The following is a 54,902-nucleotide window of genomic DNA, read 5'->3' on the forward strand; positions in this document are numbered from 1 at the left end:
GGACGCCCAGCGCCAGCCCCCACGCCTCGGGCGTGTAGGCGGAGTCGGCCAGGTGCACGTAGAGCCGCAGGATGGGCGCCTCCGCGATTCGCGGAGGCGCCTCTCCTGCCGCCACTCGAAGCTGGGCCCCGCACGGCCTCATGACATGTCATGATTCGCGCCATATTGGGGTGCGGGGCGTCGCGGTGATCTGTAACGTGGAGATCAGTTCGTCGGTTCTGCCGGTGGCGCGGGTCGAATCTGGTCGGTTATCGCTCTTCGACAGCGGAGACCCGGGTTCAAATCCCGGCGCCGCCCTCGGGTGGTGTGGTGTAGCGGCCCAGCACGTCAAACGCCGGTCGGTATCCCCATATCCGCGCCACCGGCAGGGCTGACGAGCAGGGGAGAGCGGGCCGAAGGCCGCTCTCCCCTTCGCATATCCGCCCCCGGGCGGGTCGAACGAAGGAGCACAACGATGGCGCGTGACCCCCTCGCGTCCGTCTCGGCGATCGCCACCCCGCAGACGCGGCCCATCCCCGGCCGCACCGGCCAGGTCGAGAACGCCGCCGGCGGCTACGTCTTCGACAAGGATCTGTGGACCAAGCTGGAGGACTTCCTGATCCTCGGCACCACGGGCGGCACCTACTACGCGGGCGAGGACCAGCTCACCGCCGAGAACGCCGACGTGCTGTTCCAGGCGATAGCCGAGGACGGGCCGCGCGTGGTCGACCTGCTCACCGCCGTTTCGACGGCCCGGCCGCCGCGGGCGCCGAAGCAGCGCCCGGCCCTGTTCGCGCTCGCCGCCGCGTACGCCAAGGGCGACGCCGACACCCGCCAGGCGGCCAAGCTCGCCCTGCCGAAGGTGGCCCGCACCACGGATCACCTGGCCGCCTTCTTCGGCTACCACAAGAACCTGGGCGGCAAGGCGAACGGCCGCGGCACCGCGCCGGTGGCGGGCAGGTCACTGCGCACCGCGCTCGGCTCCTGGTTCCTGAACGGCTCCGCCGACGACGTGGCGTTCCGCACGTGCAAGGCGGCCCGGCGGAAGACCCCGCAGGGCGAGTCGTTCGCCCTGCGCGACGTGCTGCGCATCGCCCACCCGGTCGCCGACGACGAGCGGCGCCGGACGCTGTTCGGCTGGATCGCGGGCAATGTCTCCGACGACGAGGCCCGCGACGTGCTGCCCGCCGTCGACCGCTTCCTGACCGCCAAGGCGGTCACGGCCGCCGACGAGGCGGTGCGGGTGGTGACCGAGGCGCGGGTGCCGTGGGAGTTCCTGCCGGACGCGATGCTGCGCGAGCCGAAGGTGTGGGACGCGCTGGTGGACACGGTCGGCACGACCGCGCTCATCCGCAACCTGGCGCGGATGACCCGCATCGGCACGCTCCAGCCGATGGGGGAGGCCACCGCGCGGGCCGTCGCCAGGCTCACCGACCGCGACGCGCTCATCCGGGCGCGCGTCCACCCGATGGACGCCTGGCTCGCCATGCGCGTCTACGCCTCCGGTCGCTCCCAGCCGAACCCGCGGGCCGCCGCGCAGACCTGGCAGCCGGTCCCCGCCGTCCTGGACGCGCTGGAGGAGACGTACGAGCTGTCCTTCGGCGGGGTCGAGCCGTCCGGCAGGCGGCTCCTGGTCGCCGTCGACTCGTCGGGCTCGATGAGCGGCGGCTGGTCCGGCGGCGTCACGGCGGGCGGTTCCCCGATCGGCAGCCCCTACGAGGTGGGTTGCGCGATGGCCGTCATGCTCGCCCGCATCGAGCGGGGTAACGTCCACGTCATCGACGTCGACACGACCGTCCACGCCTCGAAGGTGACCCCGCGTACCAACCTGCGGGAGATCGCCTCCTGGCGTCCCTCGGGCGGCGGCACCGACCTGTCGCTCCCGTTCACCTGGGCGGCCGGGGAGCGGATGGCCGTGGACGGGATCGTCGTGTTCACCGACGACGAGACGTGGGCGGGCCGCTCCCACCCGAGCCAGGCGCTCGCCGCCTACCGGCGGGCGGTCAACCCGGACGCCCGGGTGGTGGTGGCCGCGATGACCGCCGTGGGGTACTCGATCGGCGACCCGGAGGACCCCGGAGTGCTCAACGTGGCCGGGCTGGACGCGTCGCTGCCGCTCGTCGTGAACGGGTTCATCCGGGCGTCATAGGGGACGGGCGGCGGAGAGGAACCCGGAGACGAAGGCGTACAGCACCTTGCGGACGGGGACCAGCTCCTCGGCCGGGACCCCGGCGGCGGCGAGGATCCGGTGGAGGCGGCCGTCACGGGAGTCGGCCTCACCGTCGCCTACGGTCCAAGGACGTCTTCGCCTGAGCCTCACGGAGCGGAGCGGTGCCCCCGGCGAGGCGGGTCGCCGGGGGCACGCGGGTTGGGGTCAGGTCAGATCTGCTGCCACAGGGCGGGGACGTTCGGGGGCTCCCAGCCGGTCTGGGCGGTGTGACCCTGGAGGCAGCGGTAGGTCGAGCCGCCGTAGGTCACCTGGGCGCCCGCCGCGTACGCGGTGCCGGCGGACCAGGTGCCGCCGGGGCTGCCGGTCGGCGAGCTCGTGGGGCTGGGCCCGGTGGAGTTCACCAGCGAGAGGCCGTAGGTGGAGAGGATCTCGTTGACCGGCTGGTGGTAGGTCGTGCCGCCGGAGCTGCAGGTGCCGGAGCCGCCGGAGGTGACGCCCTGGGCCTGGTTGCCGGAGAAGTACGAGCCGCCCGAGTCACCGGGCTCGGCGCAGACGCTGGTCCTGGTCACGCCGGTGATGGTGCCCTGGCTGTAGGTGACGCTGGTGTTGTGCTGCTGGATCGCGCCGCAGTGGTACTGGGTGGTCGAGCCGGAGCGGCAGATGGACGAGCCGACGACCTGCTGCTGCGAACCGGTGATGGTGATCAGGCCCTGGCTGTAGCCGTTGACGTAGCGGGTGGGCGTCCACTGGTTGTTGACCTCGACCCAGGCGTAGTCGTTGCCGGGGAAGGAGGAACCCCTGAACACCCCCTGCGCGACCTGGTTGTAGCCGCGGGTGGTCACGCCGGCCGTGCCGCAGTGGCCGGCGGTGACGAAGCCGCCCTGGCTGCCGGGCTTGGTCACCGGGAAGCCGACGGAGCACCGGCCGCCGCTGCCCATGTAGTAGGCGTCGCCGCCGCGGACGTCGTGCAGCGCGCGCGGCCGCTCATCGGACTTCTGGACCTGCACGAGGGAGCGGTCGACGCCGCTGGAGTCGAGGAAGGCCTGCGCCTGGGCCGGGTTGCGGGAGAGCACCACGACCTTGTTGGAGCGCACGTCGACGAACCAGGCGGGGACGGACTTGGGCATCCGGGAGGCGAGCCCGTCGAGCTTGGCCTTGGCGGCGTCCAGGACGGCCAGGGAGTGGCCGACGAGCGCGGGGGTGCCGCCGAGCTCGCGGATCGCGTCCACCTTGGCGGTGTCGTTCGTCGCCACGACCAGGCTGGCGGTGGGGCCGGTCACCCAGACCCCGGCGAAGGCGCTGCCGAGCCTGCTGCCGAACAGCGGTTCCACCTGGGCGGCGGCGCTCTCGTTGACCAGGCGGACCGAGGCCTGCTCGGAGGTGAGGCCGAGGTCCCGCTGGAGGGCCTCGATCACTTTGGGGTCGGGGGCGGCGATGGCCGCCGCCTGCTCCTGTGCGAGCGCATAGGGGGACTGCGGGTCGTCGTTCACTGCGGCTAACGCGACGGCAGGGGCAATCGCCAGCGTGAGCGCGAGCGCGACACTCGCTCCCACGATGTGCTTGCGGTGCATCGAGGTTCTCCTCATGTCGGGGGGTGTGCCGTCAACGTAACGACTCGACATGAGCTGCAGTTATACCGATTTACCCTCATCAAAATCGTATGGTGCCGATATCCAGGCGGATCTCACGGATTCCGGTACGGCACGCCGCAGACCTTCACACGGCTAGGGTCGGAGGCATGGCGCGTACTCCGCACGACAGTTTCCACGGCGTCGTGCTTCCCGACGCTCTCGAGGCCGACCGCAGCAAGGGCGACCAGATCCGGGAGATCCTGGAGACCATGGTGCGCGGCCTGCCGCCGGGAACCCTGCTCCCCTCCGAACGCTCGATCGCCGACCGCTACGGCGTGGCCCGGATGACCGTACGCCAGAAGGTCAACGAGCTGGTCTCGCTGGGCGCGATCCGCCGCTCCAGCGGGGCGGGCACCTTCGTCGGCGAGCCGAAGCTGCGGCAGGGCACCACCATGGGCTCCTTCAGCGAGGAGATGCGGGCCAGGGGGATGACGCCGGGCGCGCGGATCCTGTCGGCGCGCACCCGGCAGGCCGGCGACGCGCTGGCCGGCCGGCTGGGCCTGGCGAGCGGCGACCGGGTGATCGAGATCCGGCGGCTGCGCACCGCCGACGGCACCCCCATGGCCGTCGAGCACACCCACCTGCCCGCCGCCCGCTTCCCCGACCTGCCCCGCCTGCTCGGCGACGACCTGTCGCTGTACGACACGCTGCGCGCCCACTGGAACGTCGAGGTCGAACGCGCCACCCACCGCGTCTCCGCCGTCGCCCTGGACGCCGAGGTCGCCGCCCTGCTCGGCGCCGAACCCGCACTGCCGTCCTTCCTGGTGGACCGCCTCGCCTGGGACCGCTTCGGCGCCGTGGTCGAATGGGGCCGCTCCACCTACCGGGGCGACTTCTACGACGTCGTCTTCGAGGTCGGCCCCCCGTCCTAGTCGACTACGACCAGTTGCGCCAGATCCACGTGATCCCCCACGTCCCGGACGTCGGCGCAGTACGCCAGGAGTAGGCGTTCGCCGCCGACGCGTCTTGTCACACGCAGGCAGGGGCGGTCGCCGAGCACGATCGCCTCCACCTCGATGCCGTCAGGTCCCCTCCACGTTCGCACGATGAGAAGGCTACGAGACGGGACTTAAGGGGTGAGTAACGTCAGAGTAGACATTAGGGTTCCTGTGTAACGGCGACCGGCGGCAAGGATCGTCCCGCAAAGACCCCCCCGGGCCAAGCGGTCGGTGTGAGAAGGTTGGCGTCGATGAGCACCTCACCGCGAGGTCGCCTGGACAGGCGCCCGCCCTCAAGCCTGGACCCGCAGGCCCGGGCCCTGTACGACCGCCTCACCGAAGGCCCGCGCGCGGGCGGCCCTTTCCCCCTGGTGGACGCCGGCGGCGCCCTCGAAGGCCCGTTCAACGCGATGCTGCTGAGCCCCGCCGTCGGCACCGCCCTGCAGGAACTCGGCGCCACCCTCCGGTACGGCACGCGCCTGCCCGACCGGGCCCGCGAGATCGCCATCCTGGTGGTGGCCGCGCACTGGGACAGCGCCTTCGAGCAGCACGCCCACGAGGCGGTGGGCCGCCGGATCGGCCTGACCGGCGACGAGCTGCGCGCCCTCAGGCGGCGCGACCCGCTGGACCTGGCCGACCCCGTCGAGGCCGAGGTGCTGGCCGTCACAAGGGCGCTCACCGAGCACGGCGACCTCGACGACGACGCCTACGCCCGCGCGGTGACCGTGCTCGGCGAGCCCGCCCTGTTCGAGCTGACCACCCTGGTCGGCTACTACGCGACCCTCGCCTTGCAACTGCGGCTGTTCCGTGTCGCCGCCCCGGACGACCCGGGGGGTGCGGCATCGGCTCGGTGACCCGGATCCGCCGGGAGGACTCAGGGAAGCTGGAGCGCATGGACGGATCGGTCAGGCGCTGGGTCACGCTCGCCGTCCTCACCTGGGCCGCCGCGTGGGTGCTGTTCGTCGCCGCCCTGGTGCTCGCCGACCCGCGCCCGGCCCTCGCGGGCGCGGTCCTGACCGTGACGGCCGTCGCATTCGCCGCGGTCGGCGTCGTCCTGCACGGCCGCTCGACCAAGCGGTGACACCAGGGGAGTCAGCGCCCCAGCAGCGTGTCGATCTCCTCCAACTGCGCCTGGTCCAGCGGGCTCCGCGCCAGCACGGCGGCGTTCTCCTCGGCCTGCCCGGGCGTCCGGATGCCGGGGATCGGCACGGTCCGGCCGCTGCGGGCCAGCAGCCAGGCGAGCGCCCCCTGGGCGAGGGTCCGCCCGCCCGAGGTGAGGACGTCCCGCACGGCCTCCAGCCTGGCCAGGTGGCCGGGGTCGGGGCGGCCGTCGCGGAAGTAGCGCATCCACTCGGGCGAGTCGCCGCGCACGTCGTCGGCGGGCAGCACCGAGGCGGAGCCGTACTTGCCGCTCAGCAGCCCCATCGCCAGCGGGCCCCGGTTGACGCTGGCCAGGTCGAGAGTGTCGCAGAGGGCGAGCATCTCGGGAGTGTCACTGAGCAGGTTGACCTCGTGCTGCACGGCCGCGCAGTGCGGTCCGGCGGCGAACGCGGCGGCCCGCTCGGGGTCGTCGGTGCTCCAGCCGTACGCGCGGATCAGGCCCTCGGCGACGAGGGATTCTAGCGTGGCCAGGATGTCGTCCACCTGGGACAGCGGGATGTAGCCGGGGTGGAGCTGATACAGGTCGATGTGGTCGGTGCCGAGCCTGGACAGCGAGCGCTGGCAGGCGGACCGGATGTAGGCGGGCGAGACGTCGGTGCCGGTCAGCGTGCGCGTCGCCTCGTCGTAGGTGTTGCCGAACTTGGTGGCGATCGTCGCCGAGTCGCGCCGCCCCGCCAGGGCCCGGCCCAGCACCCGCTCGCTGTGGCCGGTGCCGTACACGTCGGCGGTGTCGAAGAAGGTGACGCCCAGGTCGAGGGCGCGGTGGATGGCGGCGGTCGAGACGTCGTCGTCGACCTCGCCCCAGCCCGCGGGCTTGCCGTCGGCGCTGAAGGGGCCGCCGATCGCCCACGCGCCGAAGCCGATCGCGCTGACCTCGATGCCGCTGCGGCCGAGCTGCCGAGTGTTCATGTCGTGTCCTTTCGGGGGAGAACCCGACGGTGTCACCTGGAGTGCGCTCCAGCGCAAGTCCGCGTCAACCGGCCGTGACCGGCACCCGGCCGACGACCTCCAGATCGGCCAGCCCGGCGACGACCACGTCCGCGTCGGGCTCCACCGGCCTGGACCCGTCGACGGCCACGACCAGGCCGAACCCGCCCCGCCTGGCCGCCTCCAGCCCCGGCAGGGCGTCCGAGCAGACGGCGGCCTTGGCCGGGGGCACCGCCAGCAGCTTGACGGCCGCCAGCAGCAGCGCCGGGTCGGGCGTGCCCGGCAGGCCCAGCCGGGCCGCGTCGTCGCCGCCCACCACCGCGTCGAACAGGTGCAGGACGCCCGCGGCCGTCACCACCTTGCGGCAGTGCACGCTGGCGGACACGGCCGCGGTACGGCAGCCGCGCCGCCGCAGCTCCCGCAGCAGTACGACCGCCGAGGGGAAGGGGGCCACGCCGTACCTGCCGACCTGCTCGACGAAGATGCGGTCCTTGGCCAGGCCGAGGCCGTGCACGGTGGCCGCGCCGGGCTCGTCCCCGGGGTCCCCCTCCGGCAGCGAGATCCCGCGCGAGGCCAGGAACGTGCGCACCCCGTCGTGGCGCGGGCGCCCGTCGACATGGCGCAGGTAGTCGTCGCGCACGTCGAAGGGGGCCGAGCCGCGGCCTCTCAGGAACGGGTCGAACACCCGCTTCCACGCCGCCGCGTGCACGCGCGCGGTGTCGGTGACCACGCCGTCCACGTCGAAGACGACGGCACTGATCACGGTCAGATCGATGGCGGCCACGTTGACGCCCTCTCTCGGTCGGGAACCACTCCGACGTTACGCCGAGGGGAGGCCCGAAGCCACGAGGCTTACCAGGTGACCGGCAGCGACTCCAGCCCGTACACGATGGACAGCTGCCTGAAGGGCACCTCCTCGTACGGCACGGCCAGCCGCAGCCCGGGGAAGCGGCGCAGCAGCGCCGGGAAGGCGATGCGCATCTCCATCTGCGCCAGCGGAGCGCCGATGCAGCGGTGGATGCCGTGCCCGAAGGCCAGGTGCGAGGCCACCTCCCGGCTCGGGACGGCCCGCTCCATGTCCGCGCCCAGTGCCGGGTCGCGGTTGGCCGCGCTCAGCGAGCACAGCACCATCTCGCCCTTGGCGATCGGCTGCCCGGCCAGCTCCAGGTCGTGGCGGGCGAAACGCGGGAAGGCCACCTGCACCACGGTCATGTACCGCAGCAGCTCCTCCACCAGCCGTCCGACGTGCTCGCCGCCCTCGCGGACCAGCGCGAGCTGCTCGGGGTTCTGCAGCAGCCACAGCGTGCCGAGCGCCAGCATGCTGGTGCTGGTGTCGTGGCCGCCGGTCAGCAGCCCGTCGGCGAGGCTGGCCAGCTCCCGGTCGGAGATGTCGTCGCCGTGGTCGCGCAGCAGCGTGCCCAGCAGCCCGTCCCCGGGCTCCTTGCGCTCGGCGGCGACGAGGTCGGTCAGGAACGCCATCGAGTCGTTGATCACCTGCAGCGACGCCTCGGGGCCGGCGCTGAAGTCGAACCGGTCGGTGCTCAGCCGCAGGAAGTCGGCCCGCTCCTCGTACGGCACGCCGAGCAGCTCGCACACCACCAGCGAGGGGATCGGCAGGGCGAAGGCCTCCACCAGGTCGGCGGTCGAGCCGCCGCGCTCCATCGCGTCCAGGCGCTCGGCCACGATCGCCTCGATGCGCGGCTCCAGCCTGCGCAGGCGCCGCATGGTGAACTCGGGGGTGAGGTACCTGCGCAGCCGGGTGTGCTCGGGCGGGTCGCGGAAGCCGAGGCCGCCCGGGTCCTCCTGGGTGGAGCCGAGGCCGGTCACGCCGCCGAAGTCGTTGCTGAACCGCTCGTGGTCGCCGAGCACGGCGCGCACGTCGTCGTACCGGGTGACCAGCCACACCGTCGACCCGCCGGGGATCTCCATCGGGAACACCGGCTGCTCGGTCCGGATGCGGGCCAGCTCGGCCACGGGGTCGAACCGCTCGCGCATGAACTGCACGAGCGGAAACTCTGTCTCGGACATCAGATCCTCATCGTCCTGCTGCACACGGGGGCCGCAAGGGATCGGACCCTTGCGTCGCTTCGGGATACAGGGTATTGGCCGCAACCTTCGCTTTCCCGACCCCCTGGGAGGAAATGCCGCTCCTCCTTGGGGCCGACCGGATGAGCTGTGGCGATGATCACAGTGCGCGAAGGGGAAGCGCCCTGTCGGTGGCACCGGCCGCACTCTAGAGTCACTCCAGTCACGCACGGGAGCACCCGTTTGGCGTACAAGAACGCGACATTCTGCGATGATCTCGTCGAATATACAGTCGGAGATCGACCCTGACGGACAGTGACTGATGCCCACCATTGAGGAAATCGCCACCTTCGCGTCGGAGCAGCCGGTCGGCATGGCGTTCATCTGCGTGCTCGGCCTCATCGCTCTGGTGCTCGCCTTCATCGCCCTGCGCGTCGCCCTCAAGGCGGGCGCGGGGTTCTACCACCGTGTCATCGCCCCGCGGCCGGCCGAGGACATCCTGACGATAGTGGCCGCCTCCATCGCCACCGGTGTGTCCGCGCAGGGCATGTGGCGCTTCTCCGGGGACGTGCTCGGCCTCGACGGCCCGCTCCGGCTGCTGCTGTTCGCCTTCATCGAGGTCGCCATCATCACCTCGGCCGTCCGCGCCCGCCGCAACATGCGGGAGAACTTCTCGGCCGGCATCGACGGCATCGCGGTGTGGGCGCTGACGGTGCTGACCGCCGTGCTGTCCAGCATGGACGCGCGCAGCCTCGCCGAGGCCATCTTCAGGCTCGCCGCCCCGCTGGTCGCCGCCTGGCTGTGGGAGCGCGGCATGGCCATCGAGCGGCACCGCATCCGCGGCACCAGCCGCATCAACTGGCGGCTCACCCCCGAGCGGATGATGGTCAGGGTGGGTCTCGCCGAGGCGAGCGACCGAACGGCCAGCGAGGTCGACGCGCATCGTAGGCTGACCCGCGTGGCGCTGGCCGCCAAGCGCGCCCGCGCGCTGCGCGAGCAGGGCGCCTCCGACCGGAAGCTGCGCGTCGCGCTGGCCAGGCTGGACCGCGCGATGGATCAGGCGGTCGAGCACACCGGCCTGGCCGTCGACCCCGTCCGGCAGGAGGCGCTGCTGCAGCAGATCGGCGCCCTCTACAACACCTCCGCGCTCATCGACGCCGACCCGCGCGTGCCGTGGGCGCGCGACCCCGAGCCCGAGCCGCCCGCCCCTCGCCCGCGCGCGGTCCGTCCGGCACTGTCGCCCGGCGTGGCCGAGCTGGTCCGGGACGAGGACGAGGACGTCGAGGTGCTGGACACCACCCCGCAGGTCGTCGACACCGCCCAGCGTGCCGCGCTGATGCGCGCCGCCCGGGAGTACTGGGACCGGCAGATCGCCAAGAAGATCGTGCCGCGCACCGTGGACATCGCCCAGGAGATCGGCATCTCGCTGGCCACCGCCCGCGAGTACCGCGCCCTGTGGAAGCTGGAGCCGCAGGCGCACGCGCTGATCGAGGCGATGTACCAGGAGCACGGCATCATCGACACCGGCGCCTTCCCCGTCATCACCGAGGCCGAGCGGGTCCTGACCACCTCCTGAGCCCGCTTCGGTACGGTGGGCGCCATGAAGCCGCCTGCCGACGCGAGCGTGGGGCGCACGCTGGAGCGCGTGCGCAAGCTGCTGGCCAAGGCCGAGGGCACCGACAACGAGCACGAGCGGGCCACGTTCATGGCGGCGGCGAGCGCGCTCATGGCCAAGTACGGCATCGAGCAGGCCACCCTAGGCGAGGGTACGGCCGGCCGGCAGGTCCCCGGCGACCGCGTGGTCACCGTCGGGGACCCGTGGGCCAGGGAGAAGGCCCGGCTGATCTACCTGGTCGCGCAGGCCGTACGCTGCCGTCCGGTGCTGATCGGCCGGGGCGACGGCGGCCAGCGCGTGCACGTCTTCGGCTTCCGGGCCGACCTGGAGCGCGCCGACCTGCTGGCCACCTCCCTGCTCCTGCAGATGGCCTCAGGCCTGGCCCGGGTACGGCTGCCGCCGCGCGCCACCGGTGTGCGCGCCTACCGCAGGTCGTGGCTGCTCGGCTTCACCGACGAGGTGCACCGCCTGCTGTCGGCGGCCGAGGCCCGCGCCGCCGGCGAGTCGGCCGTGCCGGGCGCCGAGCTGGTGCTGGCCGATCGCGGGGCCGAGGTGGAGCGGGCGGTCGCCGAGATCTACCCGCGCATCCGCAGGACGGTGCCGAGGATGACCGGCGACGGCTACCGCGACGGCCGTGCGGCGGGCAGCGCCGCCGACCTGGGCCGCACCGGCATGACCACCGGCCCGGCCCACAGCCTGCCTTCCGTGTGACCCGCTGAGCTCGCGCCCTCAGCTCAGCGCGGCCGACACCACCGCGCGGGCCTCCTCCTGCACCCGGACCAGGTGCTCGGGGCCCTTGAACGACTCGGCGTAGATCTTGTAGACGTCCTCGGTCCCGGAGGGGCGGGCCGCGAACCAGGCGCTGCCGGTGGAGACCTTCACCCCGCCGAGTGGCGCGCCGTTGCCCGGCGCCGCGGTGAGCACCGAGGTGATCGGCTCCCCGGCCAGCTCACCGGCCGTGACCTGCTCGGCCGACAGCCTGGCCAGCACCGCCTTCTCCTCGCGGGTGGCGGGCGCGTCGACGCGCGCGTAGGCGGGGTCGCCGAAGCGGCCGGTCAGCGCCGCGTAGTGCTCGCTCGGCGACCTCCCGGTGACCGCCAGGATCTCCGCGGCGAGCAGCGCCATGATCAGCCCGTCCTTGTCGGTGCTCCACGGCGAGCCGTCGCGGCGCAGGAACGAGGCGCCCGCGCTCTCCTCGCCGCCGAAGCCCAGCGACCCGTCCAGCAGCCCCGGCACGAACCACTTGAACCCGACCGGCACCTCGTACAGCCGCCGCCCCAGCGACTCGGCCACCCGGTCGATCATGCCGCTGCTGACCATCGTCTTGCCGACCCCCGCCGCGGGCGACCAGCCGTCGCGGTGGGTGTACAGGTAGGTGATCGCCACGGCCAGGTAGTGGTTGGGGTTCATCAGCCCGCCGTCCGGCGTGACGATGCCGTGCCGGTCGGCGTCGGCGTCGTTGCCGGTGGACACGTCGAACCGGTCCCGGTTGGCGATCAGCGAGGCCATCGCGTACGGCGACGAGCAGTCCATGCGGATCTTGCCGTCCCAGTCCAGCGTCATGAACCGCCACGTCGGGTCGACCTCCGGGTTCACCACGGTCAGGTCGAGTCGGTGCCGCTCGGCGATCTCGCCCCAGTAGGCGACGCTCGCCCCGCCGAGTGGGTCGGCCCCGATGCGCACTCCGGCCGCGCGGATCGCGTCGAGGTCGACGACCTCGGGCAGGTCGTCGACGTACCGGCCGAGGAAGTCATAGCGCTCGCCGAGCGAGGGGCTGTAGGGGGCGCGCCTGACCTCTTTCAGGCCGCCCGCGATCAGCGCGTTCGCGCGGTCCTGGATCCAGGAGGTGGCCGCGGTGTCGGCGGGTCCGCCGTTGGGCGGGTTGTACTTGAAGCCGCCGTCGCGCGGCGGGTTGTGCGAGGGCGTCACCACGACGCCGTCGGAGCCCGGGTGGGTCAGGATCGCGTGCGAGACCGCGGGCGTCGGCGTGTAGCCGTCGCGGCTGTCGATCATCACGGTGACGCCGTTGGCGGCGAACACCTCCAGCGCCGACACCTTCGCGGGCTCCGACAGCGCGTGCGTGTCGGCGCCGAGGAACAGCGGCCCGCGTACGCCCTGCGCCGCGCGGTACTCCACGATGGCCTGGCTGGTGGCCAGGATGTGGTCCTCGTTGAAAGCGCGGTCGAAGGCGGAGCCGCGGTGGCCCGAGGTGCCGAAGGTCACCCGCTGGGCCGGGTCCTCGGGATCCGGGTGCAGCGCGTGGTAGGCGGTCACCAGGCGGGCCACGTTTACCAGGTCAGAAGGCTGGGCGGGCTGCCCGGCGCGCTCATGGGTCATGCGGCCAACCTTACTCAGCCGACTTGACTCGGACTAAACCTACCTGAATTATAGGGAATATGACCTCTCGCCTGACGCGTCTCGCGGTTGCGGCCGCGGCGCTGTCCATCTGCGCCCTGTCCGCCGCCTGTTCCTCCACGGCCGAGGCGGGCGCGGGCGGTGCCGTACTCAAGATCAAGGATCCGGGGAACGCAGGGCCGCTGGCGTACGCCAAGAAGACCGGACTGCTGGAGAAGCGGCTGGCCGCCGTGGGCGCGAAGGTCGAGTGGGGTGGCACCTACGCCTCCTTCACCGCGACCATCGACGCGGTCAGGTCCGGCTCGGTCAACGTACTCGAAGGGGCGATCTCGCCCGCGCTCGGCTACCTGGCCAACGGCAGGGACATCAAGATCTTCTCCATCACCGACCGGGTGACCGATCCGGCCGCGCCCAGGACCGACGGGCTGGTCGTGCCCGCGGAGAGTCCGGTCAAGGACGTCAAGGAGCTGGTCGGCAAACAGATCGCGGTCAACAAGGGCGGGCGCGGGGAGTACCTCCTGCTGCTCGCGCTGGAACGTGCCGGGATCGCGCCCGACCAGGTCAAGCGCGTCTACCTCAACCCCGACCAGGCCGCCTCCGCCTTCGCCACCGGCAAGGTGGACGCCTGGTGGGCGATCGTGCGCGCCTACCCCGAGGTTGTCGCCAAGGGCGCCAGAGTGCTCGTGCACAGCAATGACCTGCCCGACCAGGACCTCAACATCCAGGCCGCCCGCACCGAACTGCTGACCGAGCACCCCGAGGCGGTGCGCGTCTACCTGGAGGTGCTCCAGGAGCTGACCACCGAGGCCAAGAGCGCGCCGGAGAAGTTCCAGAACGTCTTCCTCACCCAGGGACCGACCGCCCTGTCCGGCCCGCGCCTGCAGGAGGAACTGGCCAAGTCCCGCTTCGCCCTGCCGCCCCGCGCCGCCACCGCCGCCGACGGCGGCTACGTCCAGGACGTGGCGGACATCTTCAAGAAGCACGGCGTGCTGCCCGCCACCGTCGACCCGAGTGACGTCATCTTCGACCTGAAGGCGGGCACATGACCGAACACATCACCCTACCCGCCGGCAGCACGCGGACCCCCGACGGCGGGCCCGTGACGGTCCGCCCCGGGACGCCCGCCGGCGACGCGAAAGCCGGGCCGCTCTTGGAGACGCCCCGCCACCTGGGGGCGCGCCGTCGACCGCCGGGGATCTCGTTCGCGGTCAGGCTCTCCGTCCCGCTGCTCCTGCTGGCCGTCTGGTGGTACGGCGCCGACTCTGGCGCCATCCCCGCCGACGTCCTGGCCTCGCCCGGCGCCGTCGCCGGGGCCTTCGGGGAACTGCTGGCCACCGGCCAGCTCGGCGACTACCTGCTCGCCTCCGCCCGCCGCGCGGGTCTCGGGGTCCTGCTCGGCGGCGGGATCGGCCTGCTCCTCGGCGTCGTCGCCGGGCTGTCCGCGCTGGGCGAGGAACTGGTCGACCCGACCATGCAGATGAAGCGCGCGGTGCCGTTCCTGGCGCTGGTGCCGCTGTTCATCTCCTGGTTCGGCGTCGAGGAGACCTTCAAGGTGGTGCTCATCGCCGTCGCCTCGGCCGGGCCGATGTACGCCTACACCTACCTCGGTGTACGCGGCGTGGACCGCAGGCTCGTGGAGGCGGCCAGAGGGTTCGGGCTGCGCGGCACCCGGCTCGCCGTCGGGGTGATCATCCCGACCGCGCTGCCGAACATCCTCATGGCCCTGCGCATCTGCCTGTCGGTCGCGCTGACCGGCCTCATCGCCGCCGAGCAGATCGGCGCCACCGAGGGCATCGGCTACCTGGTCACGCTCGCCCAGCAGTACTACCGCAGCGACTACATGGTCCTCTGCGTCGTCGTCTACGCCGTGCTCGGCCTGCTCATCGACCTCGCCATCCGGGGCGTGGAACGCCTGGCGATGCCGTGGCGCGCGGGGGTGTCGGCCCGATGACCACCATCGAACCCGCCGGCCGCGGCGGCGTCACCGGAGGACTCGCCGTGCGCCTGCGCGGCCTGGCCAAGTCGTTCGGGGACAAGTCCGTGCTCGGCGGCATCGACCTCGACCTCGCCGAGGGGGAGTTCCTGGCGCTGCTCGGGCCCAGCGGCACCGGCAAGACGACGCTGCTGCGCATCCTGGCGGGGCTCGAACTCCCCGACGCGGGCGAGGTGCTCGCGCCGCGCCGCCGTACCACCGTCTATCAGGAACCCCGGCTCGTGCAGGCGCGTGGCGTGCTCGCCAACGTCACGCTCGGGCTGCCGCGCTCGGCCCGCGACGCGGGACTGCGCGCGCTGGCCGAGGTCGGGCTGGACGGGTACGCCACGGTCTGGCCCTCGACCCTGTCCGGCGGCGAGGCCCAGCGGGTGGCGCTGGCCAGGGCACTCGTCCGCGACCCCGAACTGCTGCTGCTCGACGAGCCGTTCGCCGCGCTCGACGCCCTGACCCGCCTGCAGATGCAGGAACTGGTCGCCGAACTGTGCGCCCGCCACCGCCCGGCCGTCGTCCTGGTCACCCACGACGTCGACGAGGCCGTACGGCTGGCCGACCGGGTCATCGTGCTGCGCGAGGGCGCCCTGGCCGTGGACCGCCGCCTCGACCTGCCCCATCCCCGCGACCGCGACGACCCCGCCTTCCTCGCCCACCGCAGCCTGTTCCTCTCCCACCTTGGAGTGTTCGCGTGAAACTCTGGTACACCCGCTGCCCGGTGCCGACCGCCTCCGGCCTGGCCCACAACCTGGGCTGGCTCGAACAGGAACTCGGCGAGATCGGCGTCCTGCAGGACGCGCCGCCCGAGCTGGCCGCGCGTCACTTCGACCACGGGCTGCCCGGCCTGTTCCGCGAGGGCGGCAACGTGCCCGCGCTGGCGGCCCGCTCGGAGGGGGCGCGCACCCGGCTGATCGGGCTCACCTGGATCGAGGAGTGGCAGTCCATCCTGGTCCGGCCCGACTCCGGCATCACCGACGCCGCCGGGCTGCTCGGCAGGCGGATCGCGCTGCCCTCGTGGGCGGCGACGCGGGCGCGGAGCTTCCCCCGCGCGATGGCCCTGCACGGCGCGAAGGGCGCGCTGTCGCAGGCCGGGCTCTCGCTCGACGACGTGACCCTGGTGGAGGTCCCGGCCGACCCCGACCCGTCGGTGGGGCGCACCGGCTCGGGGGTGGCCTGGTCGTGGCCCGGCATCGCCGAGCTGGCCCGCGGCGAGGTGGACGCCGTCTACGTGAAGGGGGCGCGGGCGGCCGAGCAGGCCGCCGAGATCGGCGCCGTCGTCGCCGTCGACCTGGACGCCCACCCCGACCCGCGGGCCCGGGTCAACAACGGCACCCCGCGCCCGATCACCGTGCACGAGGACCTGCTGGCCGAGCACCCCAACGTGGTCATCGGCTTCCTGGTGCAGACGCTGCGGGCCGCCGAGTGGGCCGCCGCCAACCTGGCCGAGGTGCGCGCCATCCTGGCCAGGGAGACCCGCTCGGGCGCCGACGGCGTCGCCACCGCCTACCGCGACGGCTTCCACACCACGCTGCGCCCCGACCTGTCGGACGAACGGCTCGACCTGCTCCGCATCCAGAAGGACTTCCTGCTCCTGCACGGCTTCCTGGCCGCCGACATCGACCTCGGCGGGTGGGCGGTCCCCGAGCCGCTGGAGGCGGCCAGGGAGCAGCTCGCCGCCTGGCAGAAGGCGACCGTGTGATGGCCGAGTTCCACATCACGCTGCCGACCCGGGGCGACCGGCACCGGGGCGACTGGCACCCCGACTCCCACCGCCCCTTCCACGCCTCCGTCACCGATCCGCGCGCCACCGGCTCCTTCGACCACCTCGCCCAGGTCGGCAGGGCCGCCGAGCTGGCCGCCTTCACCGGCGCGGTGGCCCCCTTCGACCCCGAGGGGGAGGAGTCGCTGGTCGTGGCCGCCGCGCTGCTGCGCCAGACACGGTGGCTGCGCCTGCGGGCCGAGTTCCACCCCGGCATCGCCACCCCCGTGTACGCGGCCAAGATCAGCGCGTCCCTGCAGCGCTTCTCCGGCGACCGGCTCGACTGGGGGCTCGCCGTCGACCTCGACCCGGCCGTCGCCCGCGCCCAGGGCGACTTCCACGAGGGCGCCGACCGGTACGCGCGGGCCGCGGAGTTCCTCACCGTCGCCAAGGGCGTCTGGCGGGAACCCGGCTACACCTACCGGGGACGCTTCTACGAGGTGCTCGCGGGCGGCTTCGACGCCCCGCTGGCCGGGCGGGACTTCCCCCGCGTCCACCTGTCCGGCACCTCGCCCGCGGCGCTGGAGCTGTCGGCCCTGCACGGCGACGTGCACGTCTTCGAGCGGGGCGACGACCTGGAGGCGGGCATCGCCGCTCTGCCGGGCCTCGCCTACGCGATCAGGCTGCCCGTGCTGGCCCGCGAGGACGACGAGGAGGCCTGGGCGGACGCGGCCCGGCTGGGCGGCTTCACCGGGCTCGTCGGCTCCTACGAGCAGGTCGCGGAGGAGATCAGGGCGTACGCGGGGCGCGGCGTCACCATCTTCCAGCTGGACGCCTCGCCGTACATCGAGGAGACCTACCGGCTCGGCGAGCATCTGCTGCCGCTGCTGGCCAAGGAGGGCGCACATGTCCGTTGACATCTACTGGCGCATCGGCACGCACGGCGACCAGCCGTCGCTGCGCCGCCGGGTGGCCAGCCGGGGGGAGTGGGCGCCGGTCGTGCCGGGCTCGCTCGCCCCCGGGGTACGCGACGGACGGCAGGACGGTTACAGCTACGTCGAGCACATGGGGGACGTCGCCCGGGCCTCGGAGAGCGCCGGGTTCGTGGGCGGGCTGCTGCCGTCCTTTCCCAACACCGACGATCCGTGGGCGACGGCGGCCACGCTGGCGCGGGAGACCTCCACCTACCGGTTCATGATCGCCTTTCAGCCGGGGTTCCTGCACCCGGTGCAGGCGGCGCGGATGACGGCCAGTCTGCAGCGGGCGACCGGCGGGCGGGCGGTGTTCAACATCATCTCCGGAGGCGGCGGGCCCGACCAGCTCTGGTGGGGGGACAAGGTCGACCACGACGACCGCTACGCGCGGACCTCCGAGTTCCTGGACGTGCTCAAGGGGGTGTGGCGCGGGGTGCCGTACAGCTTCGACGGGCGGTTCTACCGGGTGGAGGGGGCGCGGCTGCCCGAGCCGCTCGCGCGGCAGCCGTTCCCGGAGATCTACTTCTCCGGGTCCTCGCCCGCGGCGATCGCGGCGGCCGGTCGGCACGCGGACTACTACCTGTCGTGGCTGGAGCCGTTCCACGCCCTGACCGCCAAGTTCGACCAGGTCAGGGCGCACAGCGAGCGGACGCCCAAGTTCGCGGTGCGCGTCGAGGTGCTGGCCCGGCCGACCGAGGAGGAGGCCTGGGCGGAGATCGCGCGCGGCTGGGACAACATCGACCCCACCGTGCTGCGCGGCGCCACCGGCGACTCGATCGGCTGGCAGCGCAGCCAGTCGTTCGTCCGCGGCCCGGTCAACGGATACCGCGACCTGGAGGTCACCCCGAACGTGTGGGGCGGCTTCCACCTGCTGCGCGGCGGGCCCGCCTTCGGGCTGGTCGGCAGCTACGAGCAGGTCGCCGAGCGATTGGACGAACTGATCGGCCTCGGCGTGAACGCCTTCATCCTCGCGGGGGTGCCGCACCTGGAAGAGGCCTACCGCGTAGGCGAAGAGGTGCTGCCCCTGCTCGGCTCCCTAGTGAAAGGACACGCGCGATGAGCGTACGAGTCGGATACTTCCCTTCCAACAATTCTCTGTGGGTACTGCGGCACCGGGGCATCCTGGAGCGGACCCTGCCCGACGTGACCTGGGTGGACCTGCGCTCGCTCGACCCGGGAGAGCGGCCCGCGCCGCACGACGGTCTGCCCTCGGTGCACAGCGACCACCTCTTCGACGGCGGCTACGACTTCATCGGCACCGGCTCCACGCCCCCGGTGACCGCGCAGGGCAAGGGCCACGACATCGTGTACGCCGGTATCTCCGGCTCGCGGCACGAGAGCGGGCGGCTCGTCGTCCGCTCCGACTCGCCCGTGGAGTCGGTCGCCGACCTCAAGGGCAGGAGGATCGCCCTCGGGCACGGCTCGTGGCAGACCACGCTGCTGCTGTTCGCCCTGGACGAGGCCGGGCTCGGCTGGCGGGACGTCGAGCCGGTCGACACCGGGGTCAACGCCGCCGACCTGCTGGTCTCCGGCGAGGTGGACGCCTGGGTCGGCTCCTACCCCGCGCTCAGCCGGGTGGAGTCCCAGACCCGCACCCTGGTCGAGACCGAGGGGCTGTTCAGCCACCGCTCGCTCTGGTTCACCCGGCGCGACTTCGCCCAGGAGCGCCCCGAGGAACTGGCCGCCATCGTCGCCGCCCTGCAGGAGTCGGACGCCTGGATTCAGGAGAACCCGCGCCAGGCGGCCGAACTGTTCGCGGCCGACGACGGCGGATCGGTCGACGACTGGGAGAACGCGCTGCGCCGCCGCCCGTTCGGGCTGCACCCGGTCAGCCCGGAGTTCGTCGCCGAGCAGCAGCGCGCCGCCGACCTCTTCCACGCCAACGGGCTGATCGACCGGAAGATCACCGTGGCGGACGCCGTCCTGTGACCCGAGGGGCTCTCCCATCCCGGAGAGCCCCTTCCGCCGCTAGACTCGCGAAAAACAGAATGGAGTTCTGTTGCCATGCGAGTCGGACTTTTCCTCGAGGCGGATTCCCTCGACACCCTGCGCGAGCGCGTGGCCGGCGCGGCCGGTGACGGGTTCGGCTCGGTGTGGACCTCCAACATCTTCGGGCTCGACGCGCTGACCGCGCTCGCCGTCGTCGGCAGCCAGATCCCCGGCATCGAACTCGGCACCGCCGTCGTGCCCACCTACCCGCGCCACCCCGCCGCGCTGGCCCAGCAGGCCCTCACCGCCGACGCCGCGCTCGGCGGACGCCTCGCGCTCGGCATCGGCCTGTCCCATCAGGTCGTCGTCGAGCAGATGTACGGCTACAGCTTCGACCGCCCCGCCCGGCACATGAAGGAGTACCTGGACATCCTCCTTCCCCTGGTCAGAGACGGACGGGTCAAGTACCGGGGCGAGACGCTCACCGCCAACCTCGCCCTGTCCACCCCCCGTACCGGCACCCTGCCCGTGCTCATCGCCGCGCTGGCCCCCCGCATGCTCAGACTCGCGGGCGCCGTCGCCGACGGCACCGTGCTCTGGATGACCGGCCCCAAAACCGTCCGCGACCACGTCGCCCCCGCCGTCACCGCCGCCGCCGAGGAGGCCGGACGCGACGCCCCGCGGATCGTGTGCGCGCTGCCCGTCTGCGTCACCGACGACCCCGCCGCCGCCAGAACCCGCGCCAACGAGGTCTTCGCCGTGTACGGCACGCTGCCCTCCTACCGCGCGATGCTCGACAGGGAGGGCGCCGCGGGCCCCGGCGACGTGGCCCTCGTCGGCACCGAGGACGACGTGCGCGAGCAGATCGAGGCGCTGGCCGCCCACGGGGTCACCGACTTCGTCGCCGCCGAGTACGGCTCCCGCGAGCGCACCCGCGCCCTGCTGAAGGACCTGCTGCCCCGCTGACCGGCCCCCGGTCGCGGCGTGCCGGGTGGGGGAAGCGCGGGCCTCTCCATACACTCTGGCAGGGTGAAACGCGTGCTGTACGGCATAGACGTGTCCAACTGGCAGGGGCCGGTGGACTGGGACGAGCACGCCGGTTCGGGCGTGGCCTTCGGCTTCGCCAAGGCCACCGAGGGCGTCGACTGGACCGACAAGTGGTTCCCCCGCAACTGGCGCTGCATGCGCGAGAGCTGGATGGTGTGCGGCGCCTACCACTTCGCCCGGCCCAAGGGCGACCCCGTCGAGCAGGCGCGGCACTTCCTGCACACCATCAGGGCCGCAGGCGGGCTGCGCAGGGGCGACCTGATCGCGCTCGACCTGGAGACCAGCGACGGGCTGCGGCCCGAGTTCGTGGCCAGGTTCGCCCGCCGCTGGTGCCGGTACGTCGAACGGCAGGGCGTCAGGCCCTTCGTCTACACCTTCCAGTCGTTCGCCCGCGCGGGCAACTGCGCGGGCCTGGGCGACTACCCCCTCTGGATCGCCTCCCCGGCCAAACCGCAGGGCGACCCCGTGGTGCCGGGACCGTGGCGCGGCTGGACCATCCACCAGTACGACAACGCGCCGCTGGACCGCAACGTGTTCCACGGCAGCCGGGAGCAGCTGACCAGGCTGGGGTACGACCCGCGATAGCATCGGTGTTCACCATCGAACGCACTATCCAAGGGAGTCACCGTGTCAGCCGACCTACGCATCACCCTCGCCGGAGCCGAGCGTGTGGTCGCGGCCGGCACGACGTACGGTGACGCGCTGGAGGCCGACGGCCGCGCCGTCGTCGCCGCCCGTGTCAACGGCGAGCTGCGCGACCTGGCCGCCTCCGCCGTCTCCGGCGACGTCGTCGAGCCCGTCGGGGTCGGCAGCCCCGACGGCCGTGCCATCGTCCGCCACTCCACCGCGCACGTCATGGCCCAGGCCGTGCAGGAGCTGTTCCCCGAGGCCAAGCTGGGCATCGGCCCGCCGGTCGAGAACGGCTTCTACTACGACTTCGACGTGGCGCAGCCGTTCCACCCCGACGACCTCAAGCGCGTCGAGAAGCGCATGCGCGAGATCGTCAAGCAGGGGCAGCTGTTCTCCCGGCGGGCCGTCACCGACGACGAGGCCCGCGAGGAGCTGGCCGGCGAGCCGTACAAGATGGAGCTGATCGGGCTCAAGGGCGGCGGTGTCGACGCCGAGGAGAGCGTGGAGGTCGGCGCGGGTCAGCTGACGATCTACGACAACCTCGACCCCAAGACCGGCGAGCTGTGCTGGAAGGACCTGTGCCGCGGCCCGCACGTGCCGTCCACCCGATTCATCCCGGCGTTCAAGCTGATGCGCACCGGCGGCGCCTACTGGCGGGGCAGCGAGAAGAACCCCCAGCTGCAGCGCATCTACGGCACCGCCTGGGAGTCGCGCGACAAGCAGGATGAATACCTCAAGCTGCTGGAGGAGGCGGAGAAGCGCGACCACCGCAAGCTCGGCGCGGAGCTCGACCTGTTCAGCTTCCCGCCCGAGCTGGGCAGCGGCCTGCCCGTCTTCCATCCCAAGGGCGGGATCATCCGCAAGGAGATGGAAGACTACATGCGTCGGCGGCAGGGCGAGGCGGGCTACGAGTTCGTCAACACCCCGCACATCACCAAGTCGCAGCTGTTCGAGACCTCCGGGCACCTGCCGTGGTACGCCGAGGACATGTTCCCGCCCTTCGAGCTGGAGGGCGTCGAATACCGCGTCAAGCCGATGAACTGCCCGATGCACAACCTGATCTTCCGGGCGCGCGGGCGGTCCTACCGCGAGCTGCCGCTGCGGCTGTGCGAGTTCGGCTCGGTCTACCGCTACGAGAAGTCGGGTGTCGTCCACGGCCTGACCCGGGTGCGCGGCATGACGCAGGATGACTCGCACATCTACTGCACCAGGGAGCAGATGGGCGGCGAGCTCAAGAGCCTGCTCGCCTTCGTGCTGAGCGTGCTGCGCGACTTCGGCCTGTCGGAGTTCTACCTGGAGCTGTCCACCCGCGACGAGTCCGAGAAGTTCATCGGCGATCCGGCCCACTGGGACGAGGCCACCGTGGCGCTGCGCCAGGCGGCTGAGGAGTCCGGGCTCGAGCTGGTGCTCGACCCGGGCGGCGCCGCCTTCTACGGGCCGAAGATCTCGGTCCAGGCCAAGGACGCGATCGGCCGGACCTGGCAGCTGTCCACCATCCAGCTCGACCTCAACCAGCCCGCGCGGTTCGGGCTCGAATACCAGGCGGCCGACGGCAGCCGGCAGACGCCGGTCATGATCCACCGGGCGCTGTTCGGCTCGATCGAGCGCTTCCTCGGCGTGCTCACCGAGCACTACGCGGGCGCCTTCCCTCCGTGGCTGGCCCCCGTGCAGGTCGTCGGCATCCCGATCGCCGACGCGCACGCACCCTACCTGCAGGACGTGGCCAAGCGGCTGCGGGAGCGGGGCATCAGGATCGAGGTCGACGCGGCCGACGACCGGATGCAGAAGAAGATCCGCAACGCGCAGAAGGCGAAGGTGCCGTTCATGCTGCTCGCGGGCGACGAGGACATCGCCAACGGCGCGGTCTCCTTCCGCTACCGCAACGGGGAGCAGAAGAACGGCGTCCCCGTCGACGACGCGATCGCCGAGATCGTCTCCATGGTCGAACGCCGCCTCCAGGTCTGATCCGCACCCGAACGCCCGGCCGCCCGTCTCGTGCGCGGCCGGGCGTTCGGCGTCCACCGGGCCGGGCGGGGAGGGTCAGCGGCTGAACAGCTCGAAGGTGATCGCGGGCCGGGCGGGGGCGGTCAGCGGCTGAAGAGTTCGAAGGTGATCGCGGGACGGCCGCCGAAGCGTTCGGCGTTCTGCTGGGCGAAGCCCTCCAGCAGGTTCCTGCAGTAGGACTCGGGGTCCTCGTCGGTGAGGGCCTCGATGTAGGCCCGGTGCTCCAGCAGGGAGCTCACACCCTGCTCCAGGGTCGTGGACACGTCCACCGCGTGCGTCGGGTTGGAGGAGCCCGCGACCGCCACCCAGCGCACGCCCGGCCACGGCTCGCCGCCCGCGCCGGGGAAGATCCACCGGTTGCCCGCGTCACCCGCGGCGTCGAGCACCGCGCGGCCCACGGCCCGGTGGTCGGGGGAGTTCCACCACGTGTCGCCCCAGGTGTCGGCCGGATTGAGGGTGATCACCAGTTCGGGGCGGTGCCGGCGGATCGCGGCGGCCAGGTCCTCGCGCAGGGCCAGGCCGTACTCGATGACGCCGTCGGCGTGGTCGAGGAACTCCACGCTGGAGACCCCGACGACCGCCGCGCTGGCCCGCTGCTCCCGCTCGCGCAGCGGCCCCGCCTTGGCGGGCTCCAGGGTGTCGATGCCGGCCTCGCCGCGGGTGACGAGCAGGTAGGTGACCTCGCGGCCCTCGTCGGTCCAGGCGGCGACGGCCGCGGCGCAGCCGTACTCGAGGTCGTCGGGGTGGGCGACGATGGCCAGCGCGCGCTGCCAGTCGGCGGGCATCGGGGGGAGTTGCTGTCCGGTCATGCCGCCACCTTAGCCCGGCATGCCCGGCCGCTCGGCGGTCCTGAGCCCGCCCGCCGCGCGGGGCCTCACCGTCCGCCGGCGCTCTGGTCCTCGCCGGGTGGCGTGGGAGGGGGAGCCTCGCCGGGGAGGCGGACGTCGTCGACGGTGACGTTGACCTCGGTCACCCGCAGGCCCATCATGCGGCTGACGGTTCTGGCGACGTTGTTCTTGACCTCGGCGGCGACCTCCATGACGACGTGGCCGTACTCCACCACGACCGTGATGTCGATGGAGACCTGCCGGTCCTGGATCTGGGCGCTGACGCCCTGGTTGGCCCGGCGGGAGCCGATGCCGATGCGGCCGCGCACCGACTCGTAGGCGCGGGCGAGGTCGCCGCCCAGGTCGGCGACGCCGGAGACCTCCAGCGTGGCGAGCGCGGCGATCTTCTCGACGACCTCGTCGGCCACCTTGATCCGGCCCTTCACCACCGCCGCCGTCATGGGGTCCTGACCACCCGGCCGCCCGGCCGAAGCCGTGGACTCGGCCGGGGAGACCGAACTCGCCGACCCGGCCGGTGGGAAGTCCACGCCGGTCGGGAAGTCCGCGCTGGTCGCAAAGTCCCCGGCGGTTGGGAAGTCCGTGCCGGTTGGAAAGTCCCCGGCGGTCGGGAAGTCCGTGCCAGTTGGGAAGTCCGTGCCGGTTGGGAAATCCCCGGCGGTTGGGAAGTCCGTGTCGTCGGAGAAGTCCGGTGAGAGGGACAGGTCTCGCGAGGACGCGGACCCGGTGGAAGCCCAGGTGCCCAGCGCGGTCGGCGTGTCGCCGAGCGAGGCCGGCGACGGGCTGCCCGGGACGCTCGACGTGAGCGGGGTTTCCTGGGTGGACGACGCGGATGTGCGGTACGTCGTTTCGGTCGTGGACTCGCCCGAGGTCTCCTCGGCCAGGGTCTCACTCATCTCGGCCTCCTTTGCGCAGTGTTTGGGATTGTGCCGGAAGTACTGCCGGTTTGTCCGGTGACCGCGCGCCCTATGCTGCTAGGCATGCAGGAGAGTGAGCCGATGGAGCAGGCCGGGGCCGGAGCGCCGGACAACTTCCAGCGCCTGTGGACGCCGCACCGCATGGCCTACATCAAGGGCGAGAACAAGCCGACGGGCACGGAGGCGGGCGACGGCTGCCCGTTCTGCGTGATCCCCGCGATGAGCGACGAGGAGGGCCTGATCGTCGCCAGAGGGACGGCCGTGTACGCAGTGCTCAACCTGTACCCGTACAACTCGGGTCACCTCATGGTCTGCCCCTACCGCCACGTCTCCGACTACGACGAGCTGGACGCCGCCGAGACGGCCGAGCTGGGGGACTTCACGCAGCGGGCGCTGAAGGCGCTGCGCAAGGCCAGCGGCGCCCAGGGGTTCAACGTCGGGATGAACCTGGGCGAGGTCGCGGGCGCGGGCATCGCCGCCCACCTGCACCAGCACGTGGTGCCCCGGTGGGGCGGCGACACCAACTTCATGCCCGTGGTGGCGCGGACGAAGGTCCTGCCGCAGCTCCTCCGCGACACCAGGGAGATCCTCGCCGACGCCTGGCCCGCCACCCCCTGACCGAGGCGGTCAGGTCGTCCGCGGGCTCGTGGGCGAGGAGTTGACCACCGGGCGGGGCTCCGACGGCGAAGGCGCGGGCGTGGTCGCGGGCGCGGAGGCGAGCGGCAGGGCGGCGATGCCCGCCGACAGCACCAGCGGGATCGCCAGCGCCAGCGCCATGGACAGCACGGCGGCCCCCGAGTCGTTGACCAGCATCCCGATCACCCCGCTGACCAGTGTGCCGATCAGTCCCGCCCGGAGCGCGGGGGAGTGCTGGAAGGCCGCCGGCAGCACGCCCGCGGTCGCCTGGTCGGGCCGCAGGATCGCGTACACCAGGAAGGCGGTCGCGGCCAGCACGATCGGCATCAGGTTCGGGCTGAGCAGCGTGCCCAGCATGGCCATGAGCTTGCGCGTGACGACGTCGACCGCCTCGCCGGTCAGCACCTGCCCGACGAACCGGCCCAGATGCGACTGCTCGGCGGGAGGCTTGAGGTAGTTGGCGAACGCGAACGCCATCACGATCACCCCGCCCGCCACGCAGAACGCGCCCAGCTTCACCAGCGACACCCGCCGCCCGAGCACCAGCAGCGCGGTGACCGCGATGCCCGGCACGAACGCGATGACCCCGCCGAAGTCGCTGCCCATCCCGGACCCGCCGAGAACCATGGCGAACGTGCCCAGCAGCGCGACGGCCACCACGCCCACCCGGCCGGGGAAGCGGTGCGCGACCACCACGGACGACAGCAGCGTGCCGGTGGCCAGCAGCGCGAACGGGATGTTGCCCAGGCCGTAGTAGCGGGCGCCGACCTCGGCGGTGTACCCCATCAGGCTGTTGAGCTGCAGGGTGGTGCCGGTCAGCAGGTCTCCGGCGAGCGTCAGCGCGGTCGCCCCGGCCACCACCGCCAGCGGGCCCAGCGGGGCGCGCCGCCACGGCCCCGCGCAGGCCACCAGGGTGATCAGCGCCGCGAAGCCCGCGATGCCGCCGACCAGCCCGGCCAGGCCGGTCCACGGCAGCAGGTTGACCAGGTAGCTGGAGACGGGGATGGAGGCCAGCGCGATGGCTGACAGCCGTACCAGGGAGAGGGCGCGGCGGCGGCGCAGCAGCAGGAACGCGCTCAGGTAGAACAGCACCTGCAGCACCGCGACGACCCAGAAGAACCAGCCCTTGACCGGGCGCAGAGTCTGGGCGGTGGTGTCGGAGGACTCGACGGCCGCGATGGTCGCGCCCGTGCCGCCCACCTGCAGCACACCGCCGATCACCGTGTCGGGAATGGTGACGCCCGCCCGCTGCAGCACGGTGGCGGTCAGGTCGGGCAGGATCGAGAGGTCGTCGCGGCGGGTCGAGGCGGCGCCGAGGAAACGGCCCCCGAGGCCGGGCTCGCGCAGCATCGCCACCCGCAGGTGCGGCACCGAGCCGTGGTCGGCCAGCCCGGCGAGCAGCACGGTCGCGTTCTGGGGCAGCGCGGTCAGCAGCGCGCCCACCTTGGCGTCGGCCTGCCGCAGCGCCTCGCGCCGCTCCCCGGCGCCCAGCAGGTCGGGTACTGCCGGCAGCTTCCCGTCGGCGAGGTAGGGCCTGACCAGGTCGTCCACGTCCATGGCGACGACATCGCAGCTCGCCAGGGCGCCGGCGGGCACCTGGAGCGGGGAGGGGTGGTACCGCTCGACGGAGCCGGTGCGGTCGGCCAGCCCCAGCACCGCGCCGGGTCCGATGGCGATCGCGCACCGCCCGGCCGCGCGCAGCGCCGCGCCCAGCGTGCCGGCGTTGCGCTGCCCGGCCACCGTCGGCAGGTAGTCGTAGTCGGGGATGAAGGCCCCGCCACCGCGCGTCTCGGGCGCGGGCGGCGGCCCGCACTTGTATCCGGCCGCCGAGCGGGTGCCCGCCGAGACGGTGAGCCAGCCGTCGTAGGGGCAGGTGACGTTGCCGACCGTGCGCACCGACAGCGAGCCGATGGCCGAGGTCCTGGCCAGCTCCCACAGGTTGGGGGTCGTGGCCGGGCTGAGGTCGTTCCAGTGCAGGGCGGGCACGCCGATCAGGGCGACCGGCCCCCGGTCGGGCTCGGCGCGCGCGGGGCCCGCGAGCATCGCCCCGCCGAGCAGCACCTGGCCGACCAGCACAGCCAACGCGACCAGCGTCCGCCTCACGCCTGACCTCCCACGATCGACATCGTCGCAGGGCACGCTAGGCCATGATCCGCTCCAGGTCCACCGAACCCCACTTCATTGTCTACGGGACGCCACGCCGACCAACGCCCGGCCTGCCGAGGTCACCCCCGTCGACAGCTCCGCGGCGAACCCTCCGGCCGCCAGCACGACCGGCAGCCGCTCGGCCAGTTCGGCCGCGCGCTCGGCCCCCGGCGGCTCGTAGAACAGGTGCAGCGTGCCGCCCGGAGCCAGCAGCCCGCTGATCGACGCCAGCTCGCCGGCGGCCGGCCCGGTCCAGAACAGGTTCACGTTGACCGCGAAGACCTTGTCGAAGCTCTCGCCGTCCAGCCCGGCCGTCCGCAGCGTCCCGGTCACGATCCTGGCGCGGCCCGCCGCGACGTGCCCGGCGTTCCGGCGCGCGGCGAGCCCGGTGGCGGTGGCCGACCGGTCGATCGCGACGATCGTGCCGCCGCTCAGCCGCCCGCACACCAGGGACACGGCCACGCCGGGACCGCAGCCGATCTCCAGCAGCCGCTCGCCGGGGGCGACGGCGAGCCGGTCGACGGCCCAGCGCAGGCGTTCGGGGATCAGAGTGGGCTCACCTTCACCTTCGCGGCCTCGCTCTCGTGGTGCACCCGGTCGAGCGAGGTGACCAGGTACGTGCCCGCGTCGGGCGCGGTGTATCCGGGCGAGGAGACCACGGCGACCAGGTTGCGCGCGTCGCTCATCGCGCACTGCTCGCCCGAGGCGGGCACCTGGTAGACCGCGTAGGCGCGGGCGCCGGGCACGGCCGTCCAGCGCAGCGCCGACCCGTCGGCCCGCAGCCCGGACGGCGTGGCCGGGGTCCTCGCCTCGCCGCCCTTGGGCAGCGGCAGCAGCGCGGGGCGGCTGTAGTGCTCGGCGGCCAGCCGGTCCATGACGCGCATCGGGTTGGTGCCGAGCTGCTTGGCGCTGAAGTAGACGTCACCGTCGACCTGCGGGTACTTCCGGTTGAGCGTCAGGTGCGCGGGCAGCTCACCGGGCTTGCGCCAGGCCGGGTCGTCGGTGGCGCCGACCCGGTAGAGGGCCTGGCCGATGTACAGGCGCACGCCGGTGCCCTTGACCTCGTTGGCCCACCACGGCACCAGGGCCCTGTAGTCGGCCACCCTGAGCCCGCGCGGCCAGTAGAGCTGCGGGATCACGTAGTCGACGGTGCCCGCCTTGATCCACGCCCTGGCGTCGGCGTAGATGGAGTCGTACGCCGACATGCCGCTGGTCGCCGAGCCGGTCGCATCCTGCGCCTTGTTGCGCCAGATGCCGAACGGGCTGATCCCGAAGTCGACCTCCTGCCTGGTGGCGTGCACGGCCTGGTGGACCTGCGCGACCAGCTTGTTGACGTTGGCGCGGCGCCAGTCGGCGAGCTTCTGCCCCTTGCCGTGGGCGCGGAAGGCGGCCCGGTCGTCGAAGGTGCCGCCGCTGCCCGGGTAGGGGTAGAAGTAGTCGTCGAAGTGCACGCCGTCGACGTCGTAGCGCTGGACCACGTCGGTGACGACCTTGACCACGTGCTCGCGCACCTGCGGCAGGCCGGGGTTGTAGTAGAGGCGGTCGTCGTACTTCACCAGCCATTCGGGGTGCTGCCGGGCCGGGTGGGCGGCGGGCAGCTTGGCGGTGCTCGCGTCGTAGGCGGCCCGGTAGGGGTTGAACCAGGCGTGGAACTCCATGCCACGCTTGTGCGCCTCGGCGATCAGGAACGGCAGCGGGTCCCAGCCGGGGTCCTTGCCCGGCTTGCCGGTGAGGTACTGCGACCAGGGTTCGAGGTCGGACTTGTAGAGGGCGTCGGAGGCGGGCCGTACCTGCACGAAGACGGCGTTCAGGTGGCGTTTGGCGGCGTTGTCGAGGATCTTGACGTACTCGGCCTGCTGGCGGGCGACGCTCAGGCCGGTGCGGGAGGGCCAGTCGATGTTCTTCACCGTGGCGATCCAGACGCCGCGCAGCTGCCGCTTGGGGTAGCGGGCGTCGGTCGGGCAGGCCTTCGCGGCGGTGGCGGCGGCCTGCTGCGGGGCGGGCTCGGCATGGGCTCCGCCGGGGCCGAGCGCGTAGGCGGCACCGGTGGTGACCAGGGCGAGGGCGGCGGCGGCGAGCATAGGGCGTCCGGTTCGCATGGTTCCACAGTCTGGCATCGGCCCACGGGTGCTTTCGCCCAAAAAAAGAAATCGATTCGTGATACTCATGTGACCGTCGGCGTGTCCCGGGAAAGAAGTGGCGTGCTCCTCTCCCGGGACAGACCGCTCAGCCCGTCTCTCCCGCCACCTTGTCCGCCAGGTGCGGCGGCAACGGCTCGTAGCGCAGGAACGTGCGCTGGAAGGAGCCCGTGCCGTGGGACATCGAGCGCAGGTCGATCGCGTAGCGGGTGAGCTCCAGCGCGGGCACCTCGGCCTTGACCAGGGTCCTGCCCACCCCGACGGGCTCGGTCCCGAGCACCCGGCCGCGCCGCGCCGACAGATCGGACATCACCGAGCCCACGTGGTCGTCGGCGACCAGTACCGACAGCTCGTCGACCGGCTCCAGCAGCAGCGTCGGGATCTTGGCCGCCGCCTCCTTGAGCGCGAGCTGCCCGGCGATCTGGAAGGCCATGTCGGAGGAGTCGACCGAGTGCGCCTTGCCGTCGTAGAGCGTGACCCGCACGTCGACCATCGGGTACCCGGCGACCACGCCCCTCTCCATCTGGGCCCGGACGCCCTTCTCCACCGAGGGGATGAACTGCCGGGGCACCACGCCACCCACGATCTTGTCCACGAACTCGAACCCGCCGCCGGAGGGCAGCGGCTCGACCTGCAGGTGGCAGATGGCGTACTGGCCGTGACCGCCGGTCTGCTTGACGTTGCGGCCCATCGCCTTGCAGGTGCCGCCGAACGTCTCGCGCAGCGGCACCCGCAGCGGGATCCGCTCGACCTCGACCCCGTGCCGCTTGGCCAGCCGGTCCAGCAGCACGTCGGTGTGCGCCTCGCCCATGCACCACAGCACGAGCTGGCGGGTCTCGGCGTTGTTCTCCAGGCGCAGCGTCGGATCCTCGGCGACGAGCCGGCCCAGCGCCTGGGAGAGCTTGTCCTCGTCGGCCTTCGACCTGGCCCTGATCGCGACGGGCAGCAGCGGATCGGGCATCGCCCAGGCGCGCATCAGCAGCGGCCGGTCCACCTCCGACAGCGTGTCGCCGGTCTCCGCCCTGGCCAGCTTGGCCACGGCGACGATGTCCCCGGCGATCGCCTTGCCCACCGAGCGCTGCGTCTTGCCGAGGGGGGAGGTGAGCGCGCCGATGCGCTCGTCCAGGTCGTGGTCCTCGTGGCCGCGCTCGGCCAGGCCGTGCCCGGACACGTGCACGCTCATGTCGGGGCGCAGCGTGCCGGAGAAGACCCGCACCAGGCTGATCCGGCCGACGTACGGATCGCTCGTGGTCTTGACGACCTCGGCCACCAGCGGCCCGTCGGGATCGCAGGAGACGCTCGGCGCGGCCTTGCCGTCGATGGTGGTGATCTCGGGCAGCGGGTGCTCCAGGGGGGAGGGGAACCCCTGGGTGATCACTTCCAGCAGTTCGAGCGCGCCGACCCCGGTGCCGGTGGCGAGCACGGGGAAGAAGTTGCCGCGCGCGACCGCCTTCTCCAGGTCGTCGACGAGCGCCTTGGCGTCGATCGCCTCCCCGGACAGGTACCGGTCCATGAGCGACTCATCCTCGCTCTCCTGGATGATGCCCTCGATCAGCACCCCCCGGTAGTCCTCGATCTGCGCCGCGTACTCGGGGCCCGGCTCGCGCTCGGCGCGCTTGCCCGTGGCGTAGTTGTAGAACTTCTGCGACAGCAGCCCGATCAGCCCGTTGACGTGCCCGTTGGTGATGACCGGGAGGTAGAGGGGGGCGACGCCCTCGCCGAAGACGTCCTGGCAGCCGGCCAGCACCTCGTCGAAGTCGGCCCGCTGATGGTCGATCTTGGTGATCACCACCGCCCGGGGCATGCCGACCTGGGCGCACTCCTCCCACAGCAGCTGGGTCAGCCCGTCCACGCCCTCGGCCGCCGAGACGACGAACAGGGCCGCGTCCGCCGCGCGCAGCCCCGCCCGCAGGTCGCCGACGAAGTCCGCGTAGCCGGGCGTGTCCAGGAGGTTGATCTTGATTCCGTTGTGGACCAGCGGGGCGGGCGTCAGGTTGACCGAGCGTTGCTGGCGCACCTCGACCTCGTCGAAGTCGCTGACCGTGTTGCCGTCCTCCACCCGGCCCGGCCGCTGGATCGTGCCCGTCGCCGCCAGCAGATGCTCGATGAGGGTGGTCTTCCCCGCTCCCGAGTGGCCGACGAGCACGACATTGCGTATCGCCTCCGCGCTGTCGGCCACTGGTGCCCTGCCCGCGGCTCCCGCTGCCCCACCGGGGTTCTTCTCTGCCACATCGCCTCCCGCGTCGTCGGTTGACATCCAACGCCGAGCCCAGGCGGTAAAGAGGTGACACCGCAAGGACGCGGTGTGTTCACCAAATACCCCTGTGGCGAATATCACAAGGGGGGTACGGCAAAAGAAGTACCGCACGTTGAATGTGAGTGTCGTGCTCCGGTGGCCTACGATCGAAGCGCGATGCTCAAACTCCTGCGCCCGGCCATGACCCGGATACTCACCCCGCTGGGCAGGGCCCTGGTCCGCCGCGGGATCGGCCCCAACGCGGTCACCGCGATCGGCACCCTCGGGACCGTGGTCTCCGCCCTCGTCCTGTTCCCCCTGGGGCAGTTGTGGTGGGGCGCGCTCGCGATCACCCTCTTCGTGCTGTTCGACCTGCTCGACGGCGTCGTGGCCCGGCTGGGCGGCGGGGGCGGCAGCACCTGGGGCGCCTTCCTCGACTCCACGCTCGACCGGCTGGCCGACGCGGCCATCTTCGCCGGTCTGATCCTCTACTTCTACCGCCAGGGCGACCCGCTGATGCTCGCGGTGACGCTGTTCTGCCTGGTCACGGGCACACTGGTGTCGTACGCCAAGGCCAGGGCCGAAGGGCTCGGCCTCACCTGCGACGTCGGCCTGGCCGAGCGGCCCGAGCGGCTGGTCGTGGGCCTGGTCGCGACAGGGCTGTCCGGGCTCGGCGTGCCGTACATCCTGCCGCTGGGGCTCTGGCTGCTCGCCGCCGCCAGCGCGATCACGGTGGTCCAGCGGGTCGTCCATGTCTATCGCCAGACGGGAGAGCGATGACCTCCATTCAGGACCGTGCCGTCGCCGCGGGGTTCGCCGCCGGGTGGAAGCTGATCCCGCTGCTGCCGTACCGGCTGACCGCGGGCGCCTTCCGGCTGGCCGCCGACCGTGCCTGGCGCGGGCGCGGCAAGAGTGTGCGGCGGTTGGAGCACAACCTGGCCAGGGTGACCGGGCTCGCCGCGGACAGCCCTGAGCTGCGCGCGCTCAGCCGTCGGGGCATGCGCTCCTACCTGCGCTACTTCCACGAGGTCTTCCGGCTGCCGAAGATCCCGAGCGCCGAGGTGGTGCGGCGGACCCACGTGACCGGCGCCGAGCACATCTTCGACACCGTCGCCGCCGGGCGCGGCGTCGTGCTGGCGCTGCCGCACATGGGCAACTGGGACCAGGCGGGCGCCTGGCTGACCGGCAGCGGCCACCCGTTCACCACCGTGGCCGAGCGGCTCAAACCCGAGTCGCTGTTCCGCATGTACGTCGCCTTCCGCGAGAGCCTGGGCATGGAGGTGCTGCCGCTCACCGGCGGCGACGGCCACAACTTCGGCACCCTGGCCCAGCGGGTACGGCGCGGCGGCGTCGTCTGCCTGCCCGCCGAGCGCGACCTCACCAAGTCGGGCGTCGAGGTGGAGTTCTTCGGCTCGCCCACCAAGGTCCCGGCCGGCCCGCCGCTGCTCGCGGTGAAGACCGGCGCCGCCCTGCTGCCCGCGATCATGTGGTTCGAGGGCGACGACTGGGGGCTGCGCATCCACGAGGAGATCCCCGTCCCCGCCGAGGGCACCCTGCAGGAGCGCACCCGCGCGGTGGCGCAGAGCCTGGTCGAGGTCTTCGAGAAGGGCATCGCCGAGCACCCCGAGGACTGGCACATGCTGCAGCGGCTGTGGCTGGAGGACCTCAGGTGAAGGTGGGCATCGTCTGCCCCTACTCGTGGGACATGCCGGGCGGCGTGAAGCAGCACATCAACGACCTGGCCGAGGCGCTGATCGCGCAGGGGCACGACGTCTCGGTGATCGCGCCCGCGGGCGACGACGTGGAGCTGCCGCCGTTCGTGACGGGAGCCGGCCGGGCGGTGCCCGTGCCGTACAACGGGTCGATCGCGCGGATGTCGTTCGGTTTCATCTCGGCGGCCAGGGTGCGGCGCTGGATCCGCGACGGTGGCTTCGACGTGCTGCACATCCACGAGCCGCTGGTGCCCAGCCTCGGCGTGCTGGCCTGCTGGGCGGCCAGGGGGCCGATCGTGGCGACCTTCCACGCCTCCTGGGTGCGCTCGCGGGCGATCGCGGTGGCCGAGCCGATGCTGCGCAGCGCGCTGGAGAAGCTGAGCGGGCGCATCGCGGTCTCCGACGCGGCCCGCAAGAGCCTGGTGGAGCAGTTCGGCGGCGACACGGTGCTGATCCCGAACGGGGTGACCGTCAGCCGCTACACCGAGGCCGAGCCGCTGCCGGGGTGGGGCCCCGACGGCGGCACGCTGGGCTTCCTCGGCCGGATGGACGAGCCGCGCAAGGGGCTGCCGATCCTGCTGGAGGCGTTCGCCGCGCTGGCCGCCGAGCGGCCGGAGGTGAAGCTGCTGATCGCCGGGCCCGGCGACGAGAAGGACGTCTACGACCGGGTGCCCAAGCGCTTCCACGACCGGGTGAGCGTGCTCGGCATGGTGAGCGAGGAGGACAAGATCCGCGCCTACCACTCGGTGGACGTCTTCTGCGCGCCCAACACCGGCGGCGAGAGCTTCGGCATCGTGCTGGCCGAGGCGATGTCGTCGGGCGCGACCGTGCTGGCCAGCGACATCCCGGCGTTCCGCAAGGTGCTCGGCGACGGCGAGGCGGGCGCGCTGTTCCCCAACGGCGACGCCGCCGCGCTGGCCGCCGAGGCCGGGCGGCTGCTCGACGACCCACAGCGCCGGGCCAAGCTGGCGGCGGAGGCGCTGGTGGCGGTCCGCAAGTACGACTGGTCCACCGTCGCCCGCGACGTGGTCAGGGTGTACGAGACGGTGACGGCGAGCGCGGGCCGGGTCGAGGAGGACTCGTGAGCACCACCATCGTCCTGGTCGTCGGCTTCCTGGCGGTGCTCGCCGCCGTCTACGTCTCCTGGCGGGCCGGCCGCCTGGACCGGCTGCACATCAGGCTGGAGCTGGCCGCCGAGGCGCTCGACGTGGCACTGGTCCGCAGGGCCGCGGTGGTGCTGGAGCTGGCCGGTTCCCGGCTGCTCGACCCGGCGAGCTCGCTGGTGCTCGCCGCCGCCGCCCACGAGGCCCGTACGGCCGGCCCCGACGAGCGCGAGCACGCCGAGAGCGACCTGTCCAGGGCGCTGCGGGCCGCGATCGACCAAGAGCGCTTCCGGGAGAAGCTGGCCGAGTCGCCCGGCGGGCGGCTGCTGCTGGAGGAGCTCGACGCGGCCGTGGCCAAGGTGGTCTACGCCCGCAGGTTCTTCAACAACGCCGTCGCGGTGACCAGGACCGCCCAGCGGCGCTGGCTGGCCAGGACGCTGCGCCTGGCGGGCCGGACGGATTTTCCGCAATTCTTTGAGATCGATGACAATCCGCCGGAGACCATGGCAACTGAATGACCCAGTTGGGGGAGCCCGGTAAGCTTCATCCGTTTTCGTGGGCAAAGCGGAGGAGATGACACGTGCGGGTACCCCGGATGATCGCCGTCACGCTGACAGGGGCGGCCGTCCTGGTCCCCGCGGCGGCCTGCTCCAGCGACGAGAAGGCCGCTCCGCCGAAGGCCCCGCAGGCCGCCACGGCGGAACCGTCACCCGAGCCCGAGCCCGGCCACCCGTTCACCGGGATGCCCGGCAAGGAGGCCGGCCCGGTGCTCGCGGTGAAGATCGAGAACACCGCGGCGGGCAAGCCGCAGCTCGGCCTCAAGAGCGCCGACATCGTCTACGTCGAGCAGGTCGAGGCCGGTCTCACCCGGCTCATGGCGATCTTCTCCTCGAAGATCCCGGCCAAGGTCGGCCCGGTGCGCAGCGCCAGGATCTCCGACCTGCACATCGCGCCCCAGTTCGGCAAACCGGCCTTCGCCTACTCCGGCGCGCAGACCAAGATGCTGCCGTTCATCGCCGAGGCCTCGCTGTACGACGTCTCCGACAGCCGCGCCCCCGGCGCCTACTTCCGCCAGCCCGGCCGCTACGCGCCCTACAACCTGTTCGCCAACACCAAGCAACTGCTGGCCAAGGCGCCCAAGGCGAGTGAGGCCAAGGACATCGGCTTCACCTTCGGCGACCCGCCGGCCGAGGGCGGCGTGCCCAAGAAGAACTGGACGGTCAAGTGGCCGGCCGCGCGCCTCACCTTCGGCTGGTCGGAGACCAGGAAGCAGTGGCTGATCTGGCAGGACGGCAAGAAGGACATGGCCGCCGAGGGCGGCCAGCTCGGCGCGCCCACCATCGTCATCCAGTACACCAAGACCGAGCGCTCGGAGTTCCACGACAAGAACCAGAGCTACACGCCGCTGGTGCACACCACCGGCAAGGGCTCGGCGATCGTGCTGCGCGAGGGCAAGGCCTACAAGGCGAGGTGGTCGCGCGAGTCGGAGGAGAGCGGCACCACGTTCACCACGCCGGAGGGCGAGCCGATGAACTTCGCGCCCGGACAGGTGTGGGTGGCGCTGGCCAGCCGTACGCCGGTCATTCCTTAACGTATAAATCCGCTCCGCATCACTGACAAGGTGGTGTGTCCGGTTCCTGACCGTTCAGCACCTACGATTGGTGTGAGAACTTACCGTCGCCCGATGTGAGGAAGACCGTGTCCAGCAGCACGCCCGAAGTCACCCCCGCCACCGGCACCGCGCGCGTCAAGCGCGGCATGGCCGAGATGCTCAAGGGCGGCGTCATCATGGACGTCGTCACGCCCGAGCAGGCGAAGATCGCCGAAGACGCCGGCGCCGTAGCCGTCATGGCCCTGGAGCGTGTTCCGGCCGACATCCGCGCGCAGGGTGGCGTGTCCCGAATGAGCGACCCCGACATGATCGACGGCATCATCGCCGCCGTGTCGATCCCGGTCATGGCCAAGGCCCGCATCGGGCACTTCACCGAGGCCCGGGTTCTGCAGGCGCTCGGTGTCGACTACGTCGACGAGTCCGAGGTGCTCACGCCCGCCGACTACGCCAACCACATCGACAAGTGGCAGTTCACCGTGCCCTTCGTCTGTGGCGCGACCAACCTGGGCGAGGCGCTGCGCCGCATCACCGAGGGCGCGGCGATGATCCGCTCCAAGGGCGAGGCGGGCACCGGCGACGTCTCCAACGCCGTCACCCACATGCGCACCATCCGCGGCGAGCTCAAGCGGCTGGCCTCGCTGCCCGAGGACGAGCTGTACGTCGCGGCCAAGGAGCTGCAGGCGCCGTACGAGCTGGTCGCCGAGGTGGCCAGGACCGGCAAGCTGCCCGTCGTGCTGTTCACCGCGGGCGGCATCGCCACCCCGGCCGACGCCGCGATGATGATGCAGCTCGGCGCCGAGGGCGTCTTCGTCGGCTCGGGCATCTTCAAGTCGGGCGACCCGGCCAAGCGCGCGGCGGCCATCGTGAAGGCGACCACCTTCTTCGACGACCCCGACGTGATCGCCAAGGTCTCGCGCGGCCTGGGCGAGGCCATGGTCGGCATCAACGTCGAGGAGATCCCGCAGCCGCACCGCCTGGCCGAGCGCGGCTGGTAGCCGCCGGACGAGTCGAGGGGCCCCGCCGCGCGCGGGGCCTCTTCGTCTCCGCAGGCGGGTTCAGAAGCGCCACCTGGTCTGGCTGTACACCTCGCCCTTGCCGAAGCCGAAGGCCTTGGCCGGCAGCACCTCGAAGACCACGGCGCGGGTGCCCTCGCCGACGAAGGCTCCGTCCTCGACCTCGAAGTGCCAATCGCCGCCGTACTTCGACTCGAACAGTTCGGCGAGCCGCCGCAGTCGCGTCTCGTCCTCCACCTGCCGGACCCGCCCCTCCACCACGAGGTCGAGGCCCGCGTGCAGGGTGTTGGAGCCCGTGGTCATCACCACGTGCGGGTTGCCCTCCAGGTTGCGCGCCTTGCGTTCGTCCGGGCCCGTGCAGAAGTGCAGCGCGCCCTCGAACCAGACCGCGATGAGCGGCGTGACGTGCGGGCGGCCGTCGGGGCGGACCGTGCTCAGCCAGAACACCTCGGCTTCCTCGAGGCGCCCGCGCGCCTCCTCCCAGGGCGTCGCGCTCGCCTCGGCACTGCTGAACGCGCCGTCGAACTCGGTGACCGGTTCCTTGACAGTCATGGTGTCGCCTCCCTTTCACTCTCCTCTCGGGGACCTTCCCGGTTGAATGCTTAGCCAGACTAAGTTAGCCTGGCTAAGTGTGACGAAGGACGATCCCGAGGTTCTCGCCGAACAGCTCTCCGCGACCCTGCGCCACCTCGTCCTGCTGCTGCGCAGGACGACCGCGGGCCAGCCCATCACCACCCAGCAGTACGCGGTGCTCGGCTCCCTGGAGCAGGGCCCGCGCCGGATGACCGAGCTGGCCGAGGAGCACGCCGTGCAACTCCCCACCATGACCGTGCAGATCAACCGGCTGGAGGACCCCGGCCTGGTGGCCAGGGGCACCGACCCCGCCGACGCGCGGGTCAGGACGGTGGAGCTGACCGACGAGGGCCGCGCGCGGCTGCTGGCCGTACGGCAGGCCAGGATCGCCCGCCTCGCCGGCGAACTCGCCGTCCTCACCCCGGACGAGCGGGCCCACCTGGCGACCGCGCTGCCCACCCTGGCCAAGCTCGGCCGCCCCTAGGCCTCGGCAACGCCCTGTTCGTCGCCACCGCGCTGGCTACCGGCTGACCGGGATCGATGTCCCCGTACCGGGCCGGTCACCCCCTTCGTCGCCACCAAGCTCGGCGAGGAGATCGGCGTGGCCGTGCCGTACGCGCTGGGCGCCGCCTGCTGCCTGGCCGGCATGGCCGTCCTGTACGGCAGGCGCCACCACGCGCCACCACCTGCGCTCGCTGGTCCGCGTCGACCTCGACCACACGATCCGGGACGCGGCCCCCCGCCCGCTGACCGATGTGGTTACATGTCCCTCCATGAAGGGACGGACATGGCTCGCGGCGGGCGCCGTCCTGGCCGCCACCACCACCCCCGCCGCCCAGGCCCCCACCCCCCTCTCCGTGATGACCTGGAACGTCTGCGCCGGCACCAACCCGGCCTGCCCCATGTACGGCAGAAGCGTCCACGAACTGGCCCGGAGCATCGGCGAACAGGCCGTGTCCCAGCCCATCAGACCCGACGTGATCTTCCTGCAGGAGTTCTGCGCCGGTGCCACCCAGCCGCTGGAGCAGTGGCTGGAACTCAGCACGGGCCGCCCCTGGACCGCCAGGTCGGCAGACCTCACCGGGCCGGACGGCAGGCCGTACGCGTGCCACCCCGACCGCGCGGGCCGCCCGCGCGGCGCCCAGAGCGTCACCGTCGCGGTCGCCGGCCCCGCCCCCGCCTTCACCATCCACCCCCTGGACTCCCCGCCCTGGTACGTGAAGCGCTCGGCCCTGTGCGCCGCCATCCCCGCCAGGCGGATCAACGCCTGCGCCGCCCACCTGTCCTCCGGCCTGCCCAACGACGACCCGCAGCCCGGCGCCCCCTACCGGACCCGGCAGGTCAGGCAGCTCCTGGCGGCCGCCGCCAGACCCGGCCACCGGGCCGTCCTCGGCGGGGACCTCAACCTCACCCCGGCCCGCGCGGCTGTCAGGCCCGCCTACCGGGCCTACGACGAGTGCGACACCGGCCGCGCCGCCCGCTGGACCCACCAGCGCGCCGGAGACGGCGTGACCAGGAAGCTCGACTACCTGTTCGCCCCCGCCGGCAGCGTCCGCGGCTGCCACGTCGACCGCTGGGCGGCCGCCTCCGATCACCGGCCCGTCTACCTCAAGGCGGTCCTGTAGGAAGACGCCGGGCCGCCGTGGTGTTGAATCATTGCGAACCCTTGACCACGAAGGAAGGACGAACGTGCCCACGATCGGTGTACTCGCACTCCAGGGAGACGTGCGCGAGCACGCGCGCATGCTGGAGGAGGCGGGCGCCACGGCGACGGCCGTGCGCAGGCCCGCCGAGCTCGACGCCGTCGACGGGCTCGTCATCCCCGGCGGCGAGTCGACCACCATGTGGAAGCTCGCCGAGATCTTCGACATGCTCGAACCGCTGCGCCTGCGCGTCAAGGAGGGCCTGCCCGTCTACGGCTCCTGCGCCGGCATGATCATGCTTGCCGACCGCATCGAGGGCGGCGTCGAAGGCCAGCAGACCATCGGCGGCATCGACATGACGGTCCGGCGCAACGCCTTCGGCCGTCAGGTCGACTCCTTCGAGTCCGACCTGACCTTCGACGGCCAGGTCGTTCACGCCGTCTTCATCCGCGCGCCGTGGGTGGAATCGGTGGGTCCGGAGGTCGAGGTGCTGGCGGTGGCCGAGCCTGGGGATAGGATCGTCGCGGTCCGACAGGGACCACTGCTCGCGACGTCGTTCCATCCCGAGCTGACGGGCGACACGCGCGTGCACGAGTACTTTGTATCCATGGTGAACACGGTGAGGGAGCTCTAGGTCATGTCCGGCCACTCCAAATGGGCGACGACGAAGCACAAGAAGGCCGCGCTCGACGCCAAGCGCGGCAAGCTTTTCGCGAAGCTCATCAAGAACATCGAGGTGGCGGCCAGGACCGGTGGACCTGACCCGGATGCCAACCCCACGCTCTTCGACGCCATCTTCAAGGCGAAGAAGAACTCGGTGCCCAACGACAACATCGAGCGCGCCCGCAAGCGCGGCGGCGGCCTGGAGGCCGGCGGCGCCGACTGGCAGACCATCATGTACGAGGGCTACGCGCCCGGCGGCGTCGCGGTGCTCATCGAGTGCCTCACCGACAACCGCAACCGCGCCGCCTCCGAGGTGCGCGTCGCGCTGACCCGCAACGGCGGCTCGCTGGCCGACCCCGGCTCGGTGTCGTACATGTTCAACCGTAAGGGCGTCGTGATCGTCCCCAAGAACGGGCTCGACGAGGACGACGTGCTCACCGCGGTGCTGGAGGCGGGCGCCGAGGAGGTCAACGACCTGGGCGAGTCCTTCGAGGTGGTCTCCGAGGCCGGCGACCTGGTGCCGGTGCGCAAGGCGCTGCAGGAGGCCGGCATCGACTACGACTCGGCCGAGTCCGGCTTCCTGCCGACCATGAGCGTGCCGCTCGACGAGGACGGCGCGAAGAAGGTCTTCAGGCTCATCGACGCCCTGGAGGACAGCGACGACGTGCAGAACGTCTTCGCCAACTTCGACGTCTCCGACGACGTCCTGGCCAAGCTCGACGCCTGAGTGTCTCCGCCGCTCGCGTAGGTTGTCTCTTCGTGGACATTCGCGACCTGACCCTCGACGACTTCGACGCCGTTCTCGACTCCCGGCAGCGCGCCTTCGGCCTGCTGTCGGCCGCCGACGTGGAGCGCTGGCGCGCCATGGCGGAATCGACCTTCGCCGACGGCCGCTACCTCGGCGCCTTCGACGGCGCCCGGCTGGTGGCCACCGCCCGCCTCAGGAGCTTCACCCAGTGGTGGCACGGCAGGCCCCAGCCCATGGCCGGGATCGCCTCCGTCACCGTCACCCCCGAGGACAGGGGCAGGGGCGCGGGGCGCCTCATCATGCGCGCCGCGATGGGGCGCGCGGCCGAACTCGGCGACGCCGTCTCGGCGCTCTACCCGGCCACCACCCGGATCTACCGCTCACTCGGCTGGGAACACGCCGGCGCCCAGCACCTGGTACGGCTGCCCGCCGAGGCGCTGCGCACGATCAGGCCCACCGAGCCGGTCAAGCTCAGGCGCATGGGCCCGGACGACGCTCCCGACCTCGTCGCCCTGCTCGGCCGGCTGCACGGCGCGGCCCGCTCCAGCGGCCCCGTCTCCTGGGACGAGAACGCCTGGCGGACCTGGCTGGCCAACCCCGGCGACTTCCTCTACCTCGCCGACGACGGCTTCGCCGTCTACCGGTGGAAGGGCGACGACATCGAGGTCGCGGGCCTCATGGCCGGCTCCGAGGCCACGGCCCGCGCGCTGTGGTCGATGGTCGGCACCTCCGCGACGATGGCCAAGACCGTCGTCGCCGCCGTCGCCCCCGACGACCCGGTGCTGTGGCTGGTCGGCGACCGCGACCACGAGCACGTCGAGCAGGTGCGCTGGATGTTCCGGACGATCGACCTGGCCGAGGCCGTCGCCAGGCGCGGCTTCCCGGCCGCGCTGACGCTCGACGCCGTCGTCGAGGTGGACGACCCGGAGCGGCCCGCCAACTCCGGGCCGTGGCGGCTGGAGATCGCGGGCGGCTCGGGCGCCGCCACCGCCGCCGCGTCCACGGCGGGCGCGCCGAGGCTGAGCGTCAACGGCTTCTCCGCGCTGTACGCCGGGGTGCCGACGGCCACGCTCAGGCGCGGCGGGCTGATGACCGGGCCCGGCGGGTTCGACGAGGCGCTGGACTCGGCCTTCGCGGCCAAGCCGTACATGCTCGACTACTTCTAGCGCCCGCCGGGGGCGTGTTCGCGGTGCGCGGGGACGGCGGGCGGGGTAGAGTTCGGTGCCGAACAGATGTTCGGCGATCGGGAGGGCACGACCGGTGCGGGTGATGGGCGTCGACCCCGGGCTGACCCGGTGCGGCCTCGGCGCGGTCGAAGGGCGCCCCGGCGCGCCGCTGAGCCTGGTGGCCGTCGGCGTCGTGCGCACCTCGGCCGACGACGAGCTCGGCACCCGGCTGGTCGGCATCGAGGCGGGCATCGAGCAGTGGCTCGACGACGTGCGCCCCGACGCGGTGGCGGTCGAGCGGGTCTTCGCCCAGCACAACGTCCGCACCGTGATGGGCACCGCGCAGGCGGCCGGCATCGCCGTCCTCTGCGCGGCCAGGCGCGGCCTGCCCGTCGCCCTGCACACGCCCTCGGAGGTCAAGGCGGCCATCACCGGCAGCGGCACCGCCGACAAGAAGCAGATCGGCGCCATGGTCACCCGGCTGCTGCGGCTCACCGAGATGCCCAAGCCCGCCGACGCCGCCGACGCGCTCGCGCTGGCCATCTGCCACGTGTGGCGCGGCGGCGCCCAGCACCGCCTGGCCGAGGCGCTGGCCAAGGCCAAGGCGACGTCGAGAGGGAGGACGCGGTGATCGCTTCGGTGTCCGGGGTGGTGACGGCGCTCGCGCCCGACGCCGCCGTGGTCGAGGTCGGCGGGGTGGGTGTCCTCACCCACTGCACCCCCGGCACACTGGCCACGCTCAAGGTCGGCGAGCGCGCCCGCCTGGCCACCTCCCTGGTCGTCAGGGAAGACTCCCTGACCCTGTACGGCTTCGCCACCGACGACGAGCGCACCGTCTTCGAGATGGCCCAGACCGCCAGCGGCGTCGGCCCCAAACTGGCCCTCGCCATGCTCGCCGTCCACTCGCCCAACGCGCTGCGCGTCGCGGTGGCCTCGGCCGATCTCAAGGCGCTCACCAAGATCCCCGGGATCGGCCAGAAGGGCGCCCAGCGCATCGTGCTGGAGCTGAAGGACAAGCTCGGCACCCCCGACGAGGTGGTCAACGCCGCGCTCAACGGCAAGGCGGCCGTGCCGCTCTGGCGCGACCAGGTCCACTCCGGCCTGGTCGGGCTCGGCTACTCGGCCAGGGACGCCGACGAGGCCGTCGCCGTGGTCGAGGCCGACGCGGACGCCGACCTGGCCGCCGGGCGCCAGCCCCAGGTGGCGGCGCTGCTCAAGGCCGCGCTGCGGGCGCTGAGCGTCCGATGAGCCTCGACCGGGACCTGGTCTCACCCGACGCCGAGGGCGACGAGCAGCAGATCGAGGCGGCGCTGCGGCCCAAGCGGCTGGCCGAGTTCATCGGGCAGGGCCGGGTCCGCGAGCAGCTCTCGCTGGTGCTGGAGAGCGCGCTCAGGCGCGAACGCCCGCCGGACCACGTGCTGATGAGCGGCTCGCCCGGCCTCGGCAAGACCACGCTGGCGATGATCATCGCCGCCGAGCTGAACGCTCCGCTCCGCGTCACCTCGGGCCCCGCGCTGGAACGGGCCGGCGACCTCGCCGCGATCCTGTCGACGCTGGCGGAGGGCGAGGTGCTGTTCATCGACGAGATCCACCGCATGGCCCGCCCCGCCGAGGAGATGCTCTACCTCGCGATGGAGGACTTCCGCGTCGACATCATCGTCGGCAAGGGGCCCGGAGCCACCGCGATCCCGCTCGACATCGCCCCTTTCACCCTCGTCGGCGCCACCACCAGGGCCGGGCTGCTGCCCGCGCCGCTGCGCGACCGGTTCGGCTTCACCGCGCACATGGACTTCTACGAGGTCGCCGAGCTGGAGCAGGTGCTGCGCCGCTCCGCCAGGCTGCTCGGCGTCACACTGCCCGACGAGGCCGGGCACGAGATCGCCAGGCGCTCGCGCGGCACCCCCCGCATCGCCAACCGGCTGCTGCGCCGGGTCCGCGACTTCTCCGAGGTGCGCGCCGACGGCGTCGTCACCCGCGACATCGCCTCCGCCGCGCTCAACCTTTACGAAGTCGATGCCGAAGGCCTCGACCGGCTCGACCGGGCGGTGCTCGGCGCGCTGCTGCGCAAGTTCGGCGGCGGCCCGGTCGGCCTGTCCACTCTGGCGGTCGCGGTGGGGGAGGAGCCCGAAACGGTCGAGGTGGTGGCCGAGCCGTTCCTGGTGCGCCAGGGACTGCTGGCCCGCACCCCCCGCGGCCGGGTCGCGACCGCTTCGGCCTGGGCACATCTGGGTATGACGCCGCCGCCCGACGCGTTCGGGGCGGCGCTTTTCGACTGATCACAGAACGGTTGCAAGCGTTGCGAATTGGGAACTTCCCCGCGCGCCTAATCGCTGCCTCGTTGCCGGGTTTCACGACAAGCGCCTAAACTCCGTGGCTTGGCTGGCTGTGTAGTCTGACGGGCTGAGCGGCGCGGCCCCACATCGCAAAGCACGGAATTTCCGGCGCGACGCCGGTGTCAACGTCTTGTACGCAAATGGAAGGTCGCCCTCAATGGACATGGGACAGCTCGGGAGCATCCTGCCGCTCGTCTTGCTGGTAGTGGTTTTCTACTTCCTGCTGATCCGCCCGCAGCGCAAGCGCCAGCAGGAGGCTGTGAAGATGCAGAACTCCCTGGTGCCTGGCTCGCGCGTCATGACGACCACGGGACTGTTCGGCACGGTCGTCGCGGTTGACAACGAGGACGTCATCCTCGAAGTTGCGCCCGGCGTCGAAACACGGTGGGTCAAGGCCGCGATCGGCCGGGTCGTCACCCCGGTGGCCGCCTCCGCCGACGAGCCCGAACTCGGCGAGCGCAAGGACGACGAAGGCAAGGACGGCGACAGCGCCGACAGCAACGGAGACCAGGACTCCAACTCCAAGCAGTCCTGACCAGGCTCTACGAGCACCCCTACTCGAAAGAAACTGACGACCAGTGGCCCGACCGACCAGCGGCCAGAGTAAGCCGGGGCGCACGCTCCTGCTCCTCCTGGCGTTCATCCTCGCCATGGGCGGGGCGATGTTCCTGCAGGGCGCGTTCACGCCCAAGCTCGGACTCGACCTCGCGGGCGGAACGACGGTGACGTTGTCGCCGATCACCGCGACCGGAAGCCCCCCCTCCGACGAGAGCCTCGACCTCGCCGTCAACATCATCCGTGAGCGGGTGAACGGCACCGGCATCTCCGACGCGGAGGTCGCCAAGTCCGGCAGCAACATCATCATCTCTGTTCCGGGTGTCGGCCAGGAGGAGGTCATCAAACTGGTCGGCACCACCGCGGAGCTGCGTTTCCGCCAGGTGCTGACCTCGGCCCCCACGCAGCCCCAGGCGCAGCCGAGCCAGATGACGACGGACGCTCCGACGCCCGCCGCGTCCCCGCAGCCGAGCTCCTCGGCCAAGGCGCCCAAGCCCACCACCTCGCCCACGGGCAAGGCCCTGTCGTCCGCGCTGACCTCGCCGACCCCCGCTCCGTCGGACAAGCCCGCTGACAAGAAGCCCGGTAAGGCGACTCCTTCCGCGCAGCCCAGCGAGCAGCCCACGCAGCCGAACCAGCCGCAGGAGGACCCGAGCCTCGCCGGCATCGACCCCGCCCTGATCAAGCAGTTCGAGGCGCTGGACTGCGCCAAGAACCGGGGCGAGGGCGTCCAGGACGACCCGGGCAAGCCGTACGTCGCCTGTGAGAAGGACGGCAGCGTCAAGTACATCCTCGACAAGGCGGCCGTGGTCGGCACCGACATCGACACCGCGAGCGCGGGCCTGCAGCAGCAGACCGGCCAGTGGGTCGTGCAGCTGTCGTTCAAGGGCAAGGGCCCCGAGGAATGGCGCAAGATCACCACGACGGCCTTCCAGGCGCAGGCTCCGCGCAACCAGGTCGCCGTCGTCCTCGACGGCGTCGTCATCACCGCGCCGAACATCACCGAGCCGATCCCCGGCGGCCGCGCCGAGATCACCGGCGGGTTCAACCAGGTGACCGCGACCGAGCTGGCCAACCAGCTCAAGTACGGCGCGCTGCCGCTGAAGTTCCAGCGCAGCTCGATCGACACCGTCTCCTCGACGCTCGGCCAGGACCAGCTCATGGGCGGTCTGGTCGCCGGCGCCATCGGTCTCGCCCTCGTCGTCCTGTACTCGCTGCTCTACTACCGCGGCCTCGGCATCGTCTCGGTGCTGAGCCTGGTGGTCGCCTCCGTCATCACCTACCAGGCCGTCGTGCTGCTGGGCGAGAACGCCAACTTCCGCCTCTCGCTGCCGCACATCATCGGATTGGTGGTATCGATCGGCATCACCGCGGACTCGTTCATCGTGTACTTCGAACGCATCCGTGATGAGATGAAGGAGGGCAGGCGGACACTGCGGGCCGCCGTCGAGGTGGCCTGGGTCCGGGCCCGCCGCACGATCCTGATCGCCGACGCGGTCATGTTCATCGCGGCGGTCGTGCTCTTCTTCCTCGCGGTCGGCGGTGTGGCCGGGTTCGCGTTCGCGATGGGCCTGACCACGCTGATCGACATCGTCGTGGTCTTCCTGTTCACCAAGCCGTTCATCGCCCTGCTGGCGAAGATGAAGTTCTTCGCCAAGGGGCACAAGCTGTCCGGCCTCGACGCCGAGCGCATGGCAGCCGAGCCCGCCCGTACGAACACCCCGCAGGAGGCCTGACATGGGACTCGGGCGCCGCCTCTACCGAGGCGAGATCGACGTCGACTTCGTCGGGCGCAGGAAGCTCTGGTACGGACTGTCGGCCTTCCTGCTGCTCTTCTCTCTGGCCGGCATGATCTTCAGCATGTCCGTCAACAACGGCAGCCCGCTCAACCTGGGCGTGGAGTTCAAGGGCGGTTCCGTCTTCTCCTTCAAGGCGCCGACCGCGACGATCGAGGAGGTGCGCGCCACCTTCAAGGACGAGGGCGTGCACGAGTCGATCCCGCAGACGGCCGGAGACCGCTGGCGGGTCACCACCGAGACGCTCACCGAATCCAACGTCACCAAGGTGCAGAAGGCCATCGCGGCCGACTACAAGGTGCCGGAGAACCAGGTCGACATCCAGTCGATCGGCGCGTCCTGGGGCGGTGAGGTCTCCCAGAAGGCCTGGATCGGCCTGGGCGTGTTCATGCTCGCAATCATCCTCTACCTGAGCATGGCCTTCGAGCCGAAGATGGCGCTCGCCGCCATCGTCGCGCTCGTCCACGACCTGGTGATCACCGCCGGGGTCTACGCCTGGTCGGGCTTCGAGGTCACGCCCGCGACCCTGCTGGGCTTCCTCACCATCCTCGGTTACTCGCTGTACGACGCGGTCGTCGTGTTCGACATGATCAAGGAGGTCACCGCCAAGCTCGGCACGACCTCCAAGAAGACCTACACGCAGGCCGCCAACGACGCGCTGAACCACACGCTGATCCGCTCGCTCAACACCTCGCTGGTAGCGATCCTGCCGGTCGCCGCGATCCTGTTCATCGGCACCACGCTGCTCGGCGCGGGCACGCTGAAGGACCTGTCGCTGGCGCTGTTCGTCGGCATGGTGGTCGGCACCTACTCCTCGCTGTGCGTGGCCACGCCGCTGCTGGTGACGCTGAAGGAGCGGGAGCCGAAGTACCAGGCCATCGCGCGCAGGCTCGCCTCCACCGGCGGCAAGGGCGCCAAGCGCACCGCCGCGGCCAAGGGCTGACGCGAATGTCCGGCGCCTCCGCTCCCGGTGGGGGGCGGAGGCGCCGTTTTTCCCCCGAAGGAGTGAGATGAGCGAACTGATCCTGAGCCGCATCAGGGACGTGCACGACTATCCCAAGCCCGGCGTGCTGTTCAAGGACATCACCCCCCTGCTGGCCGACCCCGTCGCGTTTTCCGCGGTGATCGACGAGCTCGCCGGGATGTTCCCCGGCGTCGACAAGATCGTGGGAATCGAGGCCCGCGGCTTCATTCTGGCCGCCCCCGCCGCCCTCCGGGCGGGCGCGGGTTTCGTTCCGGTACGGAAGAAGGGCAAACTGCCCGCCGAAACGCTGGAGGAGTCCTACGATCTGGAGTACGGCTCCGCGACCATCGAGGTGCACCGCGACGCGTTCGCGCCGGGTGACCGTGTCCTCATCGTCGACGACGTGCTCGCGACGGGAGGCACCGCGGAGGCGACCGTGGAGCTCCTGCGCCGGGCGGGAGCCGATGTGGTCGGCGTCGCCGTACTCATGGAACTGGCCTTTCTCAAAGGTCGCGAGCGTCTCGCCGGTGTGGACGTGCGGGCACTCGTGATCGTCTGATCGACCCCGGGGACGGCGCCCTCCTCTCGCACCTGGATAGACTGAGGGATCTGGACTCGAACGTGAGGAGTCTGTGTGCCCCGTGATGTGGTCGTGCCCGACGTGACCGACGCCGGTAACAGTGAGGCCGTGTCAGGAAACACGGCGCCGGGCGTCCCGGGGGTACGTCGACGGCGGTTTGGGGGTGTGGCCATGAATCCGGTGCTGGAACCGCTGTTCAGGACGGTCAGGGCCACCCATCCGAAGGCCGACCTGCGCCTGATCGAGCGCGCCTACGACGTGGCCGCCCACCACCACCGCGACCAGAAGCGCAAGAGCGGCGACCCGTACATCACCCACCCGCTGGCCGTGGCGACGATCCTGGCCGAGCTGGGCACCGACGACGAGACGCTGTGCGCGGCGCTGCTGCACGACACCGTCGAGGACACCGCCTACAGCCTCGACGAGCTGCGCGCGGACTTCGGCGAGAAGGTCGGGCTGCTGGTCGACGGCGTCACCAAGCTGGACAAGGTCAAGTTCGGTGACGCCGCGCAGGCCGAGACCGTGCGCAAGATGGTCGTGGCCATGTCCCGCGACATCCGGGTGCTGATCATCAAGCTGGCCGACCGGCTGCACAACATGCGCACCATGCGCTACCTGCCCGAGCACAAGCGCCACCAGAAGTCCCGCGAGACGCTGGAGATCTTCGCCCCGCTGGCCCACCGCCTGGGCATGAACACCATCAAGTGGGAGCTGGAAGACCTCGCCTTCGCGATGCTCTACCCCAAGCGCTACGACGAGATCGCCCGTATGGTCTCCGAGCGGGCCCCGCGCCGGGACCTGTTCCTGCAGGAGGTCATCGAGAAGGTCTCCGGCGACCTGCGCGACGCCAAGATCCGGGCGACGGTGAAGGGCAGGCCGAAGCACTACTACTCGGTCTACCAGAAGATGATCGCCCGCGACGTGGCCTTCGACGACATCTACGACCTGGTCGGCATCCGGGTCCTGGTGGACAGCGTCCGCGACTGTTACGCGACGCTCGGAACGATCCACGCGCGGTGGAACCCGGTGCCCGGCCGGTTCAAGGACTACATCGCGATGCCCAAGTTCAACATGTACCAGTCGCTGCACACCACGGTGATCGGCCCCGAGGGCAAGCCGGTCGAGCTGCAGATCCGCACGCACGCCATGCACCACCGGGCCGAGTACGGCGTGGCCGCGCACTGGAAGTACAAGGAGGACGCCGCCCCCGCCGGCCCGCAGGGCAAGGTCAAGCCCGGCGGAGACATGGCCTGGCTGCGGCAGCTCCTCGACTGGCAGAAGGAGACCTCCGACCCCGGCGAGTTCCTGGAGTCGCTCCGCTTCGACCTGTCGGTCTCCGAGGTCTACGTCTTCACCCCGCGCGGCCAGGTGGTGGCGCTGCCGGAGGGCGCGACACCGGTCGACTTCGCCTACGCCGTACACACCGAGGTCGGTCACCGCTGTATCGGGGCGCGCGTCAACGGGCGGCTGGTGCCGCTGGAGTCGCGGCTCGGCAACGGCGACACCGTCGAGATCTTCACCTCGAAGTCCCCGGACGCCGGGCCGTCGCGCGACTGGCTGAAGTTCGTCAAGTCCGGCCGGGCGCGCAACAAGATCCGGCAGTGGTTCTCCAAGGAGCGCCGCGAGACCGCGATCGAGGCCGGCAAGGAGGCCATCGGGCGGGCCATGCGCAAGCAGGGGCTGCCGCTGCAGCGCCTGATGTCCGGCGAGTCCCTGCTGGCGCTCGCCCGCGACCTGCGCTACCCCGACGTCTCGGCCCTGTACGCCGCGGTCGGCGAGAGCCACATCGCCGCGCAGTCCGTGGTGCAGAAGCTGGTGGCCTCCATCGGCGGCGTGGAGAGCGCCGAGGAGGACATCGCCGAGGTGTCCCTGCCGACCCGCCTCAGCCGCCGCCCGCGCGGCGGCGCCGGAGGCGCGGGCGTGGTGGTGGCGGGCGACTCCGACGTCTGGGTACGGCTCTCGCGCTGCTGCACCCCGGTGCCCGGCGACGACATCGTCGGCTTCGTCACCCGCGGGCACGGCGTGTCCGTCCACCGGGCCGACTGCACCAACGTGCAGCAGCTCAAGGAGCAGCCGGACCGGCTGGTCGAGGTGAGTTGGTCGCCCAGCGACGACTCGGTGTTCCTGGTGGCCATCCAGGTGGAGGCGCTGGACCGCCCCCGCCTGCTGTCGGACGTCACCCGCACCCTGTCGGACCAGCACGTGAACATCCTGTCGGCGTCGGTGACCACCTCGCGCGACCGGGTGGCGGTCAGCAAGTTCACCTTCGAGATGGGCGACCCGAAGCACCTCGGGCACGTCCTGAAGGCGGTCCGCACCATCCAGGGCGTCTACGACGTCTACCGCGTCAGCGGCGCCGGCACCTGAGTCGCGATCGCGTCAGCGGTGCCGGAGTCCGCGGGGTTTACGGTGTGGCGCGTCCAACCCCTCGAACGACTCCAGCGCCGCCGCACCTCAGCGCCGCCGCCTGCCCCCAGCGGTCACCCAGGGCGCTGCTCGGCGGCCAGCCGCCCCGCCCGCTCGTGCAACTCCGCGGCCTGCGCCAGGTCGCCCCTCAGCAGCGCGACGCGGCCGAGGGCGGACAGCCTGTAGGAGACCTCGGTCCACAGGCCCAGGTCCTCGGCGCCCCGCAACGCCTCCCTGTGCAGCCTGCCCGCCGGGGGTAGTCGGCGGTGGCCTCGGCCAGCAGGGCGAGCCCCTCGGTGGCCCTGAGCCGCCCCCAGCGGTCACCCAGTTCCTCGAACGCCGCCAGCGCCCGCCGTACCCGCTCGTCGGCGACCGCAGCGACGAACCCCACTGCGCGAACCCGACGGCCTCGGTGTCGCCGTCGCCGACGGCGTGTCCGGCGGCGGCGGCCCTGTCCACGAACAGGCGCACCGCGCTCGACCGGGCGGCGAGCGATGTACAGGCTGTTCACCGGTTACTTCCAGGTGGCCGCGTTGGTCGGCGCTGAGCGGGTGGGCGAGTTCACCGCGATGGTGATGCCCCGGCTCGGCGCGATGTCCGGCTCGCTGCCTGCCTTCGCCGAGCAGGTCGAGGCGGGGACATACCCGACGGACGTGTCCAGCCTGGACATCAACCAGTGGGGTACGCCAACCTCGTGGCCGCCGCCGAGGTCAGGGGGCTCGACCTCGGCCTGTTCACCCCGGTCCAGGAACTGCTGGACCGGGCGGTCGCAGCAGGACACGGAAACGACAGCCTGGCCAGGCTGGTCGAACTCATCACCAGGGGGAGCGCATGACGAACGCAGTGATCATCGGCGGGACGATCGGGATGGGCCTGGCCATCGCCAGGCGGCTGCTCGGCCAGGGCGCCCAGGTGCTGCTGACCGGCCGCAACGAGAAGAACCTGGAGGAGGCGGCGCGCGAGCTCGGCGACGGGGCGCAGGTGGTCCGCTCGGACCTCGCGAGCATGGCCGACATCCAGGCGCTCGGCGCCACGGTCGAGGAGCGGCTCGGCTCGATCGACCACCTGTTCGTCAACGCGGGCGTCGCCGAGTTCGGCCTGCTCGCCGACATCACCGAGGAGTCCTACGACCGGCAGTTCGGCGTCAACACCAAGGGCGTGCTGTTCACCGTGCAGCGGCTGGCGCCGCTGATCAGGGAGGGTGGCTCGATCGTCTTCACCACCTCGGTGGCCGACGCGAGTGGCTCCCCCGGCATGGGCGTGTACTCGGCGTCGAAGGCGGCCGTGTGGTCCCTCGCCCAGGTGCTGGCCGCCGAACTGCTGCCCAGGAAGATCAGGGTGAACGCGGTCAGCCCCGGATTCATCGACACCCCCACGAACGGAGCGGCCGGGCTGTCCGAGGCCGAGCGGGCCGCCATCCACGAGGTGGGCGACGCGACCACGCCGATGCGGCGGCACGGCACCTCCGACGAGGTCGCGGCGGCGGCGCTGTTCCTGGCGACCGAGGCCACCTTCACCACGGGAGTCAAACTGCCCGTCGACGGCGGCCTGGGCCAGAACCTGACCGTACCGGGCTGATCAGCACTCGATGCGGACCGCGTCCACGATGTCGTTCTCCCACGAGCGCAGGCCGTCGAACAGGCAGGTGTCACCCGAGGAGCACGCGTTGCCCGGGTCGGCGACCCGGGCAACCACGACGGCGGCTAGCTGAACTCGGCGAGCGTGCGCTCGGCCTCCTCCAGCCAGGAGCGGCGGGCCGCGATGGCCTCCTCGGCCTCCTTGATGTCCTTGGCCCGGCCCGCGGCCTGCGCCTTGGCCAGCTTCGCCTCAAGCTGCCCGATCGAGTGGCGAAGCTGGTCGACGGTGCTCTGGGCGCGGGCGCGGGCCTCGGGGTTCGAGCGCTTCCACTCGGTCTCCTCGGCCTTGCGCACCGCGTCGTCGACCTTGCGCAGCCCGCCCTCGAGCCGGTCGCGCTGCTCGCGCGGCACCGGCCCGGCGGCCTCCCACCGCTCCAGCAGCGAGCGCAGCGCGCCGCGCGCGGTACGGGCGTCGGACACCGGCAGGATCTTCTCCGCCTCGGCCAGCAGCTCCTCCTTGACCTCGGCGTTGGCCGCCAGCGAGGCGTCCCGCTCGGCGAACACCGCCGAACGGGCCTGGAAGAACTGGTCCTGGGCGGTCTTGAAGCGCGCCCACAGCTCGTCCTCCGCCTCGCGCGAGGCGCGGCCGGCCGACTTCCACTGCTGCATCAGCTCGCGGTAGATCGAGGCGGTCTGACCCCAGTCGGTGGAGCCGGACAGCGCCTCGGCCTCGTCGACGATGCGCTCCTTGGTGGCGCGCACCCCCTCGCGCTGCTCGTCGAGCCCGGCGAAGTAGGCCTTGCGCCGCTTGGCGAACGCGGTGCGCGCCGCCGACAGGCGCTTCCACAGGGCCGCCTCGGTGACCCTGTCGATGCGCTCGGCGGCCTTCCACTCCTCCACGAGCTGGCGCAGGCGCTCTCCGCCCGACTTCCAGTGCGTGGTCTCGTCGGCGATGCGCTCGGCCTCGGCGACGATGCGCTCCTTGATGCCCCTGGCCTCGGCCCTGGCCACGTCGCGCGCGGCCTTGACCTCCTCGCGGCGCTGGGCCACCAGCTCCGAGAGGGTGCCGAGCCTGGCCACCAGCGCGTCCAGGTCGCCCACCGCGTGCGCGTCGGCGACCGCCTCGCGCAGCTTGACGATGCTCGCCTCGGCCTGCGCGGGGGCCAGGTCGGTGCCCTTGAGCCGCTGCTCGAGCAGCTGGACCTGACCGGCCAGCTCGTCGTACTTGCGGCGGAAGTAGGCCAGCGCCTCCTCAGGCTCCCCGGCCTGCCAGGACCCGACGGCCCGCTCTCCCTCGGCCGTACGCACGTAGACGGTGCCGTCGTCGTCTACCCGGCCCCACGGGTCGGTGCTCACCGTGTCCTCCCGCACTTTCCATCAGACCCTTCGGGACTGACCGTCCCTATGTTGTATTACGTCAGCTCTTGCCAGAGATTGTCACGTCTTTGATTTCGACGGGTACCTTCGGGGCGGTCTGGTCGTCCAGGAATCCGCCCTTGGCCACCTTGTCCACGATCTCCATTCCCTTGGTGACCGTACCGAATGGGGTGTACTGCGGAGGCAACGAAGCGGTCTCATCCCCGAAGACGATGAAGAACTGGCTCCCGTTCGTGCCCGCGCCCGCGTTGGCCATCGCCACCACACCGCGCTTGTACGGCATGCCCCCGAGATTCTCGTCGGCGTACTTGTACCCCGGACCGCCGTCGCCTCCCTGGCTCTTGCCGTCGGCCTTGGCCAGCGGGTCGCCGCACTGCAGCACGGCCAGGCCGCCCGCCTGCGGCGTGACCAGCCGGTGGCACCTGGTGTTGTCGAAGTAGTCCTTCGAGGCCAGGTAGTCGAAGGAGTTGACCGTGCAGGGCGCCTTCTTCGGCTGCAGATCGATCACGATGTCGCCGTCGCCCGTCTTGACGGTCATCGTCCGCGCCTTGAGGTTGGGCTTCGCCGGCGGCAGGCCGACGTCCTTGGACTTGCCCTGCGCGTCCTTGGTGTAGGCGCACGAGACCGTCTTCAGGTCGATGGGCGACGGCGTGACCTGCGGCGCCTCGGTGGGGGCGCCGGTCGGGGTGATCGCGGCGGTCGGGGTGGCGTCGGCGGCGCTCTGCGTCGCGCCGTCGTTGTTACCGCTCAGCAGCGTGGTCGCGGCCACGATGCCGCCCACCACCACGACGACGCCCACGGTCGACCCGATGACGGCGGTGCGCTTGGCGCGAGCCTCCCGCTCGGCGCGACGCTGCATCTGCCGCTCGTAGTGTTCACGCGCCAGCTGCTTCTGACGCTCCTTGCCCGTGGACACCGTATTGCCTCCCATAGCCAATCAACTGAGGTGGGCGCATCGTATCGGCCAACGGGTTATGGTTCGCAGCCCAGCGGCCAGCACCGGTACGCTTCGGTTACATTCTCATCCGTTTTCTTGACGAGACTCGCTGAGGCAGATGCTCATCGCAGGCTTTCCCGCAGGGGCCTTCCAGACCAA

General features: G+C 71.7%; 58 protein-coding genes and 1 tRNA gene (1 of these 59 running past the window's edge). 40 read left to right on the forward strand and 19 right to left on the reverse strand.

The features are described from left to right. Positions 1 to 223 precede the first annotated feature (223 nt). Positions 224 to 297, forward strand: a tRNA-Arg gene (locus ABZ911_RS36930). A 157-nt stretch (positions 298 to 454) separates the two neighbouring features. Continuing rightward, a complete protein-coding gene (locus ABZ911_RS36935; RefSeq protein WP_358067123.1) occupies positions 455 to 2,128 on the forward strand; it encodes a TROVE domain-containing protein in 1,674 nt (557 codons plus the stop codon). Here the strand turns inward: ABZ911_RS36935 and ABZ911_RS36940 are convergent. Beyond that, positions 2,123 to 2,299, reverse strand: a complete 177-nt coding sequence (locus ABZ911_RS36940) for a hypothetical protein (protein WP_358067126.1) — start codon at positions 2,297 to 2,299, stop codon at positions 2,123 to 2,125. The two genes, ABZ911_RS36935 and ABZ911_RS36940, sit on opposite strands and share 6 nt — an antisense overlap. A gap of 59 nt (positions 2,300 to 2,358) precedes the next feature. Beyond that, positions 2,359 to 3,720: a carbohydrate-binding protein gene (locus tag ABZ911_RS36945; RefSeq protein ID WP_358067129.1), complete on the reverse strand. Its 1,362-nt coding sequence runs from the start codon at positions 3,718 to 3,720 to the stop codon at positions 2,359 to 2,361. A gap of 167 nt (positions 3,721 to 3,887) precedes the next feature. Between ABZ911_RS36945 and ABZ911_RS36950 the strand changes: the two genes are divergently transcribed. Beyond that, positions 3,888 to 4,652, forward strand: a complete 765-nt coding sequence (locus ABZ911_RS36950; protein ID WP_358067132.1) for a GntR family transcriptional regulator — start codon at positions 3,888 to 3,890, stop codon at positions 4,650 to 4,652. Here ABZ911_RS36950 and ABZ911_RS36955 read toward each other — a convergent pair. Then, positions 4,649 to 4,825 carry a hypothetical protein gene (locus ABZ911_RS36955; RefSeq protein ID WP_358067135.1) on the reverse strand — a complete coding sequence of 59 codons (177 nt, stop codon included), beginning with the start codon at positions 4,823 to 4,825 and terminating at the stop codon, positions 4,649 to 4,651. The genes ABZ911_RS36950 and ABZ911_RS36955 overlap by 4 nt on opposite strands. A gap of 144 nt (positions 4,826 to 4,969) precedes the next feature. Between ABZ911_RS36955 and ABZ911_RS36960 the strand changes: the two genes are divergently transcribed. Both ABZ911_RS36960 and ABZ911_RS36965 read left to right on the forward strand, forming a co-directional pair. Next, positions 4,970 to 5,572 (forward strand): carboxymuconolactone decarboxylase family protein, encoded by a 603-nt coding sequence (locus ABZ911_RS36960; RefSeq protein ID WP_358067138.1) that lies wholly within the window; start codon positions 4,970 to 4,972, stop codon positions 5,570 to 5,572. 38 nt (positions 5,573 to 5,610) lie between these two features. Next, the gene (locus ABZ911_RS36965; protein WP_358067140.1) at positions 5,611 to 5,799 is read left to right on the forward strand and encodes a hypothetical protein; all 189 of its coding nucleotides are present in this window, start codon (positions 5,611 to 5,613) and stop codon (positions 5,797 to 5,799) included. Between the two features lie 11 nt (positions 5,800 to 5,810). Here the strand turns inward: ABZ911_RS36965 and ABZ911_RS36970 are convergent, their stop codons facing one another. From ABZ911_RS36970 to ABZ911_RS36980, 3 genes are all read right to left on the reverse strand, one after another. Continuing rightward, positions 5,811 to 6,788: an aldo/keto reductase gene (locus ABZ911_RS36970; RefSeq protein WP_358067143.1), complete on the reverse strand. Its 978-nt coding sequence runs from the start codon at positions 6,786 to 6,788 to the stop codon at positions 5,811 to 5,813. A gap of 64 nt (positions 6,789 to 6,852) precedes the next feature. Next, the gene (locus ABZ911_RS36975) at positions 6,853 to 7,590 is read right to left on the reverse strand and encodes an HAD family hydrolase (protein WP_358067145.1); all 738 of its coding nucleotides are present in this window, start codon (positions 7,588 to 7,590) and stop codon (positions 6,853 to 6,855) included. Between the two features lie 68 nt (positions 7,591 to 7,658). Further along, positions 7,659 to 8,834, reverse strand: a complete 1,176-nt coding sequence (locus tag ABZ911_RS36980) for a cytochrome P450 (protein WP_358067148.1) — start codon at positions 8,832 to 8,834, stop codon at positions 7,659 to 7,661. 319 nt (positions 8,835 to 9,153) lie between these two features. Between ABZ911_RS36980 and ABZ911_RS36985 the strand changes: the two genes are divergently transcribed. Together ABZ911_RS36985 and ABZ911_RS36990 are read left to right on the forward strand one after the other, a co-directional pair. Continuing rightward, entirely contained in the window at positions 9,154 to 10,407 is a 1,254-nt protein-coding gene (locus tag ABZ911_RS36985; protein WP_358067151.1) for a hypothetical protein, read from the forward strand. A 24-nt stretch (positions 10,408 to 10,431) separates the two neighbouring features. Next, on the forward strand, positions 10,432 to 11,157 hold the full coding sequence (locus ABZ911_RS36990; RefSeq protein ID WP_358067153.1) for a DUF2786 domain-containing protein: 726 nt from the start codon (positions 10,432 to 10,434) through the stop codon (positions 11,155 to 11,157). 18 nt (positions 11,158 to 11,175) lie between these two features. On the opposite strand, the gene pgm is transcribed toward ABZ911_RS36990, so the two are convergent. Beyond that, positions 11,176 to 12,783 (reverse strand): phosphoglucomutase (alpha-D-glucose-1,6-bisphosphate-dependent), encoded by a 1,608-nt coding sequence (gene pgm, locus ABZ911_RS36995; RefSeq protein ID WP_358067156.1) that lies wholly within the window; start codon positions 12,781 to 12,783, stop codon positions 11,176 to 11,178. Between the two features lie 59 nt (positions 12,784 to 12,842). On the opposite strand from pgm, the gene ABZ911_RS37000 reads away from it, so the two are divergent. The 10 genes from ABZ911_RS37000 (at position 12,843) to thrS (ending at position 23,029) form a co-directional block, all read left to right on the forward strand. After that, complete coding sequence (locus tag ABZ911_RS37000) at positions 12,843 to 13,847, forward strand: ABC transporter substrate-binding protein (protein ID WP_358067159.1); 1,005 nt, start codon at positions 12,843 to 12,845, stop codon at positions 13,845 to 13,847. After that, positions 13,844 to 14,752, forward strand: a complete 909-nt coding sequence (locus ABZ911_RS37005) for an ABC transporter permease (protein WP_358067162.1) — start codon at positions 13,844 to 13,846, stop codon at positions 14,750 to 14,752. Before ABZ911_RS37000 ends, ABZ911_RS37005 begins: the two co-directional genes overlap by 4 nt. Beyond that, positions 14,749 to 15,480, forward strand: a complete 732-nt coding sequence (locus ABZ911_RS37010) for an ABC transporter ATP-binding protein (RefSeq protein WP_358067165.1) — start codon at positions 14,749 to 14,751, stop codon at positions 15,478 to 15,480. Before ABZ911_RS37005 ends, ABZ911_RS37010 begins: the two co-directional genes overlap by 4 nt. Continuing rightward, the gene (locus ABZ911_RS37015) at positions 15,477 to 16,484 is read left to right on the forward strand and encodes an ABC transporter substrate-binding protein (protein WP_358067168.1); all 1,008 of its coding nucleotides are present in this window, start codon (positions 15,477 to 15,479) and stop codon (positions 16,482 to 16,484) included. Before ABZ911_RS37010 ends, ABZ911_RS37015 begins: the two co-directional genes overlap by 4 nt. Next, positions 16,484 to 17,401, forward strand: coding sequence for an LLM class flavin-dependent oxidoreductase (locus tag ABZ911_RS37020; protein WP_358067171.1), 918 nt, complete (start codon positions 16,484 to 16,486; stop codon positions 17,399 to 17,401). Before ABZ911_RS37015 ends, ABZ911_RS37020 begins: the two co-directional genes overlap by 1 nt. Beyond that, on the forward strand, positions 17,391 to 18,518 hold the full coding sequence (locus ABZ911_RS37025; protein ID WP_358067174.1) for an LLM class flavin-dependent oxidoreductase: 1,128 nt from the start codon (positions 17,391 to 17,393) through the stop codon (positions 18,516 to 18,518). The genes ABZ911_RS37020 and ABZ911_RS37025 overlap by 11 nt, the downstream gene beginning before the upstream one ends. Further along, positions 18,515 to 19,387, forward strand: a complete 873-nt coding sequence (locus tag ABZ911_RS37030) for an ABC transporter substrate-binding protein (RefSeq protein ID WP_358067177.1) — start codon at positions 18,515 to 18,517, stop codon at positions 19,385 to 19,387. Before ABZ911_RS37025 ends, ABZ911_RS37030 begins: the two co-directional genes overlap by 4 nt. A 75-nt stretch (positions 19,388 to 19,462) precedes the next feature. Beyond that, a complete protein-coding gene (locus tag ABZ911_RS37035; RefSeq protein WP_358067180.1) occupies positions 19,463 to 20,353 on the forward strand; it encodes a TIGR03564 family F420-dependent LLM class oxidoreductase in 891 nt (296 codons plus the stop codon). A 63-nt stretch (positions 20,354 to 20,416) separates the two neighbouring features. Next, positions 20,417 to 21,019 carry a GH25 family lysozyme gene (locus ABZ911_RS37040; protein WP_358067183.1) on the forward strand — a complete coding sequence of 201 codons (603 nt, stop codon included), beginning with the start codon at positions 20,417 to 20,419 and terminating at the stop codon, positions 21,017 to 21,019. Positions 21,020 to 21,061: 42 nt separating this feature from the next. Continuing rightward, positions 21,062 to 23,029 carry a threonine--tRNA ligase gene (gene thrS / locus ABZ911_RS37045; protein ID WP_358067186.1) on the forward strand — a complete coding sequence of 656 codons (1,968 nt, stop codon included), beginning with the start codon at positions 21,062 to 21,064 and terminating at the stop codon, positions 23,027 to 23,029. A gap of 122 nt (positions 23,030 to 23,151) precedes the next feature. Here the strand turns inward: thrS and ABZ911_RS37050 are convergent, their stop codons facing one another. Continuing rightward, positions 23,152 to 23,877 carry a PIG-L deacetylase family protein gene (locus tag ABZ911_RS37050; RefSeq protein ID WP_358067189.1) on the reverse strand — a complete coding sequence of 242 codons (726 nt, stop codon included), beginning with the start codon at positions 23,875 to 23,877 and terminating at the stop codon, positions 23,152 to 23,154. A gap of 65 nt (positions 23,878 to 23,942) precedes the next feature. Further along, on the reverse strand, positions 23,943 to 24,809 hold the full coding sequence (locus ABZ911_RS37055; RefSeq protein WP_358067192.1) for an Asp23/Gls24 family envelope stress response protein: 867 nt from the start codon (positions 24,807 to 24,809) through the stop codon (positions 23,943 to 23,945). Between the two features lie 84 nt (positions 24,810 to 24,893). Between ABZ911_RS37055 and ABZ911_RS37060 the strand changes: the two genes are divergently transcribed. After that, positions 24,894 to 25,448: an HIT domain-containing protein gene (locus ABZ911_RS37060; protein ID WP_358067195.1), complete on the forward strand. Its 555-nt coding sequence runs from the start codon at positions 24,894 to 24,896 to the stop codon at positions 25,446 to 25,448. Between the two features lie 9 nt (positions 25,449 to 25,457). Here ABZ911_RS37060 and ABZ911_RS37065 read toward each other — a convergent pair whose 3' ends face one another. The 4 genes from ABZ911_RS37065 to ABZ911_RS37080 all read right to left on the reverse strand — a co-directional run bounded on the left by ABZ911_RS37065 (position 25,458) and on the right by ABZ911_RS37080 (position 31,979). Then, complete coding sequence (locus ABZ911_RS37065) at positions 25,458 to 27,569, reverse strand: hypothetical protein (protein WP_358067198.1); 2,112 nt, start codon at positions 27,567 to 27,569, stop codon at positions 25,458 to 25,460. Between the two features lie 75 nt (positions 27,570 to 27,644). Beyond that, entirely contained in the window at positions 27,645 to 28,253 is a 609-nt protein-coding gene (locus ABZ911_RS37070; protein WP_358067282.1) for a class I SAM-dependent methyltransferase, read from the reverse strand. Next, complete coding sequence (locus ABZ911_RS37075) at positions 28,157 to 29,710, reverse strand: family 10 glycosylhydrolase (protein ID WP_358067200.1); 1,554 nt, start codon at positions 29,708 to 29,710, stop codon at positions 28,157 to 28,159. The genes ABZ911_RS37070 and ABZ911_RS37075 overlap by 97 nt, the downstream gene beginning before the upstream one ends. A gap of 127 nt (positions 29,711 to 29,837) precedes the next feature. Next, positions 29,838 to 31,979 (reverse strand): elongation factor G-like protein EF-G2, encoded by a 2,142-nt coding sequence (locus ABZ911_RS37080; protein ID WP_358067202.1) that lies wholly within the window; start codon positions 31,977 to 31,979, stop codon positions 29,838 to 29,840. A gap of 183 nt (positions 31,980 to 32,162) precedes the next feature. On the opposite strand from ABZ911_RS37080, the gene pgsA reads away from it, so the two are divergent. The 6 genes from pgsA to pdxS all read left to right on the forward strand — a co-directional run bounded on the left by pgsA (position 32,163) and on the right by pdxS (position 37,407). Next, positions 32,163 to 32,765, forward strand: coding sequence for a phosphatidylinositol phosphate synthase (pgsA, locus tag ABZ911_RS37085; RefSeq protein WP_358067285.1), 603 nt, complete (start codon positions 32,163 to 32,165; stop codon positions 32,763 to 32,765). Then, complete coding sequence (locus ABZ911_RS37090; RefSeq protein ID WP_358067205.1) at positions 32,762 to 33,658, forward strand: phosphatidylinositol mannoside acyltransferase; 897 nt, start codon at positions 32,762 to 32,764, stop codon at positions 33,656 to 33,658. The genes pgsA and ABZ911_RS37090 overlap by 4 nt, the downstream gene beginning before the upstream one ends. Beyond that, positions 33,655 to 34,782 carry a glycosyltransferase family 4 protein gene (locus tag ABZ911_RS37095; protein WP_358067207.1) on the forward strand — a complete coding sequence of 376 codons (1,128 nt, stop codon included), beginning with the start codon at positions 33,655 to 33,657 and terminating at the stop codon, positions 34,780 to 34,782. The genes ABZ911_RS37090 and ABZ911_RS37095 overlap by 4 nt, the downstream gene beginning before the upstream one ends. After that, positions 34,779 to 35,318 (forward strand): hypothetical protein, encoded by a 540-nt coding sequence (locus ABZ911_RS37100; RefSeq protein ID WP_358067210.1) that lies wholly within the window; start codon positions 34,779 to 34,781, stop codon positions 35,316 to 35,318. Before ABZ911_RS37095 ends, ABZ911_RS37100 begins: the two co-directional genes overlap by 4 nt. A gap of 62 nt (positions 35,319 to 35,380) precedes the next feature. Continuing rightward, a complete protein-coding gene (locus tag ABZ911_RS37105; protein ID WP_358067213.1) occupies positions 35,381 to 36,391 on the forward strand; it encodes a DUF3048 domain-containing protein in 1,011 nt (336 codons plus the stop codon). Positions 36,392 to 36,498: 107 nt separating this feature from the next. After that, a complete protein-coding gene (gene pdxS, locus ABZ911_RS37110) occupies positions 36,499 to 37,407 on the forward strand; it encodes a pyridoxal 5'-phosphate synthase lyase subunit PdxS (RefSeq protein WP_358067287.1) in 909 nt (302 codons plus the stop codon). A gap of 60 nt (positions 37,408 to 37,467) precedes the next feature. On the opposite strand, the gene ABZ911_RS37115 is transcribed toward pdxS, so the two are convergent. Further along, positions 37,468 to 37,977 (reverse strand): pyridoxamine 5'-phosphate oxidase family protein, encoded by a 510-nt coding sequence (locus ABZ911_RS37115; protein WP_358067216.1) that lies wholly within the window; start codon positions 37,975 to 37,977, stop codon positions 37,468 to 37,470. A 79-nt stretch (positions 37,978 to 38,056) separates the two neighbouring features. Here ABZ911_RS37115 and ABZ911_RS37120 point away from each other — a divergent pair, with 79 nt between their 5' ends. Beyond that, positions 38,057 to 38,482, forward strand: a complete 426-nt coding sequence (locus tag ABZ911_RS37120) for a MarR family transcriptional regulator (RefSeq protein WP_358067219.1) — start codon at positions 38,057 to 38,059, stop codon at positions 38,480 to 38,482. A 36-nt stretch (positions 38,483 to 38,518) separates the two neighbouring features. Here ABZ911_RS37120 and ABZ911_RS37125 read toward each other — a convergent pair whose 3' ends face one another. Further along, a complete protein-coding gene (locus ABZ911_RS37125) occupies positions 38,519 to 38,773 on the reverse strand; it encodes a hypothetical protein (protein ID WP_358067222.1) in 255 nt (84 codons plus the stop codon). Here ABZ911_RS37125 and ABZ911_RS37130 point away from each other — a divergent pair. From ABZ911_RS37130 to ABZ911_RS37185, 12 genes are all read left to right on the forward strand, one after another. Continuing rightward, entirely contained in the window at positions 38,772 to 39,623 is an 852-nt protein-coding gene (locus tag ABZ911_RS37130) for an endonuclease/exonuclease/phosphatase family protein (RefSeq protein ID WP_358067225.1), read from the forward strand. The genes ABZ911_RS37125 and ABZ911_RS37130 overlap by 2 nt on opposite strands. 64 nt (positions 39,624 to 39,687) lie before the next feature. After that, positions 39,688 to 40,275 (forward strand): pyridoxal 5'-phosphate synthase glutaminase subunit PdxT, encoded by a 588-nt coding sequence (gene pdxT / locus ABZ911_RS37135; protein ID WP_358067228.1) that lies wholly within the window; start codon positions 39,688 to 39,690, stop codon positions 40,273 to 40,275. Positions 40,276 to 40,278: 3 nt separating this feature from the next. Further along, a complete protein-coding gene (locus ABZ911_RS37140; RefSeq protein ID WP_358067230.1) occupies positions 40,279 to 41,031 on the forward strand; it encodes a YebC/PmpR family DNA-binding transcriptional regulator in 753 nt (250 codons plus the stop codon). 32 nt (positions 41,032 to 41,063) lie between these two features. Next, complete coding sequence (locus tag ABZ911_RS37145; protein WP_358067233.1) at positions 41,064 to 42,218, forward strand: GNAT family N-acetyltransferase; 1,155 nt, start codon at positions 41,064 to 41,066, stop codon at positions 42,216 to 42,218. A gap of 94 nt (positions 42,219 to 42,312) precedes the next feature. Then, positions 42,313 to 42,849: a crossover junction endodeoxyribonuclease RuvC gene (gene ruvC, locus ABZ911_RS37150; RefSeq protein WP_358067236.1), complete on the forward strand. Its 537-nt coding sequence runs from the start codon at positions 42,313 to 42,315 to the stop codon at positions 42,847 to 42,849. After that, a complete protein-coding gene (gene ruvA / locus ABZ911_RS37155; RefSeq protein ID WP_358067239.1) occupies positions 42,846 to 43,466 on the forward strand; it encodes a Holliday junction branch migration protein RuvA in 621 nt (206 codons plus the stop codon). Before ruvC ends, ruvA begins: the two co-directional genes overlap by 4 nt. After that, positions 43,463 to 44,494: a Holliday junction branch migration DNA helicase RuvB gene (ruvB, locus tag ABZ911_RS37160; protein ID WP_358067242.1), complete on the forward strand. Its 1,032-nt coding sequence runs from the start codon at positions 43,463 to 43,465 to the stop codon at positions 44,492 to 44,494. The genes ruvA and ruvB overlap by 4 nt, the downstream gene beginning before the upstream one ends. Positions 44,495 to 44,714: 220 nt before the next feature. Next, a complete protein-coding gene (gene yajC, locus ABZ911_RS37165) occupies positions 44,715 to 45,086 on the forward strand; it encodes a preprotein translocase subunit YajC (RefSeq protein ID WP_358067290.1) in 372 nt (123 codons plus the stop codon). 43 nt (positions 45,087 to 45,129) lie between these two features. After that, positions 45,130 to 46,842 (forward strand): protein translocase subunit SecD, encoded by a 1,713-nt coding sequence (gene secD / locus ABZ911_RS37170; protein WP_358067245.1) that lies wholly within the window; start codon positions 45,130 to 45,132, stop codon positions 46,840 to 46,842. Position 46,843: 1 nt separating this feature from the next. Further along, on the forward strand, positions 46,844 to 47,845 hold the full coding sequence (secF, locus tag ABZ911_RS37175; RefSeq protein ID WP_358067248.1) for a protein translocase subunit SecF: 1,002 nt from the start codon (positions 46,844 to 46,846) through the stop codon (positions 47,843 to 47,845). A gap of 67 nt (positions 47,846 to 47,912) precedes the next feature. Then, positions 47,913 to 48,425: an adenine phosphoribosyltransferase gene (locus ABZ911_RS37180; protein ID WP_358067251.1), complete on the forward strand. Its 513-nt coding sequence runs from the start codon at positions 47,913 to 47,915 to the stop codon at positions 48,423 to 48,425. Between the two features lie 192 nt (positions 48,426 to 48,617). After that, positions 48,618 to 50,813, forward strand: a complete 2,196-nt coding sequence (locus ABZ911_RS37185) for a bifunctional (p)ppGpp synthetase/guanosine-3',5'-bis(diphosphate) 3'-pyrophosphohydrolase (RefSeq protein ID WP_358067254.1) — start codon at positions 48,618 to 48,620, stop codon at positions 50,811 to 50,813. A 113-nt stretch (positions 50,814 to 50,926) separates the two neighbouring features. On the opposite strand, the gene ABZ911_RS37190 is transcribed toward ABZ911_RS37185, so the two are convergent. Both ABZ911_RS37190 and ABZ911_RS37195 read right to left on the reverse strand, forming a co-directional pair. Next, positions 50,927 to 51,079 (reverse strand): hypothetical protein, encoded by a 153-nt coding sequence (locus tag ABZ911_RS37190; protein WP_358067256.1) that lies wholly within the window; start codon positions 51,077 to 51,079, stop codon positions 50,927 to 50,929. Positions 51,080 to 51,366: 287 nt separating this feature from the next. Further along, positions 51,367 to 51,522 carry a hypothetical protein gene (locus ABZ911_RS37195; RefSeq protein ID WP_358067259.1) on the reverse strand — a complete coding sequence of 52 codons (156 nt, stop codon included), beginning with the start codon at positions 51,520 to 51,522 and terminating at the stop codon, positions 51,367 to 51,369. Positions 51,523 to 51,528: 6 nt separating this feature from the next. On the opposite strand from ABZ911_RS37195, the gene ABZ911_RS37200 reads away from it, so the two are divergent. Together ABZ911_RS37200 and ABZ911_RS37205 are read left to right on the forward strand one after the other, a co-directional pair. After that, positions 51,529 to 51,687: a hypothetical protein gene (locus ABZ911_RS37200; RefSeq protein ID WP_358067262.1), complete on the forward strand. Its 159-nt coding sequence runs from the start codon at positions 51,529 to 51,531 to the stop codon at positions 51,685 to 51,687. After that, positions 51,684 to 52,430: an SDR family oxidoreductase gene (locus ABZ911_RS37205; RefSeq protein WP_358067265.1), complete on the forward strand. Its 747-nt coding sequence runs from the start codon at positions 51,684 to 51,686 to the stop codon at positions 52,428 to 52,430. Before ABZ911_RS37200 ends, ABZ911_RS37205 begins: the two co-directional genes overlap by 4 nt. Positions 52,431 to 52,555: 125 nt before the next feature. On the opposite strand, the gene ABZ911_RS37210 is transcribed toward ABZ911_RS37205, so the two are convergent. Next, complete coding sequence (locus ABZ911_RS37210; protein ID WP_358067268.1) at positions 52,556 to 53,785, reverse strand: DUF349 domain-containing protein; 1,230 nt, start codon at positions 53,783 to 53,785, stop codon at positions 52,556 to 52,558. A gap of 61 nt (positions 53,786 to 53,846) precedes the next feature. Further along, positions 53,847 to 54,722 (reverse strand): peptidylprolyl isomerase, encoded by an 876-nt coding sequence (locus tag ABZ911_RS37215; RefSeq protein WP_358067270.1) that lies wholly within the window; start codon positions 54,720 to 54,722, stop codon positions 53,847 to 53,849. Between the two features lie 139 nt (positions 54,723 to 54,861). Here ABZ911_RS37215 and ABZ911_RS37220 point away from each other — a divergent pair, with 139 nt between their 5' ends. Then, positions 54,862 to 54,902: the start of an MBL fold metallo-hydrolase gene (locus tag ABZ911_RS37220; protein ID WP_358067273.1), read on the forward strand. It continues 640 nt past the right edge of the window; the window shows 41 of its 681 coding nt (coding positions 1-41); the start codon lies at positions 54,862 to 54,864; the stop codon falls past the right edge of the window.

It is taken from the genome of Nonomuraea sp. NPDC046570, from assembly GCF_040645915.1.
Taxonomy (GTDB): domain Bacteria; phylum Actinomycetota; class Actinomycetes; order Streptosporangiales; family Streptosporangiaceae; genus Nonomuraea.

What these genes read in the sequence shown, in the direction of transcription:
- pgsA (WP_358067285.1), top strand. Translation starts at nt 32,163, where the DNA reads ATGCTCAAACTCCTGCGCCCGGCCATGACCCGGATACTCACCCCGCTG.
- ABZ911_RS37060 (WP_358067195.1), top strand. Translation starts at nt 24,894, where the DNA reads ATGCAGGAGAGTGAGCCGATGGAGCAGGCCGGGGCCGGAGCGCCGGAC.
- ABZ911_RS36970 (WP_358067143.1), bottom strand. Translation starts at nt 6,788, where the DNA reads ATGAACACTCGGCAGCTCGGCCGCAGCGGCATCGAGGTCAGCGCGATC.
- ABZ911_RS36980 (WP_358067148.1), bottom strand. Translation starts at nt 8,834, where the DNA reads ATGTCCGAGACAGAGTTTCCGCTCGTGCAGTTCATGCGCGAGCGGTTC.
- secF (WP_358067248.1), top strand. Translation starts at nt 46,844, where the DNA reads ATGGGACTCGGGCGCCGCCTCTACCGAGGCGAGATCGACGTCGACTTC.
- ABZ911_RS37185 (WP_358067254.1), top strand. Translation starts at nt 48,618, where the DNA reads ATGAATCCGGTGCTGGAACCGCTGTTCAGGACGGTCAGGGCCACCCAT.
- ABZ911_RS36965 (WP_358067140.1), top strand. Translation starts at nt 5,611, where the DNA reads ATGGACGGATCGGTCAGGCGCTGGGTCACGCTCGCCGTCCTCACCTGG.
- ABZ911_RS37025 (WP_358067174.1), top strand. Translation starts at nt 17,391, where the DNA reads ATGTCCGTTGACATCTACTGGCGCATCGGCACGCACGGCGACCAGCCG.
- ABZ911_RS36950 (WP_358067132.1), top strand. Translation starts at nt 3,888, where the DNA reads ATGGCGCGTACTCCGCACGACAGTTTCCACGGCGTCGTGCTTCCCGAC.
- ABZ911_RS36990 (WP_358067153.1), top strand. Translation starts at nt 10,432, where the DNA reads ATGAAGCCGCCTGCCGACGCGAGCGTGGGGCGCACGCTGGAGCGCGTG.
- ABZ911_RS37205 (WP_358067265.1), top strand. Translation starts at nt 51,684, where the DNA reads ATGACGAACGCAGTGATCATCGGCGGGACGATCGGGATGGGCCTGGCC.
- ABZ911_RS36960 (WP_358067138.1), top strand. Translation starts at nt 4,970, where the DNA reads ATGAGCACCTCACCGCGAGGTCGCCTGGACAGGCGCCCGCCCTCAAGC.
- ABZ911_RS37055 (WP_358067192.1), bottom strand. Translation starts at nt 24,809, where the DNA reads ATGAGTGAGACCCTGGCCGAGGAGACCTCGGGCGAGTCCACGACCGAA.
- yajC (WP_358067290.1), top strand. Translation starts at nt 44,715, where the DNA reads ATGGGACAGCTCGGGAGCATCCTGCCGCTCGTCTTGCTGGTAGTGGTT.
- ABZ911_RS37195 (WP_358067259.1), bottom strand. Translation starts at nt 51,522, where the DNA reads ATGTCCAGGCTGGACACGTCCGTCGGGTATGTCCCCGCCTCGACCTGC.
- ABZ911_RS37010 (WP_358067165.1), top strand. Translation starts at nt 14,749, where the DNA reads ATGACCACCATCGAACCCGCCGGCCGCGGCGGCGTCACCGGAGGACTC.
- ABZ911_RS37020 (WP_358067171.1), top strand. Translation starts at nt 16,484, where the DNA reads ATGGCCGAGTTCCACATCACGCTGCCGACCCGGGGCGACCGGCACCGG.
- ABZ911_RS37130 (WP_358067225.1), top strand. Translation starts at nt 38,772, where the DNA reads ATGAAGGGACGGACATGGCTCGCGGCGGGCGCCGTCCTGGCCGCCACC.
- ABZ911_RS37075 (WP_358067200.1), bottom strand. Translation starts at nt 29,710, where the DNA reads ATGCGAACCGGACGCCCTATGCTCGCCGCCGCCGCCCTCGCCCTGGTC.
- ABZ911_RS36945 (WP_358067129.1), bottom strand. Translation starts at nt 3,720, where the DNA reads ATGCACCGCAAGCACATCGTGGGAGCGAGTGTCGCGCTCGCGCTCACG.
- ABZ911_RS37180 (WP_358067251.1), top strand. Translation starts at nt 47,913, where the DNA reads ATGAGCGAACTGATCCTGAGCCGCATCAGGGACGTGCACGACTATCCC.
- ABZ911_RS37140 (WP_358067230.1), top strand. Translation starts at nt 40,279, where the DNA reads ATGTCCGGCCACTCCAAATGGGCGACGACGAAGCACAAGAAGGCCGCG.
- pgm (WP_358067156.1), bottom strand. Translation starts at nt 12,783, where the DNA reads ATGACCCATGAGCGCGCCGGGCAGCCCGCCCAGCCTTCTGACCTGGTA.
- ABZ911_RS37125 (WP_358067222.1), bottom strand. Translation starts at nt 38,773, where the DNA reads ATGGAGGGACATGTAACCACATCGGTCAGCGGGCGGGGGGCCGCGTCC.
- ABZ911_RS37035 (WP_358067180.1), top strand. Translation starts at nt 19,463, where the DNA reads ATGCGAGTCGGACTTTTCCTCGAGGCGGATTCCCTCGACACCCTGCGC.
- ABZ911_RS36985 (WP_358067151.1), top strand. Translation starts at nt 9,154, where the DNA reads ATGCCCACCATTGAGGAAATCGCCACCTTCGCGTCGGAGCAGCCGGTC.
- ABZ911_RS36935 (WP_358067123.1), top strand. Translation starts at nt 455, where the DNA reads ATGGCGCGTGACCCCCTCGCGTCCGTCTCGGCGATCGCCACCCCGCAG.
- ABZ911_RS37000 (WP_358067159.1), top strand. Translation starts at nt 12,843, where the DNA reads ATGACCTCTCGCCTGACGCGTCTCGCGGTTGCGGCCGCGGCGCTGTCC.
- ABZ911_RS37115 (WP_358067216.1), bottom strand. Translation starts at nt 37,977, where the DNA reads ATGACTGTCAAGGAACCGGTCACCGAGTTCGACGGCGCGTTCAGCAGT.
- ABZ911_RS37005 (WP_358067162.1), top strand. Translation starts at nt 13,844, where the DNA reads ATGACCGAACACATCACCCTACCCGCCGGCAGCACGCGGACCCCCGAC.
- ABZ911_RS37090 (WP_358067205.1), top strand. Translation starts at nt 32,762, where the DNA reads ATGACCTCCATTCAGGACCGTGCCGTCGCCGCGGGGTTCGCCGCCGGG.
- ABZ911_RS37030 (WP_358067177.1), top strand. Translation starts at nt 18,515, where the DNA reads ATGAGCGTACGAGTCGGATACTTCCCTTCCAACAATTCTCTGTGGGTA.
- ABZ911_RS37050 (WP_358067189.1), bottom strand. Translation starts at nt 23,877, where the DNA reads ATGACCGGACAGCAACTCCCCCCGATGCCCGCCGACTGGCAGCGCGCG.
- ruvB (WP_358067242.1), top strand. Translation starts at nt 43,463, where the DNA reads ATGAGCCTCGACCGGGACCTGGTCTCACCCGACGCCGAGGGCGACGAG.